Consider the following 57,178-nt stretch of genomic DNA (forward strand, 5'->3'; position numbering starts at 1 on the left):
GCTTCAGCGGCCACAGATCCGGCTCCATCACCAGGGTGTACACCGCATAGCGCGTGCCGCCCAGCTCCTGACTGCTGACCGAGACTTTGGTGATTTTGCCGTTCAGATAGCGCGTGCTCAGCAGCCCCTGGGTGGGAATGGAGACGACGATCGGCTGGCCGAGCAGCGCCTTGCGCTCAATGCGCGCGTCGGTGCTTAACAGCTGCACGCTCAGTTCAAATGACTGTGACAGCGCTTCGCGCCCACTCAGACGCCAGAACAGCAGGCCGTCCATCGGCAGCTGCACGGTGATACGGTCAAACATAACTCTCTCCTTAAAGCAGCACCCGCAGCATGGCGGGCGCGATTTTTTTTAGCAGCCACTGGCGACGACAGGGCCTGAATAGCGCATATACCTGCTATTTTTTAAATTATTGGGATATAAACGCTAACGTGACAGGGAATGATATCAGAGGGGGAAGTCAACGAATTTGGGGAACCCGGACAGTTCAGATACGCATTATCTTAACGCAGAGTGACCGGGCCAGGCCACTTATCACCTGTCAGTCATTCTGACTCTTTAATAATAGCTATGGTTGACAAAATCAGTTCCAGGCAACGTTTATTCGCTTCATAATGATAATCTATTTCCAGAAACGCTGCTGCACCTCTTCTTACGTAAAAGATGGTTTCAGCGGAAAGTCAAAACCATATTTAATGCTCATTGAAATACCTCAAGTACAGATGATCAGGCCAGCCAGATACCATAAAATATTAATACACTACCTAATGAGACTGCAAACTTAGCGAGTAGCAGAAGCCCGGGAGAAACCCTTTGCGAAAATGATGATATTTCATCATAGCTATGTTCATTATATTTTTGGTGAAATGACATAATATTATTAAAAATTGTACATAGCATAATCACAAGGAATTTTAAACCCAAGATAGAGGTGAGTGCCCCACAGAATTTTATCATAAAAATACCTGCTATTTCTTTAGGAACTGATGGAAATAGTGCAAACACTACCTTTAAAATAAAGGCTAATACAAAAGCACCTAAAATTACAGAAAGAAACATCAGACCAAATTTAATCCATGCCTTCCTGTCAAAGAAGTCATCTCCATTCCAGATATAAAACAACACACTTATCAGAGAAAATATAAAACCAGTTACAAACATATTATTATTAACCTTGGCGGGATATTTAGCAACGGATAGCCCCTGACACAATTCAAAATATCGTTTTATTCAAAAATATGGAGCGCAGATGATTTAAAAATTGATTTTTCATGAAAATAGCCAGTTGAAAAACCACTTTACAAGAACAGTTTACGCACGAATAAATCAAGACAACCAGACGCCATACAACATCAGTGCACTGCCAAATGAAACCACATACTTTGCTAACATCAGTAGCGTTGAGCCAAGTTCCCCTGCCAGTGATGATAATGACTGATAATTACCTTTATTATAACCCAGGTGGAACCCTATGATTTTACCAAACAAAGTGCATAACATGACCACAAGAAATTTCGTTCCCCATAGGCATAAAAAAGATCCTGTTATAGAGACCAGTACCGCTTTCACTGTACTGACCGGCGCAAAAGGCCACACTGAAAGAATAAACTTTAGAATGACCACAACTGCAAAAGTAACTACAAGGATTAAAACCGGCTTCAATGCAAAAAACAACCATTCCTTCTTATTAAAGTCATCCTTCCCATTCCAGATATAAAATAATGATGCAGTTAGAAACAATAAAAAACCAATCCATTTCATTTTAAATTAATCTTATTGAAATCAATTGCCAATTAATACACTTACGTAGACAGCGGTTATAACACTATCAAATTTATCGGCCGACACCTTGTTGGTTTTGTACCTTTTCCTTCGCCTGAAGATGAATAGTCAAAGATCAGCTTAGTGACAACTCTGCGACTGCGTCACCCTTCCGCACCCAGGAATACTGAGTGCGGAAGGGTGTGCTTTAAATTATTCAATACTGATAAAAACGGATTTTCGCAATGACACTTAAAGTTAAAAAAAAAAGGAATAATCAGCTCAACCAGATACCATAAAATGCCAAACCGCCACCCAATGAAACTAAGACTTTTGTCAGTAACAGAAGCCCCGGGGCAAGTCGGTAAGCGAAAGATGATAATTTATCATAGCTTTCAACATTGTATTTTCGATGAAATGCCATAATCCTGCTAAACATCGTGTATGCCATTATAACAACTAACTTCATTCCCAAGACGGAAAAAATAGACATAAAGACTTTCATTAATAAACCACCTGCTATTTTATTAGAGAAAGCAGGTATTAACGCAGTTACACCTTTAAAAATAAAACCCAATATGAAAACACCGATAAAAGCAGCGAGGAATTTCAGAAGAAATTGAAACCACTTACCTTTATTGAAATCATCATTACCATTCCAAACATAATATAACGAACCAACTAAAGATAATAAAAATGCTACAGCGCCCATTTAAACCCCTGAAAAATTCAATCCCCAATTAACACCGTTGTACAGCCACTGCTGCACTTTATCTTGCGTAAAAGAAAATTTCAGCGGAAAGTCAAAACCATATTCAATGCTCATTGAAATACTTCAAATGCAGATGTTCAGGCCAGCCAGATACCATAAAATATTAACACGCTGCCACATGAAACAACACATTTCACCAGAATAAGCAATGACGGGGAAAAAACGTTTGAAAGAGATGAAAACGCTTGGTAATTTTCTGAGTTATATTTTTTATGAAATCTCATGAATCCTAAAAACATCGTACATAACATGACTACAAGGAATTTCATTGCCAGAACAGCCGTAAAGGATGCTCCAACGGCCATAGTTAAAAACTTCGCCGTGGAAACAGTAATGACAGGCCACACCAGCATAATATTTTTTAATGCAAAACCAAATATAATAGTCCCAATAATCACTCCAATAAAACTTAGACCAAATAGCAACCATGATTTTTTACTAAAATGATCTTTCCTATTCCAAATATAAAGCAATGATACAGTTAGAAAGAATAAAAACCCAAGCCATTTCATTTTAACTTAATCTTATTGAAATTAATGACCAAATAACACATTCGGTGGCTATAACACTATCAAATCTTTCGGCTTTCATTTTCATATTGCCCAAAGTGAGGTCGGTGAGGACAAATCCCAACGAAGCGGTATCTGAATCACCATCGCCGGTTTTATCCCCCACGCCGACAGAATCTCTGACAATGATCCCGCCCCCCTGTTACGAACAACTTGATCTGTCGCCTTTTTCCAGTCGATTCCAGTGAAATTTGACTTCTATCCGGGCATATCTATCGCCCCGGATCGACGACAGAGGAACTCCAGGAAAACAGCGCCCGCGTTGCGGCGGGCGAAGGATTAGCTTTGCGGATTTAACAGCCACGCACCTTCGTGTTCGATGGTGATGGTCTGGCTGCGCGTCTGGCGGCCGTTGGAGATGCGGAACTGGTATTCACCCGGTGGCAGTTGCAGGGTGGCAAAACCGTTGGGGGATGGCATCAGCGCTTCGGCCTTGCCGTTGATTTCCACCTGCTCACCGCGTGCCAGCTGTAGCCAGACCTGGGCTACCGGTGCAGGCGGCGGAGCGACCGGGGCCTGTGCCGCTGGCTGCTGCGCCGGAACGGCGGCCGGGGCAGTTGTGGCAACCTCAGCTGCCGGTGCCTGGCTGGTTTGCGGCTGCGTATCGTCACCGCCCGAATTCAGCAGCGCACCCACGCCAATCCCCACCAGCACCCCGGCGGCGATCAGCCCCGGCAGCTTGTAGCGCTGTAGTTTGTTCACCGCAGGCGGCGTGGGTTCTTCATCCTCAACCGCCACCAGCATGGTGCGGGATGCGCCGACTTTAACCTCATGAATGGCGTCGAGATCGGATTCTTTCAGCTCCATCAGTGCTGCCAGCTGGTCAACGGTCTGCGGACGATCTTCCGCCTGTAGCGCCAGCGCCCGGTCGATGGCGGTCAGCAGCGGCAGCGAATAGCCCGCCGGACGGCGCTGCGCTAACGGCTGGTAGTTATCCTCAATGCTGCGCACCACGCTGACCGGCGGCGGCGTACCGACAATCAATGTATGCAGCACCGCGCCCAGCGCGTAAATATCGGTCCAGGTGCCCTGCTCACTTTCATTATCATCGCTGTACTGTTCGATAGGCGCAAAACCCGGCTTGAGCATGGTTTCGGTTTCATCGGACAGGTTGCCAATCGCCTTACGCGCCGAACCAAAGTCCAGCAGCACCGGTACGCCGTTATCCTGAATCTGGATATTATCCAGTGAGATATCGCGGTGCAGGTAGCCTTCCCGGTGAATAGTATTAATGGCACCAAACAGCGGCGGCAGCAGCTTGCGGATCCAGGCTTCATTAATGATTTCCGGGCGCTGCTGTTGCAGGCGCGACAGGGTGGTGCCGCTGTAGAAGGCCGTGCCCATGTAGGCGGTATCGTTCTGCACCCAGAAACGCAGCACATGCAGCAGGTTCGGGTGGGTAAAACGTGCCAGCAGGCGTGCTTCCTGAATAAAGCTGTTCAGCCCGGCATGGAAGGTCTTGCTGAAGTGTTCGCTACGCAGTACCAGCGTCAGGTCGTCGTTGCGCACCGCCAGCGAGGCGGGCATAAATTCTTTGATGGCGATAGTGCGTTCCAGCTGATGATCGCGCGCGCGGTAAACAATGCCAAATCCGCCACCACCAATCACCTGCTCGATTTCAAACTCATTGAATCGGTAGCCAACCGGTAGTGCATTGGGCATCGTCTGGCTGTTATCCTGTTCTGACATAATTGATAACTCTCTGATAGCTAATGGCTTTACGCCTCAAACTGACACTGAAATTCGCCCTGGTGTAACGAGACGCGCAGGCGACGGTATTGTTCGTCGCGCGCGCTGGCAGACAGCAGCATCTGGCTCATTTGCGGCAACAGGGTATTGGTAAGAATGGCGTCGACCATGCGACCGCCGGACTCCACTTCGGTACAGCGCTGAACAATCTGGCTAATCACGCTGTCATCCACTTCGGAGATGATACCGTGATTCTCCTCCAGCCGCCGCTGAATACGCTGCAATTGCAGACGCACAATGTTAGCCAGCACCTCATCACTCAGCGGATAGTAAGGCACCACCAGCAGGCGGCCCAGCAGCGCCGGAGGGAAAACCTCCAGCAGCGGTGGGCGCAGCGCCCCGGCCAGATCCTCCGGCTGCGGCATCAGCTCCGGGTCGGCACACATGGCGCTGATCAGCTGCGTACCGACGTTAGAGGTGAGAATGATGATGGTGTTGCGGAAATCGATATGCCGCCCTTCGCCATCTTCCATCCAGCCCTTATCAAACACCTGGAAGAAAATTTCATGCACGTCCGGGTGCGCCTTTTCAATTTCATCCAGTAGCACCACGCTGTACGGGCGGCGGCGTACCGCTTCGGTCAGGACTCCGCCTTCACCGTAGCCGACATAACCCGGCGGCGCACCTTTCAGGGTGGAAACGGTATGCGCTTCCTGGAACTCACTCATATTGATGGTGATAATATTCTGTTCGCCGCCGTACAGGGTTTCCGCCAGCGCCAGCGCGGTTTCGGTTTTACCCACCCCGGATGGCCCGCACAGCATAAAGACCCCGACCGGCTTGTTAGGATCGTCAAGGCGTGCGCGCGAGGTGCGCACCCGTTTGGCGATCAGGTCAAGCCCGTGGCGCTGACCAATCACCCGCTGATTAAGGGTATCCGCCAGCTTGAGCACCGCATCAATTTCGTTTTTCACCATGCGCCCCAGCGGAATGCCGGTCCAGTCGGCGACCACCGCCGCCACCACGTTGGCATCCACCGCCGCAAACAGCAGCGGGGCTTCGCCCTGAAGTTCACGCAGCTGCTGCTGGCGTTCGCTAAGCGCGCTATGCAGGCTCGTCTGGTCTTCCACCGTCTCTGCACTCAGCTGCCCGCGCAGAGCGATAATGCTATCCACCAGCGCGCGCTCCTGCTGCCAGCGTTCGTTTAGCCTGTCGCGCTGTTCGGCCAGCTCCGCCAGCTGCTGCTCCAACTGCGCCACGCGTCCGGCCTCGCCGATGCCCACTTTCGCTTCACGTCCAGCGATATCGCGCTCAATCTCCAGCGCATGAATGCGATGCAGGCAGTCTTCCAGCTGCGGTGGCTGGGCGCTCTGGCTGACGGCAACGCGCGCGCAGGCGGTATCCAGCAGCGCCACTGCCTTATCCGGCAGCTGACGCGCCGGGATATAGCGATGGGAGAGCTTCACCGCCGCAGAGACCGCCTCATCCAGCAGCAGGACGCGGTGGTGCTGTTCCAGCGGGCTGACGGTACTGCGCAGCATCAGCAGCGCTTTCTCCTCGTCCGGCTCGTGCACCTGCACGGTCTGGAAGCGGCGGGTCAACGCCGGGTCTTTCTCAATATACTTTTTGTACTCCGCCCAGGTGGTGGCACCGATGGTGCGCAGCTGGCCGCGTGCCAGCGCCGGTTTCAGCAGGTTGGCGGCATCGCCAGTACCCTGCTGACCGCCCGCGCCGACCAGAGTGTGGATCTCATCAATAAACAGGACGATCGGCGTCGGGCTGGACTGCACTTCATTAATCAGCGCCTGAAGGCGCGCCTCAGATTCGCCCTTCATCCCGGCTCCGGCCTGCAACATGCCGATATCCAGCAGCCACAGCTGCACCTGCTGCAACGGTTCAGGTACGTCGCCTGCGGCGATACGCAGCGCCAGCCCTTCCACCACCGCCGTTTTGCCTACCCCGGCCTCCCCGGTGAGTAGCGGGTTGTTCTGGCGGCGGCGCATCAGAATATCCACCATCTGGCGGATCTCCTGGTCGCGCCCAGCCACCGGATCGATCTTGCCATCGCGCGCACGCGCCGTCAGATCCTGCGCGTACAGCGCCAGCGTACCCTGCTGCTGTGGGACTTCACCGCCGGTAGTCTGCGGCGCTGCGCTGACCTGTTGTGCCTCTTTGCTGTCGCCAAATACCTGATCAAACTGCTCCAGCAGCACATCAACGCTGATGCGGCTGAACTGCGGCGAGATGCCTTTCAGCAGGTTGGCGAGGTTAAAGGTTTTCAGCAGGCCAATCAGCAGGTGACCACCACGGATCTGCTGTACGCCAAACTTCAGCGAACCGTAAACCCAGGCGCGCTCCACCGCGCTGTCGATATGTTCGGACAGGTCAGAGACCGCGCTGGCTCCGCGCGGTAATCTGTCGAGCGCCGCCACGATATCCCGTGTCAGCGCCTCTTCATCCAGTGAAAAATGGCGGATAAGCTGCTGAAGATCGCCGCCCTGATGCTGCATCAGCTGGTGCAGCCAGTGCACCAGCTCAACATAGGGGTTACCGCGCAGTTTACAAAACGCGGTGGCGCTCTCCAGAGAGGTAAATAACAGCGTATCCAGTTTGCCGAACAGTACGGCGCGGCTGATTTCTGACATGATTGATCTCAGTAGTTAATGTTCTGTTTAAAAACGGCATGATTGCGCAGCGTGCAATCATCATCAGACGGCAGTTTGATAAGCCCGGCGCAAGGTTCACCGCACAATGTTCACCTGCGGCTCCGGGCTAAAGGTGAGATCGCTGCGGTGCTGTGGCGTAGCCGGCTGTCCCAGCCAGCTGCTGTATCCCAGCCGGGATGCACCGCCGAGGGTGACGCCCTGCACATCGGCGGCGTCCAGGATCAGCCGCACCTCCCAGAGAAATTCAATGCCCAGATACTGACGCACCCAGTCGCGCAGCTGCTGCGCCCAGGGTTCGCCGGGCAAAAAACGCTGATAGCGGGTCATGGGCAGAGGCCCGAGATCGAGGCGAAATTTGTGCTGCACATCACGCACCGCCACGCCGAGAAAGGCCGATACGCCGAGGCGCGGTTTACGCCGTCCGGCTCCGAGGCTGGCGCGGTCGCGGCGATCGACCGGCTGCCAGTGGGGCACGTTTTCCACCAGCCGCACCGGAACCTCAAAGTAATGACTGAGGACTTTTTGCAGTCCCTCGGCATCGCGTGCGTGACGGGTCAGATGCCCGGCCAGCGCCAGCCGCGAATGCGGGCTGAGGCTGCCCTGTTTTAGCTGCCCCGGCTGCCCCATGCCGATCAGGCTGGCGAGCCAGCGCTCAAACTGACGTTTTTCCGCCCGGTCCAGCGCCACCGTGGGCTGCGCATCGGCCCATGCGCGGTAAAACAGCAGCGTCAGGCGATGGTGGAACAGGTCGGTAAAGGCGCTAAGGCTGTTGTCCTGATGGTGGTCGCTGCGCTCACGCGCATATTCCGTCAAATGGACAGGCAGCGGGCCGTTAGGGCCAAACAGGCCAAAACTGTAGATTGAGACATCGTGCAGCGCAGTGCCGTCACGCGGCGTCACGCTGGCGATGGCCGCCGGGGCAAAGGCCAGAGACGGCCGCTGGCCGATGCGCAGCGGCTCGTGGCGCGGCAGCGGGGCGCGCCCCAACGGGTAGCGCTGACCGCCCTGTGCATCCAGCCGCCGCAACAGCTGGAACAGATCGTAGCGCCAGGGCGTGGCGCACAGCGCCGTCCAGAAGTCCGGCGGCAGACGATGCAGCCGGTGAATTTTCTCTCCCTGCGCGGCGGGCTGCCGTGTCATATCAGTCTCCTTTTGCCCATGCGTGGAGCCCAATAGCCGACCTCGCCGCGTTGCTGACTGGTCAGCGTCATTTCGGTAAAGGTATTGATCGCCACCAACCGCGAGAACACCCGCTCCAGCACGCTGCCAAGTAACCACGGGCTGCTGCCGGAAAACGCCTGCTCGTCCACCTCCAGCTCAATGCCGATGCCACGGGCAAAGACAATCGGGCCTGGCTCCGGCACGCGCCGGAACACCGGTTTCAGCTGGCAGTGGCGAATGCCGTCGATCTGGCGTGCTGCAGCGGCCTCGGCCAGGTTGGCATACAGGCCAAGCATCTGTCGCAACGCCGCCGCCCCCTGCCCGTCGTCACCATCCATCAGGCTGAGATAGTTCATCTGTAGATGACTGACCAACCGCCAGGCAATTTTCCCCTCCGCCAGCGCCGGACGCGGCGGTGTCGGCCCTTTACGCAGCGTTAGCTGGCGTACCGGGATCGAATCAGGCATCACAAACTGCCCCTGCTGTTGCAGCAGCAGTAACGGCAGATCGCGGCTGGTACACATTACCTCGGCGGTGAGATAGCGCAGATCCTCGTGCCAGGGGGAGTTGTGCTCGTCGACCAGTGACAGAAAGACTTCCGATCCCACATAGCCGGTGCGCGTGCCGAAGCGCTGCGCACGTTCGGACAGGGTGCGCTGTTCGCGCCGCAGCGAGAAGTAAGCCCCGTAGTTGCCGCCGTCATCGCTGAAGGTGCTCCAGAACGGGCGAAATTGCTGCTCCTCGCGCTGGCGCTCGCCGCTGGCGTAGAGCTTCTGCACCGAGTAAATTTCGTAGTCCAGCGGACGGATGTTATCCACCACCAGGTGATATTCGTGCACGCTGTCGCTCAGCTTTTGCCGCTGCGCCACCCGGGGAAACAGGTTAATCACCGGGGTGCAGTGCAGCGCCAGATGGCTGTGGTCAATGACGCGCTCCAGCCCTGGGTTGGCGCTGTCCAGCAGCAAAACGATGTCGAATTCACGCGCCTGCGGGTCACAGGCCTTGAGCAGCGGGCGTAACTGGCTGATGCTGATAAACTGGAAGCGGGCCGGGAAAGCAAAGTACTCCTGCAACAGGCGATAGCCATCAAAGTTGCGCAGATCGTTTGGCAGCAGCGCCTGGTCTGCCGCAAACCCTTCCTGCTGGAGCGCGTCATCACCCAGCGGTGTGCGCTGCGGGTCGCTGCCCACGCTCTGGCAGTAGCCGCCGACATAGTGCTGCATCACCAACTCCAGCAGTTGCAGCGCCTGCATATCCGGCCCGCTGAGGAAGAACATCAGGCTGTCAAAGCTAAGATGGGAAAGCGTGACGCTCTCGTCACAGGCGATACGGATACGCAGGGCGCTGACCGCGCCGCGCTGGCTTAACCCCAGTTCGCCGAGCGGGACATTGGCCGGAATGCCGCCCAGTTCAACGCTGTTAATCCGTACCGGTTGCAGCATCACGTCATGGGCGGTGGTGTAACTACAGGTGACGCCGTTTTGCTTCAGCGCCTGGCTGTCCATCATGGTGCCGCGCGGCACCAGAAATCCGTTGCTGATATCGCCTTTGCGGCTGTCCGGTTGCAGTTCGGCAATCGCCATTGAGGGCGTTGGCGACAGATAGTTCGGCGCAATCATCTCCAGCAGGCGTTGGGAGAAGCGCGGAAACTCGGCATCCATTTTCAGCTGCACGCGGGAGGTCAGAAAGGCAAAGCCCTCCATCAGTCGCTCAACGTAAGGGTCAGCCACCTCGTCGCCGCGCATGCCAAGACGGCCTGCCACCTTTGGATAGCGCCCGGCAAACTCCGCGCCCATTTCGCGCAGATACGCCAGTTCACGGTTGTAATAGTCGAGCTGCTTACTGTCCATGACAATTGACCTTCTTGATTAACCCATATCACGCAGGGCAAAGTGGCCGTTTTCCAGATCCACATCGGTACGAAACAGGAATTCCAGTGGATACGGCACGCACCACAGACGGCCCTTGATCTCAATCGACAGCACGTTGTGCAGGTCGAGCGCGCTGGTGTCAGACACGCAGCGCACCTGTAACCCGGCGGGCAGAATGCGCGGTTCAAAGTTGAGGATCGCCGCGCTTAACTTGCGCTGAATATCCAGCCATTCAATATCCGACATGCGCTGCCCCGCCAGCGGCGACACGCCGAAATTCAGCGTCGAGCGCTGTACATGCGGGAACGGTGACAGATCCTGCTGCGCTTCATTGTTAATGGTATTAAACAGCCATTGCAGGTCGCGCAGTACGTTACGCCGCAGCGCGCTGTGCGAGATCAGCGTGCTGTTCGCCGCTTCGCGCGGATTATCCGGCGCGTTGTCGGTCAGGCGATCGAGCAGCGATGGCTGCATTTTGTCACGAATATTCAGCCCTTCCTGCTGGCGGCGCTGGCGGTAGCCGCCGTGCAGCAATTTATGCCCTTCATCACTGTGCTGGCTCATAAGCCTGGCTCTGCATCGCTAAATGTTAGCGTCTCCATGCCCAGCAGCGGGAATTCGTCGTCGGCGCTGAACCAGCATTTCTGCCCGTGGCCGCTGAACTGCTGGTCATCGCCCGGCAGCGGTTGCCATTCGGTCAACGTGGCCAGCCGGTAGCGATCGTCGGCCTGTTCGGCAAACGGATAGCGTACCGGGATCTGGCACACCTGCTCACTGCCATCCACCAGTCTGACCAGCGTATGCCGCCACACCAGATCGGTAACGCTGGCCGGCGCCTGGAAGCGTATTTCGCTGATGGCGCTGAACGGCAGCCAGCTGTACTGCCCGTTGACGGTAAGTTCGCATATCGGGCCAAGCCGCCCGTCACCGTCGACCAGCCACTCAAAGGCGTGCTGCTCGCCCTGGTGCGCCAGATGACCGGGGTTGAGCTGCGCCGCCTCTAAGGCTGCGGCGCGCAGCTGTTGCGCCTGAGCATTGTCGCCTGCGGTATCGGCCGCCAGCGCTGCCAGCAGTTGCTCCGCCCAACTCCAGGCGTCACCCGGCATACGCGGGGCGGCTTCACCCGCGAATACCGCCGCACGCTGGCGTTCACCGTTAATCGCCTGCTCCAGTAGCGTGACCGTTGGCTGTGCCTGCGGTTTTAATGCCAGCCAGGATTTGAGCTGCGTCAGCGCCCGGCTCCAGTTGCCCGCCAGGCACAGCAGCTGAACAAAACTGGCGCGCAGATCGGCATCGGCAGGCTGGCGTTTTATCTGACTTTCCAGCCGGGACAGGGTTTCAGCCAGCGACTGGCCGTCCATCAGATGTTGTAAAGAGTGCATGGCATGTCCTTAATGCAGAGTACGGAAAGCACCGGCAGCCGGGTCCTGTAGCTGCGGATGCAGCGCGTCCACCAGTTTGATGGTCAGATCGGTGCTATTTTTCAGCAGCGGCGACCACTGGTTACGCACTTCATTCAGGCGTTTTTGCAGGGTGCCGTTATCCGCCGCCTCTGCGGCAGAGATCTGCACCACCAGCATACCGTTCGCCTGCCAGCCGTTCAGTTCGGATGCGTAAGGCAGAACCATCCAACTGTTCGCCAGCTTGCCGTCGTTCAGCACCATGCGCTGATTATTAACCGTCACGATTTGCAGGCTGTTACCCAGCGCCTTGTCATTCAGTCCGGCGACCGGGAAGCCCTGGAGGAAGGTCATCGGCAGATTTTTCGCCGCCCCATGTCCCAGCTGGGTGGTCACGCCCGATCCTTTCAGCCAGCCGTCGCTGCCGCAGCTGACGCCGCCTTTGGCGGGAATAAACAGCGCGCTGGTCTGGCTGCTGCCGCGCCAGTAGGTGCGGAAATGGCAGCCGTCCAACAGGCTAAACTGAACCCACGGCGTGGTATCCGCAGCGGGTGAAAGCTCTTCTGCGGTCGGGGTTGGTGCCACTGCTGGCGTTTGCGCTGGCGGCGTTTCGGCCACCGCCTGCGGCGTAGCAACCGGCTCTTGCGCCGTGGTCACTATCGCCCAGCCCTGCGCTTTGCTGGCACTTCCCGCAGCCAGCTTTTTGCCGCTGTCGTCATTCATCTGCCAGTTAATCTGGTTGAGCGCGGGGCACTGCTTCTGCAAAAAGTTGCCTACCTTTGGCAAATAGTCATCCAGCAGCGCCGGGTCCTTTTTGCCATTGGCCACAATACGCAGCGGCAGTGTGCGCGCGCACCAGCTTTCCGCATTAGTGCTTTTCACGTTATCGATCCAGATATCCAGTTTAAGCGCCGGGGACTGCACCAGCCGAAAATCCTGCGCCCAGGCGCTGGATACCATCGCCAGCGTTAACGCACCTGACAGCCAATATTTCATAAGTTCTTTATCCTGTTTTAATCGCGCAGAGAAATAAATTGTGCCGCTTCCGACAGCGAATGCAGCAGCGTGGTCTCCTGGGGTTCACCCACCCAGACGGCCACCGCGCTGTAGTTGTCCTGCTTGTCGTCCGACTGTTCATCATTCTTTTTAATCATCTGCTGCATTAACGTCAGCCACTCCTGCGGCGTGTTGACCATATGCAGCGACTGCTGCATATGGTGCTGCGACACGCCGTGCCAGAAGCCATCGGTACACAGCAGGAACGCATCGCCATCTTCTATCGGCACCACGTCGCTGTAGCTGGCATCCCTGTCCTCATCGCCCATCCCCAGGGCGAAATAGAGCAGGTTGCCGTTGATGCCGTCGGTCTGATGTCCGGCATCTTTCATCTGCTGCACCAGGCTGTGGTCGGTGGTGACATGATAGAGATAGCCGCGCCGGAACAGATAGAGTCGGCTGTCACCGGCATGCGCCCAGTAGGCAAGCTGGTAATCGCGGTCGATAAACAGACTGACCAGCGTGGTGCCCATGCGGTGGTGGTGCGGATCGGCTTTCTGCCGCTGGCGGATAGCACTATTGGCATCATTAACGTACTGGCGGATCAGCTGCGCGTTAAGGTGCTGCTGACCGTCGAAGCGCTGTAACAGGGTGTCGCGTGCCACGCTGGCGGCGATATCGCCACCGGGCAGGCCCGCCACGCCGTCGCACACCACAAAGCAGGCCGAGCGGTCGCCGACAATATCACCGACCTGATCCTGATTACTGGTGCGCGCTCCCTGATTCGACATTGAGGCTAAGGTGATATTCATCATTCTTCCGATCTGATCTGTGAGTCTTTGTACTGGTTGACTTCCATGTCATAGGCGTGGAGGAAGGCTTCGCCAAACAGCGTATGGAAGTCATCTTCAATCTCGCCAGCGGTTTCACCGTAGCGTTTGCTGAAGTGGTCCCACAATGCCGCTTTGCGGCTGCCCGGCAGCGACAGACGCGAGGTGACGCCCTGCTGGCGCGCCTCCTCTTCCAGCTGCTGCGGGTTAAACGATTGCAGCATGGAGGCGATCAGCGCCCGGATACCGGCGATCATCCCCAGCTGGTGCGCCTGTAAATCGACCAGCGCATCGCGCACCGACTGCTTCGGCGGCATAAAGCCCGGCATGCGGCTGCCAAACATCTGCATCAGCACCGATTTACCGGATGGCAACAGCTTGAACGGGTTGTTGGCCTCGTCGAGGATCACCGTCATTTCAGCTTTTACGCCGCGCTTGAGGATCGAACGCGAAGAGAGCAGCGCCACCGTGCCCTGCGAGAACATGCTGAGCATCTGCCCCAGTTCCTGCATGGCGTGCTGGTCAAAGCGCGGCGTTGGCTGGAGATCCTGAAGGCCCATCCCGCCGATCAGCGCCGCCATCAGGTCGCCATCCAGCATTTCGCCGCCGCTGCCGCTGCTGTGCGCCGTGCTGTTGGCCACCGGGTCGATACTGAGCCGCCCTTTGGGTGGCGGAGTGCTGTTGCGCGCGCGCGCCTGCGGCGTAGGTAACGTAATGCCGCCGTAGTCACCGCTGGCAGAGGGTGCTGCGGGCTGGGCAGAAGGCGCAGGCGGTACGTCAAACAGCGGTGAATCGGCATCAAAGGCGTGCTGCGTTTTGTCATCGCCAAACAGACTGAAATCACTGTCCGGCTGCGGCAGCTCATCTTCCGCAGAGGGTGCTTTTTCCCCGGTGACCGGCGGTGCGGATTCTGGCTGCGGGGGGATAACCGTCTGCTCTGACGCCTGCTGCGGCTTATCCTCTGGCGGCGTCAGCGGCACGGCGCTGCCCATCATCAGACCGAGCGGATCGTCACGATCGACCTGCGGCGCTGCGCCCGCGCCGAACAGCGCCAGCGGGTCCTGCTCATCCTGCCGATTGTCATCCGCGACATGGCTTTTTGCCCCCAGCGGCTGGGACAGCGTGCTGGGGGTTGTGTCATCAAAGATGCTCTCCTGCTTAAACAGCGGATCCTGATTAAACAGGCTATCGGGGGTCGGATCGCGTCGATCGAGGCTTAACGGATCGTTGTTCTGTTCCAGCTGCGCCAGCGGATCGGCCGGATTACGCTCGGCCGCCGCCGGGGCGGTCAATGGGTTGGCCTGGCTTTGCGGCTTGGCTTTGCTGCGGCTGGAGAGGTTATCGGAGATCGAGAACTCCTGAGCCAGGCTGTCCCAGATTTCGCTGGGAATAGCCGCTGGCGCGGCGGCGGCCGGGGCGGGAGCCTGTGGAGCCGCGACCGGCTGCGAGCGCTGCGCTGCGGGTGCTGGCACCGGCTGGCTTAGCGGCTGCGTGGCGGCGCCCAGTTCGCTGACCTGTAGGCGATAGTCATCAATGCCGATGATATCGCCATCCTGTAGCTCGACCTGGCGACCACGCTCCAGCGGAATATCGTTCAGGTGGACGCGCGTCACGTTGCCGCGATTGGTGATATGGCACTCGCCCGTGGCGTTGATATGCACGATAGCCTGTAGGCGTGAAATGGTGCGGTCATCATCCGGCAGCACCAGGTTGTTATCAGCACCACGCCCAATGGTGCCGCCGGGCGGCAGAAAGTCGCAGCTGCCCTGCGGCGGCTGCTGGCCCGGTTTGCTCGTTATAATCGTAAATCGCATAACGTTTTCCTGCTTTTAGGTGGTTACCCGTCTGCATAGGTGATGCAGGGTAATACGGCGGTTAAACTGCGCCGCTCTGGGGGAAAGCGGCGGGGTTTAAGCGCTGGGTTTGGGGCAAAGGTCTTAATCATCATGCTTGCCCTTAAACTCTTTCACCAGGTTATCCAGCTGCTGGCTGTGATAAAAATCAATGCACTTCGCCAGCGTCATCGGTGCGCCTGACTGACTGCCATACTGCTTAGCCAGAAACACCTTACCCAGCTTGCTTACCGCAGTATGTGCTGCCAGGGAATAATCACCAAATTCCAGATAGCCACGGGCAGCGGCGGCGGCATCCTCTTTGATCTCTTTGCTTTGATAGCCCTGAGACAGGCAGGTGCTTAATGCGTATTTTTTCAGATTCGTTTGTGGGTTATATTTATTGCCTGCATACGCGTTACAGCTTGCCTGTAGTGAAAGGATCAGAAAAAAAAGTGATAATAGCTTATTCATTGTGTTCCTTATCGCGCTGTAATGGTCGATCGCTACTCATTTTGAGTTTCTGCTAATTTTTCCATACGTTCTGTCATACTTACAGTCGGCAAATGAGGATCAGAAGTGGGCTATTTTCAGTTTCTACTACGGTGTAATATGGGACATAGCTAATATTATCACTTCAACCCATGAAACACCGTATGAATCTGTATTTATCAAAACTGAATTTTAATAAAACACTCAGATAGCAGCTTGTTCATATTCATCTGGACTTATTTATGTCGTTATATATGCATTACTAAATGGCTATTAATATTTTTATCATTGCTGCATGTCAGAATATAACGTTATTCTCGAGAACAGTTGCAGTGATACAGGTCAAATGCCGGAGAATGAGATGGTGAGTTAATCGTCCTTCTTACCTTCAAACTGTTTCACCAGATTATCCAGCTGCTTGCTATGATAGAAATCGATGCATTTTGCCAGCGTCATCGGCTCACCTGACTGGCTGATATATTGCTTAGCTAGAAAATCCTTACCCAGTTTTCTAACCGCCGTATGTGCCGCAAGGGAATAGTCGCCAAATTCCAGATAGCCTCGAGCGGCAGCCGCGGCATCGTCTTTTACCTCTTTACTCTGATAGCCCTGAGAAACACAGGTACTTAGCGCATAGTTTTTTAAATACTGGCCTGGGGTATAGGCTTCCTTAGCACCAGCTTGGACAGAAAATAATAATGCAACAACCAATGAAATCCATTCTATTTTAAAAACCATATTGAACCCTCATTCGAGATCGGGAAATAACAATGATCGGAGCAAACCGACCCATTCCACAAAGTTGCATGCCCGCTAGCATCACTCCAGCCATTTACTGCAAAAACCAAAATTCCTTTCAGATTTTGAAAATCACCAGGCGTTGGGTTTTTTACTATCTTGTCAGGTTTACCGTATTTTTTATGCATGTATGTCAACAGATCTTTTACACGGTATATGTACCAATTTTTATCACCCCCTGAAACCGTTTTCCAAACGCCTCTTTCGACCTTAGCCCCAGAGTAGTTTAACGTGTAACTCATTCTTATCGCGCAGGCATTAGTAAATCCCTGTGAGGGATCCTGTTCACCTAGAGTGATATTTGCACCGACATTTCCACCTATCTTTTTTCCAACGGATGAAACATCGATATTTATCTCACTGAAGCGCTGCCATGCCTGTAAAAAAGCGGGTCTTATTGCCATAAATTTTCCTTATGAGGCTAAAAGCACTGAAGAAATAAATTGCCCATCCCGTCGTGAATGGGCAATTTGGCTGAATAATTAAGCTTCTTTATTCTCTTTAATATTCCAGCCAGCGCTGCTTTCTGCGCCTTTACCGCCGGAGGTGCTTTGCTCCCAGTACTGCTGTTTCACTTTGGCAGCCTGGAATGCGTAGGTTACGCCCAGAGTATCGTCACCGTCGGAACCGACGAACTGCACGTTGGTGACCAGCACGTCTTCCAGAGTAATACGGGTGTACTCAATCTGAGTGCCGCCCGCTTTACATACGGAGACTTCGACTTTGCCTACGTGCTTACCGCTGGCGCAGTTTTTCAGCAGCGCGGTGACCGCTTTATCGATTTTTGCATTGATGTGCAGATCGTTAAAGTTCACTTTACCGGCACCGCCGCCGCCGCCTACGGACATATTGCCCGGCTGGGTAGCGCCCCAGGAGAAAGAAGTCACATCGATCCAGCCGGTGTGGTTAGAATCTTTAGATTCACCGGTAACACCGTCAACTTTCAAATACATATCAATAGCCATGGTTATCTACTCTCATTAGTTAAGTTATTGCTTTTACCCTGCTTCCTTCAGGAAACCTTTGGGCTTAGATAAAGCACTGATATGGCAAAAGGAAAAATATAAATATTCTATATTTCCCTCTGCCTTGATTCTGAATATCGCGACTCGCGACATATCAGAGAATATAACGATGAATAATATTTTCATTATTCATCGCTAAATTTGCGGGCGATGAGTCTGCCGGATTGGCCAGCAGACCCAGGGCTCATTATTTACTGCGGGGCAGTTATTACGCGTCGTTCGATTTCAGCGATGGCAGTTTAGAGACCAGGCGCAGCGATACGGTCAGGCCTTCCAGCTGGTAGTGTGGACGCAGGAAGAACTTGGCGGCGTAGTAGCCCGGGTTATCTTCGATCTCCTGCACCTGCACCTCGGCAGAAGCCAGCGGCTTGCGTGATTTGGTTTCCTGCGAGGAGTTGGCCGGATCACCGTCAACGTAGTTCATCACCCAGTCGTTCAGCCAGCGTTCCATCTCGTCACGCTCACGGAAGGAGCCAATCTTGTCGCGCACGATGCACTTCAGATAGTGGGCAAAACGACAGCAGGCGAACAGATACGGCAGACGCGCCGCCAGTCGGGCGTTGGCGGTGGCATCGGCATCGTGGTATTCCGCCGGTTTTTGCAGCGACTGTGCGCCGATAAAGGCGGCAAAGTCGGAGTTTTTGCGGTGGACCAGCGGCATAAAGCCGTTTTTCGCCAGCTCGGCTTCACGACGATCGCTGATGGCGATTTCGGTCGGGCATTTCATGTCCACGCCGCCGTCATCGCTCGGGAAGGTGTGACACGGCAGGTTTTCCACCGCGCCGCCGGACTCGACGCCACGGATCGAAGTACACCAGCCAAAATCTTTAAACGAGCGGTTGATATTGGCGGCCATCGCGTAGGCGGCGTTGGTCCAGGTGTAGTTGCCGTGGTTAGCGCCGTCGGTCTGCTCTTCAAAATCGAAGCTGTCCACCGGGTTGGTGCGGATGCCATAAGGCAGGCGCGACAGGAAACGCGGCATCACCAGGCCGAGGTAGCGCGCATCCTCCGATTCACGCAGGCTGCGCCAGGCGGCGTATTCGGTGTTCTGGAAGATTTTGGTCAGGTCGCGCGGGTTGGCCAACTCCTGCCAGGACTCCATCTGCATCACGCCCGGCGCGGTGCCGGTGATAAACGGACAGTGGGCGGCAGAACCGATCCGCGCCATTTCGCTTAGCAGCTCCACGTCCTGCGGGCCGTGATCGAAGTAGTAGTCGCCCACCAGGCAGCCAAAGGGTTCGCCGCCGAACTGGCCGTACTCTTCCTCATAGATCTTCTTAAAGATCGGGCTTTGATCCCAGCTGACGCCTTTATAGCGCTTGAGGGTGCGGCCCAACTCCTGTTTAGAGATGCTCATAAAGCGGATTTTCAGCATCTCGTCGGTTTCGGTGTTGTTGACCAGGTAGCTCAGGCCGCGCCATGCTCCTTCCAGCTGCTGGAAGTCTTCATGGTGGATGATCTGGTTGATTTGCAGGGAGAGCTTCTCGTCGATCTCGGCGATCAGTGCCTGGATGGTGCGGTAAGCATCGTTGGAAACGGTAACGGTATTTTCCAGCGCCTGCTGCGCCAGGGTTTTCACCGCGCTTTCCACCGCCGCGCGCGCCTGGTCGCTTTTCGGCCGGAACTCTTTATTCAGCAGCGCGCTGAACGCGTCCTCGCTGTAGGACTGCTGCTGTAAATCACCGGACTGTTGGGATTGATTGCTCATCGCTTACTCCTTGTTGCCGTGGTCGTCGGCTGCCTTGTCGTCAGCTTTCGGCAGGTGGCTGAGTGATTGCAACAGCGTCGGATCCTGAAGGATTTTGCCAATCAGCTCTTCCGCACCGTTTTTGCCGTCCATATAGGTCAGCAGGTTCGCGAGCTGGGTACGGGCATCCAGCAGCTGGTTAAGCGGCTCAACCTTGCGCGCCACCGCATCCGGCGAGAAGTCTTCCATGCTGTTGAAGGTCAGATCGATGTTCAAACGCCCTTCTCCGGTCAGGGTGTTTTCTGCCTGGAATGCCACGCGTGGCTTGAGCGCCTTCATGCGTTCGTCGAAGTTGTCGACGTCGATTTCAAGGAACTTACGTTCATCGACGCCCGGCTGCGCTTCCAGCGGTTTGCCGACCAGGTCGGACATCACGCCCATCACGAAGGGCAGCTGGATTTTGCGTTCCGCACCATAGATTTCCACGTCGTACTCAATCTGCACGCGTGGCGCGCGGTTACGGGCAATGAATTTTTGCCCACTGGATTTACTGACTGCCATGGTGTTCTCCATTGTGTGTGCGCGTTATAAAATGTTGACGCGGTTAAGACCTGACGATGCAGGCTATGAGTGGTCGCGACGCCCGAAAATTGTCTCCAGCTGGTGTACGCCGTCCGGGGCGAGATCGCGGATTATGTCCATAAAGTCGAGTTCTATCATCCGTTGTACCCGCTCGATCATTAGCGGGGCGGGATGGCTTGGCTCGTGTTGGCTGAAATACTGTTTGACCTTTTCCAGCATCAGCTGCGCATCGCTGCGTGAGCCGAGCTGTACGCTGCGCCAGTCGGCGTGCTGCTGTGCCGTGGGTGCGGCGGCTGGTGCAGGCGTGTCGCTGCTGGCGGCGGTTTCCGCCTGGGGGATCAGGGTACTCAGGTCGGTGGACTGGCAGGCGGCGGCGACGGTATTAATGGTTTTCAGCAGCTGTTCCATTTCTGGCAGCGCCGCTGCGCCCAGCTGTTCAGTCAGGGTTTCGCGGATTGTCAGTAACCGCTCACTTATCTTGACGACGGCATCAATGCCGGGTTGTCCCCCGCGTGCCAGCTCGTCCTGTAGGCGGGCGCGGCCGCCGGGATAGCCGGGGCATTCGGTTTTGCTGCCGTCGAGCAGCGCACAGGCGTCGCGCAGGCTGATTTCATCGGTGGCATAGCGCAGCAGCGGAGCCTGGCGCAGCGCGCTGGTCAGCGCCGAGATGTCACCCAGCGCCGCCAGCGCATTAAGGCGGTAAAATGGATCTTCTACGCCATCTTCTTCCAGTGACGGCCACAGCGGCTGCCAGTAAAGCAGCAGCGCCTGCTGGATCAGTTGCAGGCCGTCGGCGTAGCCGCTCAACCCTTTGAGCTGGGTCCAGGCGCGTGTCAGGGCCAGCATCACGCGCAGGTCTTTGCTGCGCCCCAGCAGATCCAGCGCCAGCCGTTCGACTTTGCTCCAGTCTGCGGGTTCTGCCGGGATAATGGTCTCGCCGAACTGCTGTTCGGCCTTACCGGCACTGGCCTGGTCCATCGCCATGTAGTCGGCGTCATATTCGAGGTTATCCCCACAGGGGCGGTCAGGCGTGATCGGGGCCAGCAGCGCTTCAAGATTCATCGCGTTTCCTTACTCGGTTACTCAAACATCGGAGGATACAGCCCGTTGCGACCGGGCGTTGCGCCCTCCGCCGGGTCGAACAGCATGCTAAACAGCTGGCTGGTAAAGTTGCCGCTGTGCAGATGGGTGTAGAGCGGATAGCCATCGGTGCGGTTAGTCCACCAGAAGCTGGTGTACTGCTGCGGGTTGAAGCAATCGGCCGCCTGCTGCCAGCCCAGCGTATCTTCCTGCTCATCGTAGCCAATCGCTTGCAGAATGCCGGATGCGTCACCTGCCTCCGGTTCCGGCGGGACGGGGATCGCCAGCAGCGCCCCGTCAAGCTGTTCAGCTGAATAACCGTTGCGCACGCCAAGCAGCAGGGTGCGCCCCAGCTGCTGATACCATTCGCCTGCCCGCGCCAGGCGCTGGGGAGACCAGTGCGTCAGGTTATAGCTGAGCAGTGCGCAAACCGGATACTGTCGCCCCACGCTATCGCGCGCGGGCAGCAGGCAGCCCATTTGCACCAGGCGACTGCCGAGCAGCGGCGGAACAACAAAGTTCCATACCGGGGCGCTGGCAAACTGGCGACCGCTGTCCGGGCGCTGCTCTTCGCTCTGCTTCCAGTCCAGCAGCCCCAGCTGGAACCAGTGGCTCCACGCGTTAAACAGCGCATCGGGAAAGCGGCGTTTCAAAAAATCACCGGCACTGGGCAATTTGCCGTACCAGCCAATCGCGGGCGTCTCGCTCATCATCATTTCCTTGCGGCTACGGGCATGCGAACCCGGAAAGCTGAAACGGATTGCGGATGCTGTTCGGAGTGAATTCCAGCGTCACGCGGTGGCCGTCAACGTTAAAGGTGGCCTGACGGCTGAGGCTGCTGCTGCCCGGCGTGAGTTGCGCACGGTCAAAGAAGCGGTTCAGCGCCCAGACGCCGTTAGTCACCAGCGTCGAGGTGGTGCCATTCGCCAGCCCCAGCTGCATACGCACCTGGCTGGTGCCGCCGCTGCCGGGCCAGTTCATCAGCTGTACCGCCTGCGGCCCGTGGCTGTAACGCAGCAGCTGGCCGTCGACATCCAGCGTCAGGTTGAGAATATCGTTATCCATACGCAGCGTGCGCACCGTCACGCGAAACGACGGCGTGGTGGCACCGTTAGCAAAGAAGGCATCACGCACGCTTTGCGCCTGCTGGAAGGGGCGCAGAATGTCTTCACCGCCAATGCCTTTGCCATCAATGCCCGGCGTAAAGCGCCAGGCCGACTGCGTGGTATCCACTTTATTGGCGAGGTTATCGCGGAAGAAGCTGTCCATCAGGCCGCTGCCGGGAGCAAACATGCGCGCCAGGTCATCCGGGGTCACTTCGCTGCGCGCCGAGCGCACCAGCGGATAGCGTCCGGCAATCGCCTGGCGGCAGAAGCCGCCGACTTCACTGCTGATGCGTTTGCGTACGTTTTCCAGTTCACGGCGCTGCGCGTCACTGCTGGCACCGACCGCCAGCGTGGAGAACATGGTTTGCAGCGAACCGGGTAAACGTCCGGCGCTGGCCTGAAGGTGGCTGATGGCATCACCCGCTGGCGGCGGCATGCCGCTGTTGGCGGCATCCTGCACCGCCGTCAGATAGCGATACAGGTCATCGATCTGGCGGATAAAGTCATCAAAGGCAATCGTTTTGCCGCCCTGCTCCAGCGGCTGCGCCAGTTCGATAATCGATGCAAAATGATTGGCCACCGCCTGCTCAGGTACCTGTTCTGCCGCCGCCGCCGTGCTGTTCTGCCGTGAGCGGAACAGCGCCTGTAGGGTGCGTGTGGCGCTGCTATCGGCTTCTGCGTCTTTCTCTTTGCCCGCCTGTTTCTCATCCGTTGGCAGTTTTTCCAGCACCAGATAGCGGCTGAGGTTAATCACCAGTTTACGCAGCGGCGAGTTATTGCTGGAGAGCAGCCGTGCGCTGCTGATGCGCTGGCTGAGATCGGCGCTGTTGTTCAGCTGAATATCCTGAAGCAGGCCGTCCCACTGGCGGATATAGTCGCTGATATACAGCTGACGCACCGCTGCATCGGTTTGCTGCTGGCTCTCACCGCCAGACTGCGCACCCAGCACCCAGCGGTCGTCGTCATGCAGTGCTGCGGTGACCGGCGCGATATGCTTATCCATACTCTGCCAGTAGCCGTCTGGGGTAAACAGACCGGGAATGCCATCGGCAATGGAGCGCCCACTTTTGCGTGAGAACACCAGTTCACTCTGCGGCCCGCCGAGGGAGGCCAGCGATACCGGTTTCAGGCTTTCATCGCGTTCCAGCAGGCGCTTGAGCCGCCCCCAGACGCGCTGTGACAGCGGCATCTGGTTAATCAGCGCCTGCTCGCGCTTTACCAGCGCATCATCCCGTGCATAGGGAGAGGCCTGGATCTGATTTTCCAGCAGCTGGCTAAGATGCCATTCCAGCTGTTTCAGCTGCGCCTGCGTGACGTTCTGCGGCAGGTTGCGTTGCAGGTTGAGCATCAGCCAGGCGTGCAGGAACTTGCCGTCATAGTGCTGCGGCTGATACAGCATCTGATAGGCTTTCAGCGCTTCATAGCTGTAATCTGCATCGCTGCCGTTATCGTTGCGCAACCAGCCGGTGATCAGCTGTGCCACCTGCGGCAGCAGCAGCTGTTTCAGTGATTTCTGATACAGCGCCTGGGTGGCATCGCTGACCTCGGCCCCGCGATACAGCCCCATACGGCGGCTGATCGGCGGTGAGTTCAGGTCAAATTCGCTGCTTTCCGGCAGCTTGAGCAGGCTGTTAAGGAACGGCAGCAGCGCAAACAGATCGCCCTGCTCACTGCCCTGTAGCGCGCTGCTTTGCTGCACCACGTCCGGCACCCGCGCCTGCACCTGTTGCAGATAGCTTTTGTTATTGCCGTAGCTGGTAAACCACAGCAGTGCGCTAATCACCAGCGCGGCGGCAAGCGCGATATAGCCCGACCACAGCAGCGCCCGGTTGCGCAGCTCCCACCAGCGATTGCTGCCCGCCAGCCCGGCTTCGGCAAAAATCACTTTTTGCAGCACGTCTTTCAGGAAGAAACTTTGCCCCTTGTTACCGGGGATCGGCGCGTCTTTGCTGGTCTGGTCCCAACTGCCACTCTGACCGCTGGCCGCATCCTGCTGCGGTAGCTGTAAGGCGCGGTTAAGCTCCCCCATCACCCGGTCAAACGGCAGCCCTTCCTGCGTGCCGCTGGCAAAGTAAATGCCACGCGGTGAGAACTGGGTTTCAAAGTCAGAGCGGGCAAATACCGTGTCCAGGTATTCCGCCAGCAGCGGGCGCAGCGCGGCGAATTCCTGCGGGAACAGGAAACTCTCGGCGCGCGCCTGGCCATCACTCTCTTGCAGTAAGGTGTCCGGTAATCCGGCATCCAGCCGCTGTTGCAGCAGGGCGTACTCCTGGGTAAATGCCGCCTGTAGGTCAAAATCGCCCATCTTTGCCCGTTCCCACGGGAAGGTGAAGCCCCAGATCTGTTCGCGCTGGGCCTTGTCGAATTGGGCAAAGTAGGCGCGGAAGCCTTTCAACAGGTCGGCTTTAGTGACCAGCACATAGACCGGAAAACGAATGCCCAGCTGTTCGTGCAGTTCGGTCAGACGCTGGCGTAGCGCTACCGCCTGCTGCTGCGCGGCCTCCGCCGACTGGGTCAGCAGATCGGAGACGCTGACGGTGACAATCACGCCGTTGATCGGCTGACGACCACGGTATTTGCGCAGCAGGTTGATAAAGCCGTGCCATTCTCCGGCATCCTGCTGCTGCTGGCTCTCTTGGGTGGTATAGCGCCCGGCGGTATCCAGCAGCACCGCTTCGTTGGTAAACCACCAGTCACAGTTACGCGTGCCGCCAATACCGCGCAGCGCGGATTTGCCAAAGCGGTCGGCCAGCGGGAACTGTAGCCCGGAATTGACCAGCGCAGTGGTTTTCCCGGCTCCCGGCGCGCCGATAATCACATACCACGGCAGCTGATAAAGGTACTGACGGCTGAAGCGCTGCGCCCAGAACGGCGAGCGGCGGCCAGCGGCATGGGAAAAGTGTGCTTTTTTCAGCAGCTCGGAGGCTTCATTAAAACGCTCCGCCAGAACCCGATCTTCACTGGTCAGACGCGGATTATCACCGTCCGGCTGTTCGCCAGGGGTGGTTTTCAGGCTGCCCATCAGCTTGCGGTTCAGCCAGGCGTTATACAGGCGCGGCACCAGGTTCCCCAGCGCCCACACCAGATAGAGCAGGCCAATACTGATCTGGCGGTTGACTTCCGGCTCCAGCGGGCGCGAGTCGGCTATCGAAAATACCGGACCAATCACCCAGATAATAAACGACAGCGCGGTAATCCCCACAAAGCCCCACAGCAGGCGATGGGTTAAAACGGCAAACAGCATATTCAACATCGGTTAATTTCCTTGCGCCATGTCGTTCAGCTCGGCCCGGGTGTTTCCCGGTGACACCAGCAGCGTGATTTCTACGCGGCGGTTGCGGGCGCGGTTCTCGGCGCTGTTGTTCGGCGCGAGCGGATTGCTTTCGCCACGCCCCTCCGCTTTGACCCGCTGCGGCTGGGTGAGATGCTGCCGCAGTTGCTCGGTCACCGACTGCGCACGCGCCAGAGAAAGCTCATAGTTAGAGGCGAAGCGCGCACTGCGGATCGGCACGTTATCGCTGTAGCCCACCACCAGGATGCGGCCGCTGACGTTGTTCATGGCGGCAGCAACGCGATCCAGCACCTCGGCGTAGCGGCCACGGACTTCGGTAGAGGCAGAGGTAAACAGGCCATCGCCTTTCAGCGTCACCACGCTGCGGTCAGCCTCGTCGCGCACCGCCACCAGCCCCTGTTCGATTTCGGGCTTGAGGAAGGTTTTCAGATTCACCGCTGCCGGCGGCGGCGGGGCCGGATTGTGAATACTCACTTCCGGTAACGAGGTCTGGTAGACCGAGGCCAGCACCGGACTGGTGTAATCACCTAACCGCCAGTTGAGCAGGATATAGAGCAGGCAGGCGAGGAAGCCCACCACGGCGGTACAGGCCCACAGCGGCACCACCGGACGCCACAGTTGACGCGTCACCGGATGGTCTTCCGGATGCACCGACAGCGGCGGTGCATAGCCTCCGCGTACCGAGCGGATCATCTGCAACAGGCGCTGTCTGATGGTTTCCAGCTGGGAGCGCCCGTTATCCATCACCCGGTAGCGCCCTTCAAAGCCCAGCTGAAGGCAGAAGTTAATCAGTTCCAGCAGGGCGATTTGTTCGCGTGGCGTCTGCGAGAGACGCGCCAGCAGCTGGAAAAACTTCTCGCCACCCCAGGTTTCATTATGAAAGGTGACCAGCAGTCCATTACCAGGCCAGACGCCGCGCCCGCCCCACGGGGTGAGCGCGGCCGCTTCATCGAGTGCGGTACACAGACAGTAACGCGCGCCGATAATCACTTCCCAGGGCAACCCGGTACGCTGGCAATTCATTTCAAACTGGCGGATTTCGTCGACCAGCCGCTGACGCAGTCCGGCGGGATCGGGATGGGAGACCGAATGGCGGATCTGGGGGATCGCGTTCAGCAGCGGGTTGGCGGCGGCGACCAGAGGATTGTGGCTGTTGGCCGCGCCCATACCCGTCTGGGCGGCATCAGAATGTCTTTCCTGTTTCATTATGCTTTAGTCCCTGCTCAGACTGCGTGACTGCGGATTGCCCAGAACTCCATCTCCAGCCCCGGAAACTCACCGGCCAGGTGCAGCGCGAAAGTGCCGGACTTTTCCATCTCTTGCCACAGTTCGCTGCCCTTATCGAGCTGAAAATAGTTGTAGCCGGCGTGCCACGGAATTTGCGGTGGAGCGGCTGGCATGGCCCGCAGCATAATGCCGGGCAGCTGCAACTGAACCAGATCGCGGATTTTGGTCACCGGGGCGACCTTCATCTGCGCCGGGAAGTGAGTTTGTATCGCTTCGGCCGGGACGTTAGCGCGTACCGCCAGCACAAAGCCAAACTCGCGCACCATTGAGGACTCCGGCACCGTCGCCACGTTCAGGCCGTGAGAACGCTCGGTCAGCGGCAGCTGTAGCGCATTCTCTTCCATCACCTGCGACAGCCCCTGACGCAGCAGCAGCACAAGTTTGCTAAAGCAGCCGTCCAGATCGTCATGTTGGTAAGTCGGTAGTGAACCGTCCGGGGTACGCGACGGCATCCAGCTGGTCAATTCAGCCGCAAAGGTTAGCCAGCCGTGGAACAGCGTTTCAGGGTGGATCAGCGGCAAACTTTTCACATGGCTGATATGCCCCAGCTGCTGGTTAATCAGCGTCAGCAGCATAAAGTCGACCATATCGGCGGTGTTAAAGCGCCCCGGCTGCTGTAAACGCTGACCAATCTGCTGACTGCGCTGTGTCAGCAGGCCGTGAATATCGCCAATGTATTCCATCAGCTGCGACTGGTTAATAGCATTGAGCATCGGTGGTATATAGCCACCGTCAAGACGTAGCTGGTTGTCATTGCGCTTTTCACCGATACGCGCCACGCCGATGGCGGTCCATTCGGCGCTCAGTTCGCTTTCCAGCATCAGCCGCAGGCGTAAGCGGCCAAACTGTACCGCCGCCTGACCCACCGCCATCGCGTTAAAATCATCCACTTCGCGCTCAAAGCTGATATAGCGCGCCAGCGAATCGCCCGCTTCACTAAAGATCACCTCTTCACGCCCGCCGCGCCGCGCCGGGAGCGCCAGCACCACACGGGTCTGAGTCAGGTTATCGGGAATAAACAGCGGCGCTGGGGCATCGTCCCTGTTGCGGAAGGCAAAGGCCGTGCCGTCCGGCAGCAGGCCGCTGGCCGAGAGCAGCGCGACTTTACCCTGGCGCAGCATCGACTCATCAAATTCAATATCGTGCAGGCCCCACAGCCAGGGGCGCTGTGCCTGCCCCCAGTCACGCAGCGTGCTTTGCAGGTAGTTTTCACTCTGCTGGAAATGATGCGGGCGCAGAAACATTCCCTCTGTCCAGACTACTTTTTCTGCTTTGCTCATGATGACTCCTGTGTCCGCGCTAATCGCGGGGGTTTATCACACGGACACCGTTGATATCGGCGATGATGTCGGCGCGCAGATTATCTGCATCCCCTTGCCAGAACTGATAAAAATGGCGTTCGGTAGGCAGCGGCACCGGCAGTGAGATACGCCACTTTTTGCCATCAAGCGCCTGATATTCGGCCATAATGCCGATATAGCGCGCTTCCGGGCTGGTCTGCCCAAGCAGTTTTTTGTCAGTTTGTCCCGGCATCAGGAAAAACTGCTCGCTGTTCAACAGGTTTTGCCCCAGCACGCCCTGCGGATGGGTTTGCAGCGAGTAGAAATCGGCCGCCATAAAATCCGCATCTGACTTCAGCAGCAGCACCCGTACTTTCAGGGGAGCCGAATCATTGATCTGAGGATGAGCCTGGAAGACCAGGCTGTACCGGGCGGGGACACTGTGTGAAGACGAAACACAACCTGCCAGCAGGATAGATGCTGCCAGTAAAAACGCCTGAATAATCAGGCGAGAAATCGAAGTTTTGTGCATAGTGATGCTGCCATTAACGTGTTATCAGTCAATGATCCAGGTACCGTTGTTGTTGTTCTGGCAGGCTTTGCTGTCGCCGTTTACCGCAACGCAGGTCTTCTTCTTAGCCGGAGCGCGCACACGTTTACGCCGCTGATCGGCTTTTAACGTCTGATCGTACAGTGCGCTTTTCACGCCAGCGCGCAGCGGCACATAACCAATCAGCTGTTCCTGTCCGGCATCTGCAATGGCAAACCAGTTGTTTTCAACGGAACCCAGCACGGTAAAGGTCTGACCGTTGTCCAGATTGCGTACCAGCTTGCCGCCAAAATCCGGGCGACTCATTACCGAGGCCGCATACAGCGCACGATACTCTTCGTTAACCGGCGTAAAACTTTGCGGCGGCGTGATAGCGTGGCGATAGCTCAGCGTGACGCCGTCAACCGTGCTGGTGACTACCGTGTCATCGGTGATTTTCGGCGCTGGGGCTTTACATCCAACGACGCTCAACACAAACAGCAGGCTTAATGCGATACGAATTTTCACCATAATCCTCTTACGTTTATCAATAATGATGGGGGACGGGCAGATATACCCGCAGTACAACAGCAGAAAAAAAACACAAATCAGTGCCAGAGGAAGAGCCAGGATAATCTGAGCCGCTGCGGCTCATTTCACCCCGGCGAGCGCGATAGCCTCTGGCGGTATCAGCAGCCCGTTTCAGCCTGTCGCGAACGTCATCACTCATATCAGATTTTATCATCTATAACAGATAACGAAATGGTGTCGGCCGGGGGATAAAATGGCAGAAATGATTAATTTCCAGAGATAAAAAAGCCATAAATAAACCGCTAAAAAGTGAGGCCCAACGCAATTTTGGCGATTAATGGCGTAATATTTAGAAATATTCTAAGCGGGCATGAGTGAGTCACGTTGGCATCCACTCGTCAAAACATCACTCATTCTGCTGGCAGGGACAGAACCACCACAGGTGATTCGCGTCATATCACAATGAAAAAAAACGGTCGCCATTGAAAAGAATGATCCATAGCTACCGCATGAGATTGACATTAGTCATCCCGCTGACCAAGAAAATTCATTGTGAATTGTAAGTTTTTCGGCAATTTTACAGACAAAAAACAATAATTCAACGGCCTGCGGCTAAGGTATGTTTATTTAGAAACATTAATGTAATTGCGGGGCGAAAATTCCGGGTAAAAAGTGAATATAGATGGGATTATTCCTATATCACAAGTAAAATTCTTATCATTTGCGCGGTAGTGACCTATCAATAATTAATGTTTGTGAGACAGGAGTTTTCAAAAATTTATTGATAGCAGTGGCCTGAAAAAGTATGGAGAGACAGAAAAGAAGAGGGAATGCCGCAAATAGCTAAAAAGAGCGGCTAAAATGCAGTTTGTTAGAATAAAGTAATGGTTGTTGCTGATTATCAGCATAAGCCACCAAAATATGAAGTTAAGCTTAGCTTATGGATGCGGGCAGAGCGATAAATTGCAGGGCGCTTACACGCCCAATAAAATTTGTAGTTCGTTTAATGAGGAAACCTGCCAGTCGGGATTGATTCCCTGCGGCCTGCTGCGGCCATCGCTGTTCAGCCAGCAGGTTGCCATTCCCGCATTGATGCCGCCGAGAATATCTGAATCCGGATTATCGCCCACCATCAGTACCCGATCCCGTGGCGGGTTAGCCATCTGGTCGAGGGCATAATCAAAAATCGCCGGATGCGGTTTGGCATAACCCACCTGTTCGGAGATCACTATCAGGTCGAAATAACCTGAAAAACCGGTATGTTCAAGGCGTGCCTGCTGCAACGCGGTGAAGCCGTTAGTCATAATGCCGATTTTGACCCGGCCCTTCAGCGCGTCAAGCAGCCCCGCAGCACCGGACAGCGGAGTACAAAGTTCGGCCATTGCCGTCAGAAAGCCGCTGTTAAGCTCATGTGGCTGCACATCCAGCTTCGCGGCCCAGCCCTCAAAACGCTTGTGCTGTAACTGCAAGGCGCTGATGGCACCGTTCTGGTAGTCAACCCATAGCGGCTTGTTAATCGCCTGATAGGCGTCGTAGTCGTCACGATTGAATGCAACATCGTAGCCTTGAAACAGACGTTGTAATCCAGCAAACGCATCAAAGTGAAACAGCGTGTCGTCCGCATCGAATAAAATCCAGTCCCAGTCATTAAGCATCGGTCAGGTTCCCATTAAATAGTCAGCGCCATGATGACCGCATCTTCTTTACCGTTTGTCGTCGGGTAATAATTACGGCGAACAGAGACTTCATTAAAATTAAGCTGCTCATAAAGCGCGATAGCGGGACGATTTGACGCGCGAACCTCCAACCATAATGTCATGACGTTGCGCTGTTCAAGTTCATTAACAAGATGTTGTAACAGTTCACGCCCCAGGCCACGGCGCTGAAACGCCGGATCGACCGCAAGGTTAAATAGCGTTGCTTCATCCAACACCACCTGTGTAATGGCGAAAGCGGCCAGTACGCCGTCAACCGTTAGCCGGAAGTTGAGATAACGTTCGCCCTGGTTGCTGGCAAAGGTCTTTTCTGTCCAGGGAAAAGCATGGCTGCGCCGCTCAATGGCAAACGCGGCATCAAGATCGTTCGGGGTGAGTAAAGAAATCTGATTCATGTTGGCAAATTTGTTGCCAGAGCGACCGTTTGGCCTCGGCATTGTGATAAAGCTCCGCCAGTTCAGGCGAAGCGATTTGAGTTCCGGCTAGGTTAACCGGGGCTTCCAGCCCTAAGCGCCAGCTGTGACAGCGGGCATCATCCGGCAGCATCGCCAGCTGGTCTGGGGTTAGCACCTGTACCTGCGGTTGATGCAGATTCAGGGCGAGCAGTACGTCCGCCACCAGCGGATCGTGCAGCATGGGCGGATTATCCGCCACAATCACCAGGCGGGTTTCAGCAGGTAGCGTGACCGCGATCTCCCCCTGTAGGGCGCGCGGACGACGCAGCGTATACTGCGTTATGCCCATCTGCTGTAATAACCAGTCACGTCTGGTAGACATCGTTTTTTCCTGTCTGAGCGCCCGTTTTCGCCGCTTTGAGCCTAAATAACTGGCGTTGCAGAACGGCGGCAAACGCACTCGCGGCTTTAAGTGCGCCGGACGTATGCTAACAAAGCCGATGATTATGCGCCAACAAACAACTATAATCGCCGCTCTGATTTATAAGGAGCCATCGATGTCCGCATTTACCCCGGCCAGTGAAGTGATACTGCGCCACAGTGATGAATTTACTCAACGCCGCGTGCTGTTTGCTGGCGATTTGCAGGATGACCTGCCCGCCCAACTGGAAACCGCGCTGAGCCGGGTACACACCCAGCAATATCATCACTGGCAGATCCTCAGTCGCGTACTGGGGGAAAATGCCCATTATGGTCTCTTTGCCAGCGCAGAGACGGTAGCCGACTGTGATACCCTGGTCTATTACTGGCCAAAGAACAAGCCGGAAGCGCAGTACCAGCTGCAAAACCTGCTGGCTCTGCTGCCGACCGGCAGCGATATTTTTGTGGTTGGCGAAAATCGCAGCGGTGTGCGTAGCGCTGAACAAATGGTGGCCGATTGGGCGAAGCTGGAAAAAATCGATAGTGCCCGCCGCTGCGGTCTTTATCATGGCCGTCTCGACAGCCATCCTACCTTTGATGCCGACACATTCTGGGATGAATATCCGCTGGGTGAACTGACCGTCAAAACGTTACCCGGGGTGTTCAGTCGCGATGGCCTGGATGTCGGTAGCCAGCTGCTGCTCTCGACCCTCAGGCCGCATATGAAAGGCAAAGTGCTGGATGTCGGCTGCGGTGCCGGGGTGCTTTCCGCCATGCTGGCCAGCTTCTCACCCAAAGTTCGCCTGACATTGACCGATGTTAATGCGGCGGCGATTGCCTCCAGCAAAGCCACCCTGGCGGCCAACCAGCTGGAAGGAGAGGTGTTCGCCAGTAATGTCTACTCCGATATCAGCGGGCGTTTCGATATGATTATCTCTAACCCGCCTTTCCACGACGGCGTGCAGACCAGTCTGGATGCGGCGCAGACGCTGATCCGTGGCGCGGTAAGCCATCTGAATACCGGCGGTGAGTTACGTATTGTTGCTAACGCCTTTTTGCCATACCCGCAGGTGCTGGACGAAGCCTTCGGTAACCATGAAGTGCTGCTGCAAAACGGACGCTTTAAGGTTTATCGTGCGGTAAAAAGCCGACCGCCTAAAAAATAACCCTGCGTATCAGGGCGGATACGTTTTCCGCCCTTGCTGTTTTTCAGGTGATCCCCACCCGCCCGATGCTTTTTACAGCGTTTGCTTAAACCCCAAGAAATAACTGTTGACCTCCCGGGGAAAACCTCTAGAATGCGCCTCCGTGGTTGCGATATAACCTTGTTATGTTGCGGGTATGCGAAGGTGGCGGAATTGGTAGACGCGCTAGCTTCAGGTGTTAGTGTCCTAACGGACGTGAGGGTTCAAGTCCCTCTCTTCGCACCAAAAACCACGATATTCATATTACGCAGCATCTGCGCGAAGGTGGCGGAATTGGTAGACGCGCTAGCTTCAGGTGTTAGTGTCCTAACGGACGTGAGGGTTCAAGTCCCTCTCTTCGCACCAATGCGGTGATATGAATAAGTTCAACAGGACGCGAAGGTGGCGGAATTGGTAGACGCGCTAGCTTCAGGTGTTAGTGTCTTAACGGACGTGAGGGTTCAAGTCCCTCTCTTCGCACCATGTTGAATGCCCCTGATTCCCCCTCTTCCATCGCGCTAAGCCGCAAAAAAATCATCGTTGCCCTTGTTTTTCTCATCCCTGTGCCATTTTTAGTTATATTCCGCTGAAATTCACAGAGATTGCCGCCAATCCGCCCGCCAGAGCCATGCAGGAGGGTAACAGCAGATAGTGCCGCAGACGCTTATGAAACAGCATGATTACCGTTGCCAAAAACGCCACCACCATCAGCAATCGCCATTCGCTAAATGACAGCTCCATCAATGCCAGCAATGGCATCATTGCACAGGGCACCAGTACACCCCAGCCACTATCCAGTCTTTTGCCCAACATCAGACGTTCCCCTACACATATAAATGATAATGATTACCAATATCATATGATAATTATTCTCACTTTTCAGCAAAAATGTTGGGGCATTATCCTTACGGATGACAGTTATGTATTTAAATGATAGATTGACCACGACAATAACTCGGAAAAATCCTAAATCGATAAATTCAAGCTATTCAGCATCTAGATCAGTGGCTTAACGGTGGTAGCACTTTGATATTTCAGGACAGTCACGAGCAAACATAATGAATGTACAAAGCTACGAAGAGTTACTGGACAGCAAGCACCGGCTATCGTTGATGCTATTTCTTTTTCTCAACACCGCAACTGCTACCTTTTGTCTGCTTCGCGTCATTCGCCATGACACATTGACGGTCACCACGCCGACCATCGCCATTATCATCATCAGTGTCGTCACACTGACGTGGATGTTTTTCAAGCCTGTCGCCACCTCTCCGCTATTAAATATCGCTACGGCACTGAGCGGATTCCTCTGGGCCTGGCACATTACTATCCGCTATCAGCAGGCTGATTATCTCGAAAGCGGTTATCTTTTGGTCGCTCTGGTCAGCGTGTTCTTTATCAGCGCGATTGCACTGGGGGATTATCTGCTGCCCTTCTTGCTGCACACCGCACCGACCTCTGTCGCGGTACTGACGCTGGACAAAGGTCAGAGTACGCTGATTATCCTGTTTATTATTGTTCTGCCACTGATTGGTTTTACCCTGCATCATCTGATGATGCGCCAACGAGATAACTTCACCCGGCGCCTTGTCAGGAAGCTTTATGAAGAGAAAGAAACCTACAGTGACCTGAGTATGCTGGACCCGCTCACCGGCCTGTATAACCGACGCGGGCTGAAGAACCGGCTGGAAGATATCATCGGTAACCATACCGGCCATCACTATGTTCTGCTGCTGGATATCGACAATTTCAAATCTTATAACGACAATTACGGCCATGCATTGGGCGATAAGGCACTGATGCGCGTATCAAGGGCCATTCGCGACGCAGTGCGCTCCCGCGATATCGTTACCCGCTATGGCGGAGAAGAATTTCTGGTATTACTGACCAACGTGAACGAAGCCATTGCCGTGAAGCAGGCCGAACGAATTCGCCAGTTCGTTATGAGTCTGGAAATTCCCCACACATTCAACGAAAAGGTGGCGGCTCATGTCACCATCAGCTTGGGTGTTGCGCCGTTAATTGCCGATGATTTTGACAAGGCGCTGGCTCATGCCGATCGCGCATTATATCTGGCAAAGAGTCAAGGGCGTAATACCGTTTTTAGTCTTCATGATGCGGTAAAAAAACCCCTCAGCAAGCCTGTAGATACCCTGTAGCAATCAGCAACATTATCGTGACCTGACGCGATTCCGCCTGATATTTAGCGACTTGACTCATTGATCAATAAACGTTTCCCCATACTCAAAGAGCACTGAACATAATGTAATGGGAGCCAAACTGCTATTTGTGTTGTACGGGCTATGTTCACATGGCCTTCAGATACATACCCGACCGATGTAACGATGGTGCATGCCGTCGGTATTCAGGGTGTCTTTTATGCTGCCACATGATATGCAGCTGTTAAGCTGCTTTGTTCTGATAATCTATGCACCGTTAAAAGCTGGCCGTAGACAGTTTGCGACAACGGGGTCGGGACATGGACGGATGAATCGCCTTCACCGTTGACAAGTGTCAACACTGATAATAGAATCATATTGTCGGAGGCGAATGAAGATACATCCGAACAAGCATATTCAAGCAGCCATTGAATATGCTTTGAGTAAAGGCTGGGTTTGGGTTCCACCGGGCGATTCTGCTCACTGCTTTTGCAAGTTGCGTTGTGGCAATTCAGAAGGTGAACACCGAGATCACAAAATGAGCGTATGGTCGACGCCTAAAAGTGCTGAGAACCATGCCAAGCAAATCAGGCGCAAAGTAAACCACTGCCCTTGATTTTGCCCGGTAAGGGGGGGCGACAACGACCTCTTACCGAATAAGAGAATACTCCGAATACTCAACGAAGAGGTACTATGGCGCTTTATAACTTCACTCTGACACTCTCAGGCGTAACGTATGAGACAGAAGGACTGGAAGACGCGCTGTACGAAAGCGGCTGTGACGATGCGCTGATTTGCGCATATGGAAACTCCGTCTATGTTGAGTTCGACCGCGAAGCTGACTCTCTGGATGAGGCTATCTCATCAGCGGTTGAAAATATCGAGTCAGCCGGTATCGGCGCTATTGTTGAATCTATTGACTCTGCCCTTGTAGGTTTGAGTGACATTGCAGAAATTACGGAAATGTCACGCCAGGCGATAGCGATGCTGAAAGATGGCACTCGCGGCAGCGGCGACTTCCCTTGCCCTCTCCAGCGTATCAAAGGCCAGTCTCCACTTTGGGATTGGGCTAACGTTGCTCAATGGCTATTAAAGAATGGCCGACTGAAAGAGGGCAGCGAGCTTGTTATTAACGCTCACGTACTCAGTAAATGGAACCTTGCGTTGCGAAATAGTGCGTCAAAAGACTTTCAGGAAATCGAATCCATCGCGGCATCACTCATCGAACGACGCCGCAAAACGGTCGCATAGTTCTTTCATACATTTGGTTCATATATATCTAAGGCGAACCACCCGCAGGGTCTGGTCTCCGTGTTGCTCAAGGCTGACCCGAAATCTTGATGCCGCGCGTTTCACGGCCGACGGCGACAATCAGGCAGATAAGCACCGCCACCGCTCCCGCAACGATGGCCATCGCCAGGCCGTAGTTATTACCGTGCGCTTCCGCAATGCCGGATTGCAGAGTGGCATTCACCGAAGCAATCAGGTTGCCCAGCTGGTAGACAAAACCCGGCAGCACCGCACGCGCATTCGCTGGCACCAGTTCGCTCAGGTAGGTCGGCACCACGCCCCACGCGCCCTGCACCATAAACTGCATTAGAAATGCGCCGATACCGATGGCCCAGGAACCGCTGGAGAAGGCCCATAACGGCAAGACCGGCAGTGCCAGTATGGCGGCGATCATGATGGCTTTTTTACGGCCAATCTTCTCTGACAGCACGCCAAAGAAAACCCCGCCCAGCATCGCCGCAATGTTGTAGCAAATAGCAATGATGCTGATGATGTGCGGCTCCAGCCCGTGCTGCACTTTAAGGAAGGTCGGGTAGAGATCCTGCGTACCGTGGCTGAAAAAGTTGAAGCAGGCCATCAACAGCACCAGATAAGCACACAGCTTCCAGTGGCTTTTTATCACCGGCAACAGCGCCACGCTCTCTTTGCGTTGGCGCGCCGCCAGCCATACCGGTGATTCCGGCACTTTAAACCAGATAAACGGCAGCAGCAGGATCGGCAGTGCGCCAATGAGAAACATCCCACGCCAGCCCACCAGCGAATAGCACACCCCAAACACCACTGAAGCCAGCAGATAACCGCAGGGATAGCCCGCCTGAAAGACTCCTGACATTAATCCCCTTGAACGATCGGGAATGGTTTCCATCGCCAGCGACGAGGCCACACCCCATACGCCGCCCATCGCCACTCCATACACCACGCGGAAAAACAGGAACCATGTCAGCGTTGGTGACCAGGCGGACAGCAGCTCAAATAGGGTGAAAGTGATGATATTGACCATCAGGATCGGCCTGCGCCCATACTTTTCCGCCAGGCGGCCAAACAGCAGCGCGCCGACAGGCCGTACCGCCAGCGTCAGCATGATCGCCAGTGAGACATCGGAAATAGGGGTGCTGAAATTAGCGGCGATATCGCTAAGTACAAAAACCAGAAGAAAGAAGTCAAATGCGTCCAGCGTCCAGCTGGCAAAGCTGGCAAACGCCACATTGCGCTGGGTGGAAGTCCAGTTGGTCATTAGGCTGCGTCCTGTCTGAGTGCGGAATGAAATGTTAATGATTTGTTTATAACATGTCAGCACTGACTCACTCCCGGCGCTTATGTCAGTCTTTGCGTCAGCATGTAAATATAAGCGATATTGTGTTACCAGAAGAATCATTAGCCCGGTAACACTATTTCTGTCAGATGCATCACACTCTGGCAGACCGCTTAACCACAATAAAACCAGGTGGCACGATTACTTTGCACCTCACGCGGTAAATTCCAGTACAATCTGACAGATTATTCCTGGTACTGAAAAAGGATCTCCTCAATCCTGCACTCCGCCATTCATCGTCGTTTTGCCGCATGCTCTGCCCTGCTGGCCGTACTGCTGCTGTTTATTGCTCCGGTGATTTCAAAATCACTGGCGCAACACCATGGCGGCAGTGGCGTGATGATGCATCAGGGGATGGAGATGGAGATGACGGCGGATAATACACCGCTGGTCGAGGCAGACTTTGCCGTCAGCAGCACAAAACACGCTCCAGTGCCGATCATGGATGACAGTGCCTGTGGCTACTGCGTGCTGCTGGTGCACCTGCCCCTTGATCTGTTTCCATCGCCGCTGCTGTGGTCATCTTTGCAGGCGGCAGCCGTACCGGACGTGCCGCTGTGCCAGGCCCCGATCGCCCTTTTGACGCCACGTTTCTTTCATCCGCGCGCCCCACCCCGCTGCCATCCGATACCTTAATCCCTTTACATATTGACCTGTGGGCAGCCCACAGAACCGTGTTTATGCCTGTTAAACAGGCGGATGGAAGAACTCATGTCACAGCAACCCTCATCCCGAAGCAGCCTGCTGTTGCTGCTTCGTCGTCTGCATTTTTACATCGGGCTGTTTATCGCCCCGTTTATCTTCATTGCCGCACTCACCGGCACCCTGTATGTCGTTACGCCTCAGTTAGAAAATGCGCTTTATCACCGGCAGCTTTTTACCTCGTCAACCGGCATTGACCAGCCGCTTTCCGCGCAGGTGGCGCGTGCCAGCGAATTTATCGGTAGCAACATGAAGATTGCCGCCGTGCGCCCCGCGCCTCATCAGGGCGACACCACCCGCGTAATGTTTTTCCGTGAGGATCTTGGCCCCTCGGAAACTCGCGCCGTGTTTATCGATCCCAAAACCCTTGAGGTACGCGGAGAGCTAACGGCTTACGGCACCAGCGGCATATTACCCTTTCGAACCTGGCTGGATTACCTGCACCGCAATTTGCTGCTGGGCGATGTGGGCCGCCATTACAGTGAGCTGGCAGCCAGCTGGCTGTGGGTTGCCGCACTGGGTGGTGCGTTGCTGTGGGCGAGCAGCCGCAGAGTGCGCCGGACAGCGTCAGATGAGCAGCGCCTGGGCCGATTTCGTCATTGGCACACGACTCTTGGGCTTCTGCTATTGCTCGGACTCCTGTTTTTCTCTGCAACCGGGCTGACCTGGTCACGCTGGGCCGGAGATAACATCTCACTGATGCGCAGCCATTTTGGCTGGATGACGCCGGGGGTGAATACCTCATTGCAACCTGCACCGGCGATGGTGATGGACGAGCACGCAGAGCACCACGGGCATAGCAGCATGATGCACGATGGTGCGGCGGTTACCCTCAATCCGCTCGAGTTCGATAGCGTATTGCGCGCAGCGCGTGGTGCTGGCATTGATGCGGCGAAGCTGGAGATGCGGCCGTCTTACCGTGCAGATAAAGCCTGGACGGTGAGCGAGACGGACCGCAGCTGGCCGACTCAGGTGGATAGCGTGGCGGTGAACCCACGCAATAATACGATTGTTGATAAGGTGGAGTTTGCTCAGTACGGCCTGCTGGCTAAGCTGACACGCTGGGGCGTCGATGCACATATGGGCGTGCTGTTTGGTGTCGCTAACCAGCTGGTGTTGGCGCTGTTTGGCCTGGGACTGTGCCTAATGATTGCCATCGGTTATCGCATGTGGTGGCTGCGACGCCCGCAGAGAGGGCGGATTTCTCCACTGGATACGCTGCTGGGCTGCTGGCAGCAGTTAGCGCCAGGCTCCCGCCTGCTGCTGCTGATATTGACGGTATTGGTCGCGGTGAGTTTACCCTTAATGGGCGTCAGTCTGCTGGTTCTGCTGGTTATCGATCGCTGGCGCTGGCAGCGGTCGATAAAGTGATCTGCAGTGCGGGCCGGAGATCACCGGCCCGCTCTCATGGTAACGGGGATGACCTACCGCAACGGCAGGGCCAGATTGTGCTCCAGCATGGCCAGCAGCAAGGCGTTGTCCACCGTTTTAAGCACCTGCACCAGGCCGCCCTCCGGCTGGCCGATGCCGACATCAAGCCGCAGCGGTTGACGAAAACGCCATGATTTACCGCGCGTCATGCCTTCGCGCAGCTCCACATTGACAAAGTAGTCTGCCGCAGTCGCGACCTGCTGATTCAGTAACCAGGCGACGACCAACGCATCATGTATCCAGCAACCCGCCAGACGCCGGGTTTGCATGGAATAATCGATCCACGGGCGCAGCGTCTCGGTAACGAAACGCGCCAGCGGCGTATCTATTTGCTCAATGCGGTCGAGATCCTGATGAGTCATCAGCGTTTGGCTGGTGACATCCATCGGTACCAGAGTGATATTCGCGCCGCTGGTCAGTACCTTGTGTGCTGCCTCAGGGTCGATACCAAAATTGGTGTCTTTGATAAAGTCATCCAGCGCAAATACACCGCCCATAATGGCAATTTCCTGCACCGCATCGGCCATGTGCGGGTAACGTTCCAGCGCCAGGGCAACGTTAGTCAATGGGCCAATTGCCACTAAGGTTATCTCACCCGGATGGGCGCAAATAAGCTGCCCTATAGCATCGGCAGCGTCCTCTGGCGGTGGTGCCCAGGGTTGCGGCTGGCGCACTCCCTGCCACAAATGTGCCAGCTGATGACTGTGCACACGCAAATCCAGCGCGGCCCGCCACGGGGCGCTCGGTTCATTCAATGCGGTATCCGCACCTTTGACTACCGGCACCGACAGCCCTAAGCGCTCGATCAGATCTTTTGCTACGCTGTAGCCGATCTCGCTTTGGGTATTCCCCGCCACGGTGGTGATCAGCTCCAGCGAGATCTGCGGCGCGGACAGCGCCAGCGCGATAGCCAGTCCGTCGTCAACGTTGGCTCCCGCAATACCATTCCCCGGATCGCAATCAATAATTAAACGTTTCATCTGTCTTTATCTTTTTATTATCGGGCCAGCTTGCAACCGCAAGACTCGCCAATTTCAAGTTGATGTGAAAACTCACGCAGCATGATTTCTCTTTTGCCGTTCACCAGCATTTTGATGGCGGCCTTTGCCATCTCACGCACCGGCTGACGTACGGTAGTCAGTGATGGCTGGTGATAAGCAGATTGTTCGGTTCCGTTGAAGCACACCAACGCTATCTGTTCCGGAACCCGCACACCGTGCTCATACAACGCACGCGTACAGCCGATGGCCTGCGCTTCGTTGGTGGCAAACAGCGCACGCGGAAGCGTGCCGCTCTCAAGCATGCGTTTTGCCGCCTGGTAGCCTCCCTCCCGGGTGTAAGGCGTGGAAAACACCCATTCCGCACGCTCATGGACGCCATATTCAGCCAGCGCTTCGCGCCACCCATGCAGCCTGTCCTGTGAATTGAGCCTTTCCAGCGGACCGCAGATGATACCGACCTCCTGATAGCCGTGGCTTAACAGATGGGACGTCACCTGACGCGCGGCTTCACGTTCATCTACGCGCAAGACATTGACCTGCAAAGCCGGATCAACCCGATCGAGCATCACGAACGGCGTACCGCTGGCTTGTAAAATATCAATATAAGGATGGCGGTCGACGCTGATATAGGGTAGCCTCCCTCCCGGGTGTAAGGCGTGGAAAACACCCATTCCGCACGCTCATGGACGCCATATTCAGCCAGCGCTTCGCGCCACCCATGCAGCCTGTCCTGTGAATTGAGCCTTTCCAGCGGACCGCAGATGATACCGACCTCCTGATAGCCGTGGCTTAACAGATGGGACGTCACCTGACGCGCGGCTTCACGTTCATCTACGCGCAAGACATTGACCTGCAAAGCCGGATCAACCCGATCGAGCATCACGAACGGCGTACCGCTGGCTTGTAAAATATCAATATAAGGATGGCGGTCGACGCTGATATAGATCAGCCCGTTAATCTGCTGGCTCAAAAGATTATTGATCAGTTGCAGCTCGCGTTGACGGTCGTCGCCAGCATCACCTAACAACATAGCCATATCGTTGGCCAGCGCTTCCTGTTGCAGTTCATGGGCAAGGGAAGCAATAAACGCATTAGCGATGTTTGGCACCACCAGTCCGTATGTTTTGGTGGTTCCCGAAGCTAGCGCACGCGCTACGTTGTTTGGGCGGTAGCCGGTTTTCTTAATGGCAGCCAGTACCCTTTCGCGCGTTGCCGGAGCGACCGGGCGTGGGCCGTTATTCACTACGTAACTGACCACCGCCACCGATGTTCCCGCTTCCTTCGCCACATCAGCTCGGGTGGCGTGCTGCTTAATCTGTTTCGCCAATACTGATCTCCCTTAAATATCAAAACAATAAAGGCCAGAGAAAGTCTCTGGCCCCAATATCCCTGGCGTGTTAATCCGAGGTTATATTGCATCTTCCTCGGCGTTAAGATCGCGCCCGCGCGTTTCCGGCGCCACGAAAGTGGTCAGGAAACCTATCGCCGCCATCACCGCGAAATAGGTGGCAATCGGCCACCAGTGTCCGGTCCACGAGAGAAGCGCTGCTGCCACCATCGGTGCCGTGCCGCCGGAAAGAATCGATCCCAGCTCTTTGGCGGTGGCCATTTTCGTATAGCGATGCTGCACGCCGAACATCTCTACGCCCCACGCCGCCTGCACACCAAAAATCCCCAAAGACGCCAGCCCCATCCCCGTCACGATAGTGGCGATAACAATGGCAGGTTCACGCGAATCGAGCAGCATAAAGGCAGGGAAAGCATAGATGATCAGCAGCAGACAGAACCAGCGGTAGGTAATGCGACGACCGAAACGGTCCGAAAGCCAGCCGGCCAGCGGGATGATCAGGAATCCCAGCAGGGAGGCAATCATGACCGCACTGGTTGCGACCGACTTGTCCACCGCCAATATTTTGACCACGTAGCCGACAATAAACCCCTGAGCGAGATAAGACGGGCCATTCTCTCCAATACGCAGACCAACCATCGTCAGAAAAGCCCGGCTGCGACGCCAAAAACCACGCGTGTCCTGTACCGGAGGCAGGGCAATCCGCGCCCGTGCACGCTGCGCTTCCAGTTCGGCTTTTTTGCGTTCGAATACCGGGGTTTCCTTCAGGTTACGGCGGATCCACAACGCAACCAGCGCAATCAGGGAGCTACACAGGAATGGAATACGCCATCCCCATTCCAACAGGGACTGCTGATCCATCTGCACCACCGCCAGCCACACCAGAGAAGCCAACAGCGTGCCGCTGTTAGAGCCCAGGGCAATGATCGAGGAAACAAGGCCACGTCGCTGTGTCGGAGCATATTCACCCAGTGTCACCGTCCCTCCGGAGAGTTCCGCTCCGGCACCAAAGCCTTGAGTGAAACGCAACAGGACTAAACAGGCGGGTGCCCACAGGCCAATGGAAGCGTAGCTGGGGATAAGACCGATAAGGGTGGTTGAGGCGCCCATCAGGATAATGGTAGAGACCATCACCACTTTGCGCCCCTTGCGATCGCCTAGCCAGCCAAAGAACAAAGCGCCGATCGGCCGGGCAACAAAACCTACTGAAAAGGTAGCAAAAGTGGAAAGCAGTGCCATAGCAGGTGTCGAGGCGGGGAAGAAGACATCGCCAAAAATAATACCGGCGGCCAGCCCATATAGCGCAAAATCGGCATATTCCATCGCGGTGCCAAGCCAGCATGAGAAGGTGGCACGCCAGAAATCTTTACGTCCTTCGCGAGTTTTTAGATGTTCATCCGCCGCAGAATCGGCTGGTGCTGCACTATCCTGAGCAGCATATTGAGGTGTAGACATGAGAAATTCCCTGAGATAAGGAGCACTGTTGGGCACCTTCCCTGGCACACACTCCTCCGCAGAGGAAAACTCACCAGTGACGATGCGCTGTTAAAAAGCTATGACTAAGGATCGTTATAAAGTTCCCTGGTGTTGGAACGCTATATTTGCTTCACGCCGACGGTCTAAAATGACCAGCCGCAAAAGTAACGTAAAGCAAATTTGATCTTGTGGTAGCTGACAACTATCAAGCACCGTGAATTTTCACTACAGGCTTATTGTATCTACGCGTGTAGATAAATCAAGGTACCTTACCAATTAAAGAAGCACTTTTTTGAAATGAAAATCAAAAAAATAAATAAAAACCAGTTAAAACAGAATATTATATCGAATGCAAAAATGAAAATATTTCTTCCATCCGAAAATTAGGCGGATAAACAAAGAAAATTCTTACATGTTGCATCCTTGCATTGCCAATATAACATCGCGTTATGACAAAATGATGACAGAGTGAAGAATGGCAGGCTTATTGGCGCGCATAGCCGCCGCTAAGATAAAAAATAAACCTCAATAATCAGGCGGATAAATATGAGCATCACATTAATGCGCCACGGAAAACCCCATCAACCGCCGTCCGGTCGCCGCTCTGCACAGGCAATGATGCAATGGTGCGATGCCTACGATCTGGCTGAAATTTGCGATCGGCCTCCGGACAGGAGTCTGCGCCTTGCAGGAGAGGCGGATATTATCGTTACCAGTCCGCTGCCGCGTGCACGCTCTTCCCTCGACAAGCTCGGCAAGACGGCAAACATGATTGACGGGCTTTACAGCGAGGTGGCGCTTCCGGCGATACCACTGGCATTTCCCACTCTGCCACCGTTTATATGGCTGCCGCTGCTGCGCGTCATGTGGCTGTTGGGCTACAGCGGAAAGGTGGAATCTTACGCGCAGGCTAAACAGCGCGCGGTACAGGCGGCAGAGCAGCTGACCCAGCTGGCAGAGCACGGCAATGTCTTGCTGATGGGGCATGGCATTATGAATAAACTGATTTCCCGCCAGCTAAGAAAGCTGGGCTGGCGGGGCGAAAAACATGCCAGCAGCCGTTACTGGAGCAGTGCTGTCTACCGCCAAATTCATTCGAGTGGAAGGCAGGCAGACAAAGGTTAATCCGTCGCATTTAATCATCCAGAGCATTGTCCCGGACGCTGAAGGTAGGTGTGAATGGGGACTTGCCAGATAAAGTTTAAGATTCAACTGCTTCCCTGCCAGGTGGCTTTGCCTGAAAATGCATCAAACAGATGTTAAATGCTGGATCGTACCGCGCAGTTACATTATAATTCCGCGCCTCAGGCCCCTTAGCTCAGTTGGTTAGAGCACGCGACTCATAATCGCTTGGTCGCTGGTTCAAGTCCAGCAGGGGCCACCAGAATTTACCTGTTAAATCAGGGCATTAAGCCACTCTTAACCGAGTGGCTTTTTTGTTTCTATCGATCGGTGTCGCAAGGAGTTTAGAGTCTACTTCTTCATAAGATGTCTTGTGGGTTTTGCGTGGGTCAGAAAATCTTCATTAAAATTGATCTGCCTGTCATGGACTGAACGGTAAGCGTCCATTTTTTTGCTATCGAGCTAACTGGACTGACCCCACAGCCGTAGGCATTCACCGGGCTATCTCAATTGATAGCAGCCTTGCGGGCTCTCCTTATCCACACTAAAATCAGTGCAACAAAACGAGGTTATCAACATGACAAAAAAAACAGCACATACTCAGATTACCAGAACTCAAATCTACCGCGCCGTTGCTAGCTCAACCGCGATAGAAACCGGTGTTTCTGTGCAGAAAATTGAGCAGCAACTCAAGCAAAATCAGGCACAGGCGAAAGCCGTCGGCCTCGCCCGCTAATCTGGCAAGATGTCGCTCACCAGTTGCATCATAGGGCTGTAGTTCCCTGATACACCTGCCTGTATTGCCTTGAAGTAAAACGTCTTGTGTTCATCCCATAAGCTGTAATCCAGCAAGCCTTTTCCTGCAAGAACCGACAATACATCACAAAGCAGCCGCGACAGGCGCCCGTTACCTTCTCTGAACGGGTGGATCAAAATAAACTCCACATGGCATTCAGCCAGATAACTTACAGCTCCGGACGAGCCAGCCATTGGCGATGGCCGAAGAGACGGTGAAAATGGTACGCGTGCCGTCGTTAATTTCGACAACGCGCACGCCATGATGATAGTCAGACATCTGATGCACGCCATTAAGTGGGTGAGCTCAGATTGCCCGCTGGGGCGGAGCGGTGCATTCGGCTACGGTTTTGTTTGAGGATGAGCGTGCAACTATCAGGCAATGATCGTTTTACCATCCTGTGGCACTATAAACATTCATCATGAATGAGAGGGAACGAGAATGATTTCAGGAACGGCAGAAAAGCTAGATCCGGGTCGTTATTACACCTTTGAATCAAGATTACCTGAAGGGGTATTTTTTGAGATCCGGCCCCGTAATTTACCAAGAAATGCCAAACCAGTGACGGATGAAACCAGCGGCATGTGTATTGGTTATACGGTAGCTCAGGCACCGGGCTTATGGCAGGTTCATGATATTGAAGGGCATTTTGTCCGTCTTGAAGAGGCTCCGCTTGAATCACCACTGATTGATCCTACTGATATTGCACTGATTGCCTTTGGTGTTTTCCGTATCCTTCGCACGGGCCGTGTATTATTTGAATAAGGTACGCGGGCAGCTATCTCCGCTAAGTTAGGTCAGGGCACAATTTCATTTCTGCGCGGCAGGCTTAAGATTGGTCTTCATGCGCGCAACCTTAAAATGACTGAAACAGCAGCGAAACATATGTATCAACCTAGCCGGTATGTACCTTTGCAAATTCAGGAAAGAACTATCCGATACGGCAGACGCATGCCTGACCCTCGCGGAGGTCAGGGGATGTTCAGGTACGAAACGGAAATTTATAAATTACGCTTCGATAAGCTGCGGCGAGAGTATGTCCACCAGAAGTATAAATTTGAGGTGGTCGTCAGAGAATCTGACTGGACAATATCTCATTTTAAATATTTTTATTAGCTAACAGGAAAGCTTCAATGTTTGATATCAGGAATGAAGAGTTTACTTTCGCCATCGCTCCTTTTGAACGTGTCCCGGACAACGAAGCCGATCCTGTGAACCATCACTGGGACTGGATACAGTCATGGGTGGAATTTTCTGTCAGTGGCCTGAAAGTGCAGTTCAAAACCGAGTTCACCGTTGGAGAGCTGAAAATTCTGAAAAAAGAATTTTCAGCTTTTCATCAGGCTTTGATTAATCAGCAAAAACTGAAGCCGTTTAACTATCAGAGTGATATTCATCAGCTGGATATGATACTGACAAATGAACAGGGTATTGACAGCGTGACCGTCGATTTTATTCTTCGTCCAGAAAATCATGCTGACAGTGTCCAGGTTAAAGGCAGTTTCGGTCTTGATGAAAGCTTTTTCCCCGACATTCTCAAACGGCTGGATGAAATGATTGAGTGGCAGAATTAAGCACTCTGACTTTTCACTTATTTATATAACAATCCACATTCGTTACAACGGGCGGTTGTTTTTCAGGCTGGCCTTTCCGGCCATACAATATCTGGCGCGGCGGCAATATCGGCGACCTGTACTGACTTCATCCACGCGGTGAGAGAAGCGTACTCCGCACCGATGTAATGTCCAGCCTCAGCGGTGTTTACCATGCCTGCATGGTGCTTGTTGGCCCCGCCGCACTACGCCTTTTCACTTTCTGCCGCCTGGATAGTTGCGGTCTGGATGTCGGTTGCCTTCAGCGCACCGTTTTCCGGTTCGTACTCAATTACCGCACCACCGAGGCAAGGGACGATCGCCTGCTCACCCACGGATGGGGCATTCCACGTGCGGGTTTTACCCGCGCGGGTCGTCAGCCAGTGCAGCCAGCCGGTGGTGGTGTTCCCGGTCGCGACGCGGCAAAGCCCGTCGTCAAGATTGACGGCGACAACCGTGCCGATACAGATCAAGTTGCGCAGCAGGCGCTGGATGTCGGGGATTTGTGAGTTCATGATTAAAGAGTGAACTCATTAGGAAGTTAAGGCCAGCGCAAACAGCCCGTTGATGAATGAGTAAAAAAGCAGGCCCATGAAAATGGACGTCACCTCATTCTTTTATCGCTGCTTTTCAAATACAATGCATCAAGATCGGTAATTAAATTATAAAAACCCCGCCTTATCTGGCTGTATTTTAAATTATCGGCATCCTCAACAGGGATTATTGCGTAGTATGGTGGGGATTCCAAGCATCTCAGTCTTAAAAATTGATATTCAAAATTATATGGCAATGCGACTCTGTAATCAGAATCACTTACCTTTATATAAATCGCCTTTTTTAGCAACCTGGAGCGCATATACGTGTCATGACAAAAGAAAGTATCCCGCGCATCCATAGGCATGGTTACATTGAAAACGATCTTCATGGCATTCAACAGATTAACCTGATATATGGAACTCATTGTAATCCAGAAAAAAAAGACGGCATAAACACTGATCTCTTCCCTTTGTTCAGTACCGGCGTAAAGTGGTTTTTCCGGCCTTTCTTTCCCTGAACAAATGAGATCATCCGGCATGAAAAAGACGCGTTATACCGAAGAGCAGATCGCTTTTGCCCTGAAGCAGGCAGATTCATGCACCCAATGCATGAATAGCTTTGATGAATCTGATTATCGGTAATGCCAGGCTTCACTTGTTCTCAGAGCGTGCCCTTGATCGATAGATTTTGCTCACGACGGAAACAGTGACAACAGCCAGAACAATAGAGAAAAGGCCCAAAAAAATAAGTAGTGAAAGCAGAGGATTTAACATTCCCCCTAAGCTTGTGAAATCACTCAACCTCGCGAGCTGCTCGGATGTTAGTGCACGAAGAACAACCTCCGGTATAATTAGAAAGAAAATAATAACAACTGGAACATAAATCAGCGTTTTTTTCGTTTTTCCCATCTTATTTCTTGCCCTTGTTAGCGAACATGATCAAAAATTGGGTAAATGATACAACAAGGACCTAATGTATGTCACAAGCCTATTTGCAATTGAAAATGCAGGCCAATAAGAAATTAGCTATTGCATTAACAAATTCACTTAATGACATCCATGCAGATCATATATCTACTATTGAAAAGATAAAACTGGGTGGGCAGCGGCTCATCAATTATGGTTCATGCCTCGTCCCGAATGAATATTATCGTAGTTCATGCCGCGATACATGGAGAGAAGACAAAAGGTTAGTGCTCGCGTTAGGTGAGATATATGATAGGAACGATGTTGCTTTGGATATGGTTGAAATATATTTCCGTAAAACCTTAACAAAACTTGGAGATAAAAAAAGCAATAACCTTGTGTCTCATATCCAAAATTTGTTAGGTAAAGCAGCAGAACATGCTTCAACCAAAGCCAGCAAGCTGGCTCTGTCATTAACCATTGCCAATTTAGTGCTCGGCAGCACCGATTTCAAAAAAAACCATATAAAACTTGTTAACTCCTTCTCAACATGGTTTGTGAACGGAACAACGCTTTATGCAAAAGCACAAATAGCCGCATCAGCCGCTAACAGGCTTAAATTCCAAGACTATTCATATTATCAGGCCTTATGCAAAGAAAATATTGAAATGCTTTACTTTCTTATTGAATCTAAAATGTCTGAAATAATTTACCAGGTAAATTCTGGAGATAACAACGAAGAAAAAATCGCAGATGCTTTGTATGAGATTTTACGCAAATGAAACGTACAATTTTATGGTTACTCCAGTCATTTTTCTATTTGATACCTGCCGCAATCATTGTGACAGGCGTGTATTTATTTATACGATTCATCCCTGGCTACGCAGCACCTATTAGCATATTATGGGTAATTATCGTTTCTTTAATATATATTAAATACAATAAATGGTATTAATAATATACTAAATAGCTGCGCGGAATAGTAGATCGCTTAGAGGGAACTCTGCCCGGAATGAGCTATGCCGATATCGCACCAATTCCCCGCGACGACTGATACAGAAAGTTATCCATAAAACGCGTGATAAAGATCATGCCCGTAGACTGACGGCCGTGCTGATTCTGTATCGGGGTGAATGTGTCAGTGACGTTGCCAGAGCGCTGGGCTGTGCCCGTTCTTCCGTTGGACGCTGGATAAACTGGTTTACACTTCATGGCATCCACGGTTCGAAATCGCTTCAACCTGGACGCGGACGACGCTGGCCTTTTGGGCATATCTGCGCACTTTACGTCAGTGGATAAAACACTCTCCGGGCGATTTTGGTTATCAACGCTCGCGCCCACACTGCGCATCCGTGACCCGCACAAAGAGGAAAAAATGTCGGCAATTAGCGCAGCACTGACATTTAGGGTATTTCACCGCGAAGGCAATACAGCATAATGATGTAAACATCCTTCCCCATGACTCAAGGAATTTGATAAAACGGAATATGTTAAAAAACCGAAATTAATAAAAAACGGCCACTGTCACTTTTAAGGGAGTTCCCGTTTTCTTTTTCCTACATGATATTTCCGGCTAAATAACCCTGCCGTTTCCGAAAAAAAATGGACGTACAGCAATTTTTCATCCCTGGATATCTATAAACCCTCATATTAACGATATAGCTAAAGTAAGGGATGTAATTTTTTCCGTTCGTAACCCATAGTTATCGTATTATCATCATTTACAATATAAAAATCATATGGATAGGATGTTCTTCGAGGTGCGCCAATTTCTTTACGGAATTTATTTTCTGAAAGGTATTCTTCAGAAAAAAAACCTAAACCGACAGTTCTGGCTTCCTCAAGTAAAAGTGGATAGTCTGTTTGTGGTTCTGGCTGAGAAATGACAACTCTCAGTCGCTCTCCATTTAAATTATGGAAAACGTGGAGTAATTCATGGAACACTACACACGCCTGAAATTCCACCAGATCCATCCCTTGGTCAAAGAAATATTCAACGGCGTCAAAATTGCAGTGAAAGTCGGAACCCGTTCCTCGAAAGTTTTCAGCATCTGTTTTGCAGTGTGGTTCTACCATTAACTCCTCAGAATTGAGAAATATCGCTAGTTTTTTTGATTTGAGTTGAGATGTTAATGCAATACATTTCAAAAGAGTGCGTCCAGTGTTCGTGGACTTGACCTTATCGAGAGCAGTTTCGAGTTGCCGGTAGTTTTTATAGTCAGTCCCGATGAAAGAAAGCTGTTGATTGTTATTAATCCAGTTTACACCAGAAATTTTCACCAGAGACTGTATGTCTGAAGCCGGATCCGAAGATGAGGGCAGATTTAACACAGGTTGTGTCAGTTGAAGGGATGTGGGGCGCATGATGAACTCCAGGAGGAAGCGATACGTGGTGGTTGGCGGTATCTGATATCAAAAAGATAAAAGATCTGGAAGACGAATGAACGCCCACAATGAGTGACTTAACAATCTGACAGCGTAAGAATATCTGTTGATAAATAATCAATCTGGGAACTCAAAAAGGTGGGTCTGCAATCACTCTTGATTGATGTGTACGTCACAACAACTGGGGAAGACTTAGGATACGGGATGAGTAAAACAGGAACCTTCCCGCTGCTTTTTCAAGGAAGGCCCGGAGGAAAGATGGCAATGCAGGGTTACAGGTAAGGATTCATTTTACTGATTAATACATCGCTCCTGATACCATCTACCTGTCCCTTCGGTCAATACTCCCAAAGACTCCAGTGACCTTTGCCCCACGGGTAAAGAGTATCGGGATAATCAGGCTGCGTTCTCCAATGCTCAGGCTACATGTTTATTTTTCGGAAGAAGTCATCATGCATTTCCCATGCAACGCTATTTTTCCATGTATCTATGTTGGATTTGATATATAAATTGCTGAAAGAAACGGGAAGATCAGAATCAATAACAAGCCGTATCAGATTGAAAAGGTTACCAGCCATTTCTTCTCTGGTGGCATTTGCATTGTTCCCCCTTTTATTATTAACCTGAAAAGCCAGATAATCTTTACTGGTAAACCCGACTTCTTTTAAGTTTTTAACAATCGTTTCTACCTGCCCTTCCGGCGTGCTCGATTTTGCACGGAAGATATGCCAGACACCCGAATGCAAACCTGTATCTTTGGATTTTCGGAAATTTTGTGAGAAAGTGGAATCAATAAAAGTTTTTCCTTCCCCTGGTTAATATCTCTTATTTAATAAATCCCCGCATCACAAACCAGACCCTTCACATCTTTACCGGTAATGTTTTTGACAATATAACTACCGCCATACGGGAAACTGATATGTAACTGGCTGGCATTATACACCGTATAACGCTGTTCTTTTTTATCATGAGTCACTTTCGCATCAGCTTCAACCTGTATTCTACCTTCTACCTCGGAAGGTAATTCATATTCTATCATAAAGGAAACGGTTGAGGGCGTGAACTTTGTACATCCATATTCGGAACCCAATTTTTCCGGGGATTGACTATAATCAATGCTAACAACTTCATCCTTCTTAAAATCCCAAGTCTTTTCATTAAATCCCGCGCAGGCAGAACCGCTAACGATAAATGCCAAAGTGGTGACTAAAAGCTGATATTTGAATGCCTTCATTTTATATTCCTTTATAATTGATGGATTGTCATGTTATGGACGACTGTAACTCTTTTATTCTCTGTTATCTGACCGCAACGCTTTATCAACGCGGAGTCGTAAAGTATTCACAGAGTGAGATAATATGACCCGACGATACTGGCTGCGCAAAAAATAAATCGCAGCCCGCAACGCCATCCCTTTTTCCACGCCTCTGCCAGTTTTGCCGGAAACGGTTTAATTACCCGGCGGCGAAAGGCGTTTTTCCCGCGCCCCTTTCACATGCGGCGGCGCCGAGCTGATTTTTGCCGGGCGACTGACCGACCTGACAAAACTTTCGTGGGTGACAAACGTATGCCCACATTCAATATTGGTGCACTGGTTGTAACGCTCTTTGGTTTCCGTTGAAACCTGGAAGCTGCTTCTTGTGTGGGCCGCACGCCCGCACAGTGGACAATTCATCATGTTTTTACCTCTGCCAATGGTTGCTTTGATACCGTACATCATATCGCAAAAAACCAATTTGTGAAGTAATAAATCCATTTATGGTATTTTTAATCGCCTTTCAAGTTCCATACTGGTAGTAAACCCCTTATCGGCCGTCACGTTATGGGTCAGTTTGCTGATAATCCAGGTTTCATCATCTATGGGTGCTTTAAAGCCGCTGACCTTTATCATCATCTCCGTGTACAGCTCGGCGCGCCCTTCGGCCAGCAGCAGCGTGAAGGATGACACGCCACGCCGTATCCGTTCCCATTGCGCTTTCGCCGCCTGTAGCGCATCGTCCCGGTTGGCATAAGTGCGGTTCAGCACCAGCGGGTTTGCACTCTCTCCAACCAGCAACGGATTGCTCTCTTCGCTAGCCTCCGGCGCGGCGGGGGGGATAGCAGTTTGATTTCCCTTCGCCGGCTGGCGTTTCTTTTTTTCCGGTTCGCGCGTGTCCAGCCAGTGAGCGCTTACCCCCGTCCAGCGGGTGCCGCCCTTAATGTCAAAGACGTGACCATCCCCAGCCCGGCGCGTCAGGGCGACGATCGGCAACAGCTTACCGCTGGCGGTTCTGCCCTCCCCCTGGGGCATAAACAGTAAATGACCGTCTTTGATGGCGGCGATCGCCCCATAGCGACTGGCCAGCCGTACCAGAAAACTGCCGTCGCTTTCGTTTGTCTGGTCAATATGATCTATCGGCTTGTCCTTCAGCTCGTCGCTTAGCGCCGGTTTTAGCCCGATCTTGCCAGCAATGTCCTTCACCACCGCGCCCAGCGTGGTTTCATGCCACGTATGCTCGTGCTTTTGACTCAGCGCGCTGCTGAAATCGGCGCTGCGGGCGGTGATGCTCAGGGTGTCCGGCGAGCCTTGCAGCGTGACGGCATCGACAACAAAGCTGCCTTTCGGGCACAGCGCCTGGCCCTTCCAACCCAGCTCAAGATGCAGGACGGCCCCCAGGCGCGGCATGACAATTTGCCCGTCGGCGTCGTCCAGCGTCAGTGTCAGATCGTCAGCGACAAAGCCACGGTTGTCGGTTAAGGTCAAATTTATCAGCCGCTTATCCAGCTCGCTGGTGACATCTTTATCGGCAATGTGGATGCGGAATGCCGGGGTTTTGCTGCCGGATGCGATGGAATGGCTGGTCAGGTTCACGGCAGCAGCCCTCCCACCGTATCGGTGATGTTGCCGATGGCGGCGCTGGCTTTATCCTGCATATTGCTTAACTGGTCGCTCAGGTCGCCAAACAGATCGTTCAGCACATCGTCCACCCGCTTCAGCGTCAGCTTAAACTCAATGCGCCGCGCCTGGCCGCTGGCAGAAAATTCGGTTTTGGTCTGCTCCAGTTCCTCAATGATAAACATGCCGAAAATGGTGCCGCTGCCCTCAATCAGCGGCCAGGCTTTGCCCAGCTCCGCCATCAGCTCCAGCGGCACCAGCGACAGCCTGCCGCCGGTGACTTCAGGCAGCAGGACGCCGCTTAGCGTCAGGGTGTCGTTATCCGCGCCGAGAAACTGCGCCGACGGCCGATGGCTCACCCGGCTGTTTATGCCGTAGCGCCAGCTGCGATGGTATTGCAGCGTCTGATACGGCAGGGTGCTTAGCTTAAATACGTATAAACCCAGTACCATCATCATATGTCATACCCCTCCTGGTCCCGTAGATTGCTCAGCGCCTGCGACCGGGCGCTGCGTTCGCGTTCCGCAAGCTGGCGCGCCACTTCCTGCGCGATGTCCTGCGGGTTCTGCCCCGGCTGCACGTAGATGGCGATCGGCGCATGTGTGGAAATGTTCACTATCGGCGCAGCCCGCGCCGTCTGGCTGCCCTGACCCGCTGCGGCTTTAGCGGGCAGGCTAAGCGGATGCAGCGGCGCGGCGTCTGCCGGGGCGGCGGCAACGCCCATCATCCCCGCCACCACCGAGGCCAGCGCCGCAGTGCGCCTGCGGCTGGTGATGTTCGCCGGGCCGTTGACGATTTCCGGGCCGTTTTCCCCGACGATACCGGTCTGCCCGGCGCGAATATAGCCGCCGCTGTCATACATGCTGAACTGCCCGAAAGGGCCATAATCGGCGGGCGCTACCCAGCCGCCCGGATTGTTAATCGCCCCCTGCTGCTGTTTCAGCACTTGCGCGGGCAGCTTCACCTCTGCCGCCTCTTTTTTGACCAGGCCCAGACTTTCCAGCAGCCCTCTCACGCCACTTCGGATCGAATCGAGCGGGTGGAGAACGATATTCAGCCCCTCCGCCAGTAAAGTACCGAAGTTGCGCCCCATTTCTGCGGCGCTCTGTAACTCCTCAGTGGAGGATTTAACCGGAGTGAGCAGCTCGGTAAACCAGTTCCATACCCCTTTTACCGCGTTGCCGATGGCGTCGAATATCGGCTGGAGCGGGGCAAGCGCCTCGCTGATGGGCGCGGCTGCCGCGCTGAATCCTTCCACCACGCCGCCGAGGAAGGCTTTGATCGGCTCCCAGTAATTCCATATCAGCAGCGCCGCCCCAACCAGCGCAGCCACCAGCAGCCCTACCGGACTTAACAGAAAGCCCAGCACGCCCGAAATACCGTACAGCGCGAGGCGCAACAGGGCTAATGGCCCGGAAGTCAGCGTACTCAACACTTCGCCGGTGATGCTCATCTCGGCGCGCAGCATCGCCATCGGATTTGACGCCATGCCGATCGCCGTTTTTATACCGGACATCCCCGCACGCCATATCTCCATCGGGCTTTTCATCTCGACAATCGACGCCTTGATGCTGGAAAACCCGGCGCGCAGCATCGCCATCGGCGGGGGGGCGGCGGGCGCGCAGCATCGCCATCAGCGGGCCGCCGACGGCTTTCAGGGCATCGCCCATCACTCCGGCCGTGCGGCTCAATGCGTTTTTAGGGCTGTCAAGCAGGCCTTTGTAGCCACTGGTGGCGGCCAGCGCGTTGCGCAGCAACGTCAGCGGCGCATTGGCCAGCCAGCCCAGCGCTTTCCCCGTGCTGCCGACCGCTGCGGTCAACGAGGGCAGCCCTTTTACGCCGATCGTCGACAGGCCGAGGCGCATCGCCGCCAGCGGCCCCAGCACCGCCGCGGCCGCCCCAGCGAGAGTGCCAAGCGCGACGGCCAGTGCCGCTCCCCCCGCCGCCAGTTTCATCAGCGTGCCCGCCAGCTGCGGGTTTTGCTCAACCCACTGGCGCATCGCCACGGTGACTTTCCTGACGTTTTCGAGGATCTCCATCAGCGGCTGGTGCAGGGTTGCGCCCAGGCTGCCGGAGAGGTTGTCCATGCTGGTTTGCACCATCATCCATTCCCCGGCCAGCCCGCCCTGGCCGCTGGCTTTCTGCTGCGCCTGTTTGCTGGCAGCCGCCAGCAGCGCACGTTTCTGGTCTTCCCAGTTATCCTGCGGATTTGCCTGCTGGTTGCGCGCCGCTTCGGCCACCAGCGCGGCATAGCCGGCCGCGCCGTTTTCCACCGGCTGCCGTTCGCTGGCATTTTTGATTGCCGCCAGCAAATCGTCGTAGCGGGCAGTGGGCTGGCCACTTTTATCCAGCAGGCCGCTGACCTCGTTGGTCACGCCCTTCATCGCGCTTTCCATGCTGGCGTCTTGTTTGATCGCCGAAAGAATTGGCGTACCGAGGGACATCCCGGCGGCCTTGCTGCCCGCGCCAAATGCGGCAATGCGATCGCGGACTTCCAGCCTGGCGGCATGCGTATCGCGCGCCGCCCGGAGGCGTGCCTGCTGTGCTTCCGGCGCGGGCAGTGAATGCTGACTGACCGGCAGCAGGTTCTGACTCACGGGCAGTGAATGCTGACTGACCGGCGTCTGACGGGTTTTATCGGCGAGTTGCCGCAGCCGCTGAGCGCTGTTTTGCAGCGCGTCAATAGCCTGGCTGGCCTGCTTCTGTAGCCCAAGCTGCTTCACCGCCTGGCCGTTGCCGGAAGCAAAGGTTTTATACAGCTGCACCGCGTTCTGGTTCGCCTTTTCAAGGCTGGCCCGGATGGTGCCGAGAGCGACCGACAGCGCCTTTGAGCCGTCAGTCGTGGATCGAAATGAGCGGGTGAGCTGGTCAACCGCTTTCTGAATGTCCTGCAAACGCAGGTTGTTATGACTCATTGCTGGCCCCGCTTCGCTGAATCGCTTTATGCCGCCATTCCAGCACTTCGGCTAGCGGCATAACGTCGGTAACGGACGGCGGCCAGTGGAAAATGGTGGCAATATCGGCCACCAGGCAGTCTACGGTCAGGCTGTCGGTAAACCGGCAAGCACCGACTTCTTCAATAAAAAAGTGACCACCTCAATCGACAGCGCGGTGAGGTCGGCCGGATCCAACTCGGCCATCTCCTGTGCGGTCAGGGCCGGGGTGGAGATGCGCGGAATAATGGTCATCATGGCGGCTACGTCCATATCCATGATCGCCTGCAAGCGGGTGCCGCGCAGCGCGCCGGACTGCGGTTTGTGCAGCACGATTTCGCTGATGGTGGTTTTACCGCGCAGAAC

The 57,178-nt window shown here is 54.3% G+C and carries 53 protein-coding genes, 4 tRNA genes and 8 pseudogenes (1 of these 65 cut by a window edge); 16 read left to right on the forward strand and 49 right to left on the reverse strand.

The features are described from left to right. The 30 genes from EPIR_RS14345 to EPIR_RS14485 all read right to left on the reverse strand — a co-directional run. A partial coding sequence (locus EPIR_RS14345; RefSeq protein ID WP_048697747.1) for a contractile injection system protein, VgrG/Pvc8 family occupies positions 1-304 on the reverse strand: 304 nt, incomplete at its 3' end. 423 nt (positions 305-727) lie between these two features. Next, complete coding sequence (locus EPIR_RS14350; RefSeq protein WP_048697749.1) at positions 728-1,162, reverse strand: hypothetical protein; 435 nt, start codon at positions 1,160-1,162, stop codon at positions 728-730. Positions 1,163-1,327: 165 nt separating this feature from the next. Next, positions 1,328-1,762, reverse strand: coding sequence for a hypothetical protein (locus EPIR_RS14355; protein ID WP_048697754.1), 435 nt, complete (start codon positions 1,760-1,762; stop codon positions 1,328-1,330). 277 nt (positions 1,763-2,039) lie between these two features. Further along, entirely contained in the window at positions 2,040-2,474 is a 435-nt protein-coding gene (locus EPIR_RS14360) for a hypothetical protein (RefSeq protein WP_048697757.1), read from the reverse strand. Between the two features lie 137 nt (positions 2,475-2,611). Continuing rightward, positions 2,612-3,046 (reverse strand): hypothetical protein, encoded by a 435-nt coding sequence (locus EPIR_RS18380; protein ID WP_023656184.1) that lies wholly within the window; start codon positions 3,044-3,046, stop codon positions 2,612-2,614. Positions 3,047-3,382: 336 nt separating this feature from the next. Then, on the reverse strand, positions 3,383-4,792 hold the full coding sequence (locus EPIR_RS14365) for a serine/threonine protein kinase (protein ID WP_023656185.1): 1,410 nt from the start codon (positions 4,790-4,792) through the stop codon (positions 3,383-3,385). 29 nt (positions 4,793-4,821) lie between these two features. Beyond that, positions 4,822-7,437, reverse strand: coding sequence for a type VI secretion system ATPase TssH (tssH, locus tag EPIR_RS14370; RefSeq protein ID WP_023656186.1), 2,616 nt, complete (start codon positions 7,435-7,437; stop codon positions 4,822-4,824). Between the two features lie 96 nt (positions 7,438-7,533). Next, positions 7,534-8,598: a type VI secretion system baseplate subunit TssG gene (gene tssG, locus EPIR_RS14375; RefSeq protein WP_023656187.1), complete on the reverse strand. Its 1,065-nt coding sequence runs from the start codon at positions 8,596-8,598 to the stop codon at positions 7,534-7,536. Further along, complete coding sequence (gene tssF, locus EPIR_RS14380) at positions 8,595-10,469, reverse strand: type VI secretion system baseplate subunit TssF (RefSeq protein WP_023656188.1); 1,875 nt, start codon at positions 10,467-10,469, stop codon at positions 8,595-8,597. The genes tssG and tssF overlap by 4 nt, the downstream gene beginning before the upstream one ends. A gap of 18 nt (positions 10,470-10,487) precedes the next feature. Beyond that, positions 10,488-11,054 carry a type VI secretion system baseplate subunit TssE gene (tssE, locus tag EPIR_RS14385; RefSeq protein ID WP_023656189.1) on the reverse strand — a complete coding sequence of 189 codons (567 nt, stop codon included), beginning with the start codon at positions 11,052-11,054 and terminating at the stop codon, positions 10,488-10,490. Next, on the reverse strand, positions 11,051-11,872 hold the full coding sequence (locus tag EPIR_RS14390; protein WP_023656190.1) for a type VI secretion system accessory protein TagJ: 822 nt from the start codon (positions 11,870-11,872) through the stop codon (positions 11,051-11,053). Before EPIR_RS14390 ends, tssE begins: the two co-directional genes overlap by 4 nt. 9 nt (positions 11,873-11,881) lie before the next feature. Next, on the reverse strand, positions 11,882-12,886 hold the full coding sequence (locus EPIR_RS14395; protein ID WP_023656191.1) for a hypothetical protein: 1,005 nt from the start codon (positions 12,884-12,886) through the stop codon (positions 11,882-11,884). A gap of 17 nt (positions 12,887-12,903) precedes the next feature. After that, positions 12,904-13,698, reverse strand: coding sequence for a PP2C family protein-serine/threonine phosphatase (locus EPIR_RS14400; RefSeq protein WP_048697760.1), 795 nt, complete (start codon positions 13,696-13,698; stop codon positions 12,904-12,906). Then, entirely contained in the window at positions 13,698-15,530 is a 1,833-nt protein-coding gene (gene tagH, locus EPIR_RS14405) for a type VI secretion system-associated FHA domain protein TagH (protein WP_023656193.1), read from the reverse strand. The genes EPIR_RS14400 and tagH overlap by 1 nt, the downstream gene beginning before the upstream one ends. 123 nt (positions 15,531-15,653) lie before the next feature. Continuing rightward, positions 15,654-16,022, reverse strand: a complete 369-nt coding sequence (locus EPIR_RS14410) for a T6SS amidase immunity protein Tai4 family protein (RefSeq protein ID WP_023656194.1) — start codon at positions 16,020-16,022, stop codon at positions 15,654-15,656. Between the two features lie 387 nt (positions 16,023-16,409). Beyond that, positions 16,410-16,778, reverse strand: a complete 369-nt coding sequence (locus EPIR_RS14415; RefSeq protein WP_023656195.1) for a T6SS amidase immunity protein Tai4 family protein — start codon at positions 16,776-16,778, stop codon at positions 16,410-16,412. Continuing rightward, positions 16,763-17,242: a type VI secretion system amidase effector protein Tae4 gene (locus EPIR_RS14420; protein ID WP_023656196.1), complete on the reverse strand. Its 480-nt coding sequence runs from the start codon at positions 17,240-17,242 to the stop codon at positions 16,763-16,765. Before EPIR_RS14420 ends, EPIR_RS14415 begins: the two co-directional genes overlap by 16 nt. Positions 17,243-17,320: 78 nt before the next feature. Continuing rightward, complete coding sequence (locus EPIR_RS14425; protein ID WP_023656197.1) at positions 17,321-17,803, reverse strand: Hcp family type VI secretion system effector; 483 nt, start codon at positions 17,801-17,803, stop codon at positions 17,321-17,323. Between the two features lie 268 nt (positions 17,804-18,071). Next, entirely contained in the window at positions 18,072-19,571 is a 1,500-nt protein-coding gene (tssC, locus tag EPIR_RS14430; protein ID WP_023656198.1) for a type VI secretion system contractile sheath large subunit, read from the reverse strand. Positions 19,572-19,574: 3 nt separating this feature from the next. Continuing rightward, positions 19,575-20,111 carry a type VI secretion system contractile sheath small subunit gene (gene tssB / locus EPIR_RS14435; protein WP_014542291.1) on the reverse strand — a complete coding sequence of 179 codons (537 nt, stop codon included), beginning with the start codon at positions 20,109-20,111 and terminating at the stop codon, positions 19,575-19,577. A 63-nt stretch (positions 20,112-20,174) separates the two neighbouring features. Beyond that, positions 20,175-21,194: a type VI secretion system protein TssA gene (tssA, locus tag EPIR_RS14440; RefSeq protein ID WP_023656199.1), complete on the reverse strand. Its 1,020-nt coding sequence runs from the start codon at positions 21,192-21,194 to the stop codon at positions 20,175-20,177. Between the two features lie 17 nt (positions 21,195-21,211). Further along, the gene (gene tagF / locus EPIR_RS14445; RefSeq protein WP_048697763.1) at positions 21,212-21,922 is read right to left on the reverse strand and encodes a type VI secretion system-associated protein TagF; all 711 of its coding nucleotides are present in this window, start codon (positions 21,920-21,922) and stop codon (positions 21,212-21,214) included. Between the two features lie 16 nt (positions 21,923-21,938). Further along, the gene (gene tssM, locus EPIR_RS14450) at positions 21,939-25,571 is read right to left on the reverse strand and encodes a type VI secretion system membrane subunit TssM (protein ID WP_023656201.1); all 3,633 of its coding nucleotides are present in this window, start codon (positions 25,569-25,571) and stop codon (positions 21,939-21,941) included. Between the two features lie 3 nt (positions 25,572-25,574). Beyond that, entirely contained in the window at positions 25,575-26,816 is a 1,242-nt protein-coding gene (locus EPIR_RS14455) for a DotU family type VI secretion system protein (protein ID WP_023656202.1), read from the reverse strand. 17 nt (positions 26,817-26,833) lie between these two features. Further along, positions 26,834-28,177: a type VI secretion system baseplate subunit TssK gene (gene tssK / locus EPIR_RS14460; protein ID WP_023656203.1), complete on the reverse strand. Its 1,344-nt coding sequence runs from the start codon at positions 28,175-28,177 to the stop codon at positions 26,834-26,836. A gap of 19 nt (positions 28,178-28,196) precedes the next feature. Further along, positions 28,197-28,709 carry a type VI secretion system lipoprotein TssJ gene (tssJ, locus tag EPIR_RS14465; RefSeq protein ID WP_023656204.1) on the reverse strand — a complete coding sequence of 171 codons (513 nt, stop codon included), beginning with the start codon at positions 28,707-28,709 and terminating at the stop codon, positions 28,197-28,199. Positions 28,710-28,733: 24 nt separating this feature from the next. Then, complete coding sequence (locus tag EPIR_RS14470; protein ID WP_193387550.1) at positions 28,734-29,234, reverse strand: SH3 domain-containing protein; 501 nt, start codon at positions 29,232-29,234, stop codon at positions 28,734-28,736. Between the two features lie 977 nt (positions 29,235-30,211). Then, positions 30,212-30,892, reverse strand: coding sequence for a pyrimidine 5'-nucleotidase (gene yjjG / locus EPIR_RS14475; RefSeq protein WP_023656208.1), 681 nt, complete (start codon positions 30,890-30,892; stop codon positions 30,212-30,214). 14 nt (positions 30,893-30,906) lie between these two features. Next, entirely contained in the window at positions 30,907-31,347 is a 441-nt protein-coding gene (rimI, locus tag EPIR_RS14480) for a ribosomal protein S18-alanine N-acetyltransferase (protein ID WP_048697769.1), read from the reverse strand. Then, entirely contained in the window at positions 31,310-31,729 is a 420-nt protein-coding gene (locus EPIR_RS14485; RefSeq protein WP_023656210.1) for a DNA polymerase III subunit psi, read from the reverse strand. Before EPIR_RS14485 ends, rimI begins: the two co-directional genes overlap by 38 nt. A 175-nt stretch (positions 31,730-31,904) precedes the next feature. On the opposite strand from EPIR_RS14485, the gene rsmC reads away from it, so the two are divergent. From rsmC to EPIR_RS14505, 4 genes are all read left to right on the forward strand, one after another. After that, positions 31,905-32,933, forward strand: coding sequence for a 16S rRNA (guanine(1207)-N(2))-methyltransferase RsmC (rsmC, locus tag EPIR_RS14490; protein WP_023656211.1), 1,029 nt, complete (start codon positions 31,905-31,907; stop codon positions 32,931-32,933). A gap of 177 nt (positions 32,934-33,110) precedes the next feature. Next, positions 33,111-33,197: transfer RNA gene (locus tag EPIR_RS14495), tRNA-Leu, on the forward strand. 33 nt (positions 33,198-33,230) lie between these two features. Next, positions 33,231-33,317 (forward strand) — tRNA-Leu (locus EPIR_RS14500). A 30-nt stretch (positions 33,318-33,347) separates the two neighbouring features. Further along, a tRNA-Leu gene (locus tag EPIR_RS14505) sits at positions 33,348-33,434 on the forward strand. Positions 33,435-33,527: 93 nt separating this feature from the next. Here the strand turns inward: EPIR_RS14505 and EPIR_RS14510 are convergent. Further along, positions 33,528-33,764 carry a DUF1435 domain-containing protein gene (locus tag EPIR_RS14510; protein WP_023656212.1) on the reverse strand — a complete coding sequence of 79 codons (237 nt, stop codon included), beginning with the start codon at positions 33,762-33,764 and terminating at the stop codon, positions 33,528-33,530. 245 nt (positions 33,765-34,009) lie between these two features. On the opposite strand from EPIR_RS14510, the gene EPIR_RS14515 reads away from it, so the two are divergent. From EPIR_RS14515 to EPIR_RS14520, 3 genes are all read left to right on the forward strand, one after another. Continuing rightward, positions 34,010-35,107 (forward strand): GGDEF domain-containing protein, encoded by a 1,098-nt coding sequence (locus EPIR_RS14515; RefSeq protein ID WP_023656213.1) that lies wholly within the window; start codon positions 34,010-34,012, stop codon positions 35,105-35,107. Between the two features lie 391 nt (positions 35,108-35,498). After that, a complete protein-coding gene (locus EPIR_RS19115) occupies positions 35,499-35,723 on the forward strand; it encodes a hypothetical protein (protein ID WP_072066047.1) in 225 nt (74 codons plus the stop codon). Between the two features lie 77 nt (positions 35,724-35,800). After that, positions 35,801-36,358: a hypothetical protein gene (locus EPIR_RS14520; protein ID WP_023656214.1), complete on the forward strand. Its 558-nt coding sequence runs from the start codon at positions 35,801-35,803 to the stop codon at positions 36,356-36,358. Between the two features lie 67 nt (positions 36,359-36,425). Here EPIR_RS14520 and EPIR_RS14525 read toward each other — a convergent pair whose 3' ends face one another. Beyond that, the gene (locus tag EPIR_RS14525) at positions 36,426-37,631 is read right to left on the reverse strand and encodes an MFS transporter (protein ID WP_048697771.1); all 1,206 of its coding nucleotides are present in this window, start codon (positions 37,629-37,631) and stop codon (positions 36,426-36,428) included. 339 nt (positions 37,632-37,970) lie between these two features. Between EPIR_RS14525 and EPIR_RS14530 the strand changes: the two genes are divergently transcribed. Continuing rightward, positions 37,971-38,345, forward strand: coding sequence for a DUF2946 domain-containing protein (locus tag EPIR_RS14530; RefSeq protein ID WP_338043467.1), 375 nt, complete (start codon positions 37,971-37,973; stop codon positions 38,343-38,345). A 63-nt stretch (positions 38,346-38,408) separates the two neighbouring features. Beyond that, positions 38,409-39,782, forward strand: coding sequence for a PepSY-associated TM helix domain-containing protein (locus EPIR_RS14535; protein WP_023656217.1), 1,374 nt, complete (start codon positions 38,409-38,411; stop codon positions 39,780-39,782). A gap of 53 nt (positions 39,783-39,835) precedes the next feature. On the opposite strand, the gene EPIR_RS14540 is transcribed toward EPIR_RS14535, so the two are convergent. The 4 genes and pseudogenes from EPIR_RS14540 to EPIR_RS14555 all read right to left on the reverse strand — a co-directional run bounded on the left by EPIR_RS14540 (position 39,836) and on the right by EPIR_RS14555 (position 43,646). After that, the gene (locus EPIR_RS14540) at positions 39,836-40,822 is read right to left on the reverse strand and encodes a nucleoside hydrolase (RefSeq protein WP_023656218.1); all 987 of its coding nucleotides are present in this window, start codon (positions 40,820-40,822) and stop codon (positions 39,836-39,838) included. A 17-nt stretch (positions 40,823-40,839) separates the two neighbouring features. Further along, positions 40,840-41,472, reverse strand: a pseudogene (locus EPIR_RS14545) (substrate-binding domain-containing protein); the annotation flags it as partial. 2 nt (positions 41,473-41,474) lie between these two features. After that, positions 41,475-42,170: pseudogene (locus EPIR_RS14550) on the reverse strand (LacI family DNA-binding transcriptional regulator); the annotation flags it as partial. Positions 42,171-42,251: 81 nt separating this feature from the next. Further along, positions 42,252-43,646 carry an MFS transporter gene (locus EPIR_RS14555; protein WP_023656221.1) on the reverse strand — a complete coding sequence of 465 codons (1,395 nt, stop codon included), beginning with the start codon at positions 43,644-43,646 and terminating at the stop codon, positions 42,252-42,254. A 567-nt stretch (positions 43,647-44,213) separates the two neighbouring features. On the opposite strand from EPIR_RS14555, the gene EPIR_RS14560 reads away from it, so the two are divergent. The 3 genes from EPIR_RS14560 (at position 44,214) to EPIR_RS18780 (ending at position 45,525) form a co-directional block, all read left to right on the forward strand. Then, positions 44,214-44,792 carry a histidine phosphatase family protein gene (locus EPIR_RS14560; protein WP_023656222.1) on the forward strand — a complete coding sequence of 193 codons (579 nt, stop codon included), beginning with the start codon at positions 44,214-44,216 and terminating at the stop codon, positions 44,790-44,792. Positions 44,793-44,974: 182 nt separating this feature from the next. Next, positions 44,975-45,051: transfer RNA gene (locus EPIR_RS14565), tRNA-Ile, on the forward strand. Positions 45,052-45,366: 315 nt separating this feature from the next. Next, the gene (locus EPIR_RS18780; RefSeq protein WP_023656223.1) at positions 45,367-45,525 is read left to right on the forward strand and encodes a hypothetical protein; all 159 of its coding nucleotides are present in this window, start codon (positions 45,367-45,369) and stop codon (positions 45,523-45,525) included. On the opposite strand, the pseudogene EPIR_RS14570 reads toward EPIR_RS18780, so the two are convergent. Continuing rightward, a pseudogene (locus tag EPIR_RS14570) lies at positions 45,522-45,790 on the reverse strand (Fic family protein); the annotation flags it as partial. The gene EPIR_RS18780 and the pseudogene EPIR_RS14570 overlap by 4 nt on opposite strands. Before the next feature lie 236 nt (positions 45,791-46,026). Between EPIR_RS14570 and EPIR_RS19120 the strand changes: the two are divergent. Then, on the forward strand, positions 46,027-46,350 hold the full coding sequence (locus EPIR_RS19120; RefSeq protein ID WP_023656226.1) for a hypothetical protein: 324 nt from the start codon (positions 46,027-46,029) through the stop codon (positions 46,348-46,350). Positions 46,351-46,718: 368 nt separating this feature from the next. After that, positions 46,719-47,159 carry a WapI family immunity protein gene (locus tag EPIR_RS14580; protein WP_023656228.1) on the forward strand — a complete coding sequence of 147 codons (441 nt, stop codon included), beginning with the start codon at positions 46,719-46,721 and terminating at the stop codon, positions 47,157-47,159. Positions 47,160-47,221: 62 nt separating this feature from the next. Here EPIR_RS14580 and EPIR_RS18790 read toward each other — a convergent pair. The 3 genes and pseudogenes from EPIR_RS18790 to EPIR_RS14590 form a co-directional block, all read right to left on the reverse strand. Continuing rightward, positions 47,222-47,362, reverse strand: a pseudogene (locus EPIR_RS18790) (tail fiber assembly protein); the annotation flags it as partial. 39 nt (positions 47,363-47,401) lie between these two features. Continuing rightward, positions 47,402-47,692: pseudogene (locus tag EPIR_RS14585) on the reverse strand (phage baseplate assembly protein V); the annotation flags it as partial. Between the two features lie 89 nt (positions 47,693-47,781). Continuing rightward, positions 47,782-48,252, reverse strand: a complete 471-nt coding sequence (locus EPIR_RS14590; RefSeq protein WP_048697779.1) for a hypothetical protein — start codon at positions 48,250-48,252, stop codon at positions 47,782-47,784. 438 nt (positions 48,253-48,690) lie between these two features. Here EPIR_RS14590 and EPIR_RS14600 point away from each other — a divergent pair, with 438 nt between their 5' ends. Together EPIR_RS14600 and EPIR_RS18390 are read left to right on the forward strand one after the other, a co-directional pair. After that, positions 48,691-49,401 carry a hypothetical protein gene (locus tag EPIR_RS14600; protein WP_023656232.1) on the forward strand — a complete coding sequence of 237 codons (711 nt, stop codon included), beginning with the start codon at positions 48,691-48,693 and terminating at the stop codon, positions 49,399-49,401. Between the two features lie 268 nt (positions 49,402-49,669). Further along, positions 49,670-50,018: pseudogene (locus tag EPIR_RS18390) on the forward strand (helix-turn-helix domain-containing protein); the annotation flags it as partial. Between the two features lie 263 nt (positions 50,019-50,281). Here EPIR_RS18390 and EPIR_RS14605 read toward each other — a convergent pair. The 9 genes and pseudogenes from EPIR_RS14605 to EPIR_RS14650 form a co-directional block, all read right to left on the reverse strand. After that, positions 50,282-50,983, reverse strand: coding sequence for a M91 family zinc metallopeptidase (locus EPIR_RS14605; RefSeq protein ID WP_023656234.1), 702 nt, complete (start codon positions 50,981-50,983; stop codon positions 50,282-50,284). 443 nt (positions 50,984-51,426) lie between these two features. Beyond that, positions 51,427-51,801: pseudogene (locus EPIR_RS14610) on the reverse strand (hypothetical protein); the annotation flags it as partial. Between the two features lie 32 nt (positions 51,802-51,833). Then, positions 51,834-52,238 carry a hypothetical protein gene (locus tag EPIR_RS14615; RefSeq protein ID WP_023656236.1) on the reverse strand — a complete coding sequence of 135 codons (405 nt, stop codon included), beginning with the start codon at positions 52,236-52,238 and terminating at the stop codon, positions 51,834-51,836. 216 nt (positions 52,239-52,454) lie between these two features. Further along, the gene (locus EPIR_RS14620; RefSeq protein WP_023656237.1) at positions 52,455-52,682 is read right to left on the reverse strand and encodes an ogr/Delta-like zinc finger family protein; all 228 of its coding nucleotides are present in this window, start codon (positions 52,680-52,682) and stop codon (positions 52,455-52,457) included. A 78-nt stretch (positions 52,683-52,760) separates the two neighbouring features. Continuing rightward, the gene (locus tag EPIR_RS14625) at positions 52,761-53,855 is read right to left on the reverse strand and encodes a phage late control D family protein (RefSeq protein ID WP_023656238.1); all 1,095 of its coding nucleotides are present in this window, start codon (positions 53,853-53,855) and stop codon (positions 52,761-52,763) included. Continuing rightward, positions 53,852-54,337 (reverse strand): phage tail protein, encoded by a 486-nt coding sequence (locus EPIR_RS14630; protein WP_023656239.1) that lies wholly within the window; start codon positions 54,335-54,337, stop codon positions 53,852-53,854. Before EPIR_RS14630 ends, EPIR_RS14625 begins: the two co-directional genes overlap by 4 nt. Beyond that, positions 54,334-56,794: pseudogene (locus tag EPIR_RS18395) on the reverse strand (phage tail tape measure protein). Before EPIR_RS18395 ends, EPIR_RS14630 begins: the two are co-directional and overlap by 4 nt. Further along, on the reverse strand, positions 56,784-56,906 hold the full coding sequence (locus tag EPIR_RS14645) for a GpE family phage tail protein (RefSeq protein ID WP_023656241.1): 123 nt from the start codon (positions 56,904-56,906) through the stop codon (positions 56,784-56,786). Before EPIR_RS14645 ends, EPIR_RS18395 begins: the two are co-directional and overlap by 11 nt. A 14-nt stretch (positions 56,907-56,920) precedes the next feature. Further along, a protein-coding gene (locus tag EPIR_RS14650; protein WP_023656242.1) for a phage tail assembly protein crosses the window boundary here: on the reverse strand, positions 56,921-57,178 show its 3' portion. It continues 45 nt past the right edge of the window; the window shows 258 of its 303 coding nt (coding positions 46-303); the start codon falls outside the window, past its right edge; it ends in the stop codon at positions 56,921-56,923.

Origin of the sequence: Erwinia piriflorinigrans CFBP 5888, assembly GCF_001050515.1 — a bacterium.
Taxonomy (GTDB): domain Bacteria; phylum Pseudomonadota; class Gammaproteobacteria; order Enterobacterales; family Enterobacteriaceae; genus Erwinia; species Erwinia piriflorinigrans.

Coding starts and splice junctions, on each gene's coding strand:
- EPIR_RS14350 (WP_048697749.1), bottom strand. CDS start 1,162: ATGTTTGTAACTGGTTTTATATTTTCTCTGATAAGTGTGTTGTTTTAT.
- EPIR_RS14355 (WP_048697754.1), bottom strand. CDS start 1,762: ATGAAATGGATTGGTTTTTTATTGTTTCTAACTGCATCATTATTTTAT.
- EPIR_RS14360 (WP_048697757.1), bottom strand. CDS start 2,474: ATGGGCGCTGTAGCATTTTTATTATCTTTAGTTGGTTCGTTATATTAT.
- EPIR_RS18380 (WP_023656184.1), bottom strand. CDS start 3,046: ATGAAATGGCTTGGGTTTTTATTCTTTCTAACTGTATCATTGCTTTAT.
- EPIR_RS14365 (WP_023656185.1), bottom strand. CDS start 4,792: ATGTCAGAACAGGATAACAGCCAGACGATGCCCAATGCACTACCGGTT.
- tssH (WP_023656186.1), bottom strand. CDS start 7,437: ATGTCAGAAATCAGCCGCGCCGTACTGTTCGGCAAACTGGATACGCTG.
- tssG (WP_023656187.1), bottom strand. CDS start 8,598: ATGACACGGCAGCCCGCCGCGCAGGGAGAGAAAATTCACCGGCTGCAT.
- tssF (WP_023656188.1), bottom strand. CDS start 10,469: ATGGACAGTAAGCAGCTCGACTATTACAACCGTGAACTGGCGTATCTG.
- tssE (WP_023656189.1), bottom strand. CDS start 11,054: ATGAGCCAGCACAGTGATGAAGGGCATAAATTGCTGCACGGCGGCTAC.
- EPIR_RS14390 (WP_023656190.1), bottom strand. CDS start 11,872: ATGCACTCTTTACAACATCTGATGGACGGCCAGTCGCTGGCTGAAACC.
- EPIR_RS14395 (WP_023656191.1), bottom strand. CDS start 12,886: ATGAAATATTGGCTGTCAGGTGCGTTAACGCTGGCGATGGTATCCAGC.
- EPIR_RS14400 (WP_048697760.1), bottom strand. CDS start 13,698: ATGAATATCACCTTAGCCTCAATGTCGAATCAGGGAGCGCGCACCAGT.
- tagH (WP_023656193.1), bottom strand. CDS start 15,530: ATGCGATTTACGATTATAACGAGCAAACCGGGCCAGCAGCCGCCGCAG.
- EPIR_RS14410 (WP_023656194.1), bottom strand. CDS start 16,022: ATGAATAAGCTATTATCACTTTTTTTTCTGATCCTTTCACTACAGGCA.
- EPIR_RS14415 (WP_023656195.1), bottom strand. CDS start 16,778: ATGGTTTTTAAAATAGAATGGATTTCATTGGTTGTTGCATTATTATTT.
- EPIR_RS14420 (WP_023656196.1), bottom strand. CDS start 17,242: ATGGCAATAAGACCCGCTTTTTTACAGGCATGGCAGCGCTTCAGTGAG.
- EPIR_RS14425 (WP_023656197.1), bottom strand. CDS start 17,803: ATGGCTATTGATATGTATTTGAAAGTTGACGGTGTTACCGGTGAATCT.
- tssC (WP_023656198.1), bottom strand. CDS start 19,571: ATGAGCAATCAATCCCAACAGTCCGGTGATTTACAGCAGCAGTCCTAC.
- tssB (WP_014542291.1), bottom strand. CDS start 20,111: ATGGCAGTCAGTAAATCCAGTGGGCAAAAATTCATTGCCCGTAACCGC.
- tssA (WP_023656199.1), bottom strand. CDS start 21,194: ATGAATCTTGAAGCGCTGCTGGCCCCGATCACGCCTGACCGCCCCTGT.
- tagF (WP_048697763.1), bottom strand. CDS start 21,922: ATGAGCGAGACGCCCGCGATTGGCTGGTACGGCAAATTGCCCAGTGCC.
- tssM (WP_023656201.1), bottom strand. CDS start 25,571: ATGTTGAATATGCTGTTTGCCGTTTTAACCCATCGCCTGCTGTGGGGC.
- EPIR_RS14455 (WP_023656202.1), bottom strand. CDS start 26,816: ATGAAACAGGAAAGACATTCTGATGCCGCCCAGACGGGTATGGGCGCG.
- tssK (WP_023656203.1), bottom strand. CDS start 28,177: ATGAGCAAAGCAGAAAAAGTAGTCTGGACAGAGGGAATGTTTCTGCGC.
- tssJ (WP_023656204.1), bottom strand. CDS start 28,709: ATGCACAAAACTTCGATTTCTCGCCTGATTATTCAGGCGTTTTTACTG.
- yjjG (WP_023656208.1), bottom strand. CDS start 30,892: ATGCTTAATGACTGGGACTGGATTTTATTCGATGCGGACGACACGCTG.
- rimI (WP_048697769.1), bottom strand. CDS start 31,347: ATGAATCAGATTTCTTTACTCACCCCGAACGATCTTGATGCCGCGTTT.
- EPIR_RS14485 (WP_023656210.1), bottom strand. CDS start 31,729: ATGTCTACCAGACGTGACTGGTTATTACAGCAGATGGGCATAACGCAG.
- rsmC (WP_023656211.1), top strand. CDS start 31,905: ATGTCCGCATTTACCCCGGCCAGTGAAGTGATACTGCGCCACAGTGAT.
- EPIR_RS14510 (WP_023656212.1), bottom strand. CDS start 33,764: ATGTTGGGCAAAAGACTGGATAGTGGCTGGGGTGTACTGGTGCCCTGT.
- EPIR_RS14515 (WP_023656213.1), top strand. CDS start 34,010: ATGAATGTACAAAGCTACGAAGAGTTACTGGACAGCAAGCACCGGCTA.
- EPIR_RS19115 (WP_072066047.1), top strand. CDS start 35,499: ATGAAGATACATCCGAACAAGCATATTCAAGCAGCCATTGAATATGCT.
- EPIR_RS14520 (WP_023656214.1), top strand. CDS start 35,801: ATGGCGCTTTATAACTTCACTCTGACACTCTCAGGCGTAACGTATGAG.
- EPIR_RS14525 (WP_048697771.1), bottom strand. CDS start 37,631: ATGACCAACTGGACTTCCACCCAGCGCAATGTGGCGTTTGCCAGCTTT.
- EPIR_RS14535 (WP_023656217.1), top strand. CDS start 38,409: ATGGAAGAACTCATGTCACAGCAACCCTCATCCCGAAGCAGCCTGCTG.
- EPIR_RS14540 (WP_023656218.1), bottom strand. CDS start 40,822: ATGAAACGTTTAATTATTGATTGCGATCCGGGGAATGGTATTGCGGGA.
- EPIR_RS14555 (WP_023656221.1), bottom strand. CDS start 43,646: ATGTCTACACCTCAATATGCTGCTCAGGATAGTGCAGCACCAGCCGAT.
- EPIR_RS14560 (WP_023656222.1), top strand. CDS start 44,214: ATGAGCATCACATTAATGCGCCACGGAAAACCCCATCAACCGCCGTCC.
- EPIR_RS18780 (WP_023656223.1), top strand. CDS start 45,367: ATGACAAAAAAAACAGCACATACTCAGATTACCAGAACTCAAATCTAC.
- EPIR_RS19120 (WP_023656226.1), top strand. CDS start 46,027: ATGATTTCAGGAACGGCAGAAAAGCTAGATCCGGGTCGTTATTACACC.
- EPIR_RS14580 (WP_023656228.1), top strand. CDS start 46,719: ATGTTTGATATCAGGAATGAAGAGTTTACTTTCGCCATCGCTCCTTTT.
- EPIR_RS14590 (WP_048697779.1), bottom strand. CDS start 48,252: ATGCCGGATGATCTCATTTGTTCAGGGAAAGAAAGGCCGGAAAAACCA.
- EPIR_RS14600 (WP_023656232.1), top strand. CDS start 48,691: ATGTCACAAGCCTATTTGCAATTGAAAATGCAGGCCAATAAGAAATTA.
- EPIR_RS14605 (WP_023656234.1), bottom strand. CDS start 50,983: ATGCGCCCCACATCCCTTCAACTGACACAACCTGTGTTAAATCTGCCC.
- EPIR_RS14615 (WP_023656236.1), bottom strand. CDS start 52,238: ATGAAGGCATTCAAATATCAGCTTTTAGTCACCACTTTGGCATTTATC.
- EPIR_RS14620 (WP_023656237.1), bottom strand. CDS start 52,682: ATGATGAATTGTCCACTGTGCGGGCGTGCGGCCCACACAAGAAGCAGC.
- EPIR_RS14630 (WP_023656239.1), bottom strand. CDS start 54,337: ATGATGATGGTACTGGGTTTATACGTATTTAAGCTAAGCACCCTGCCG.